Origin of the sequence: Membranihabitans maritimus (assembly GCF_021729145.1) — a bacterium.
GTDB classification, from domain to species: domain Bacteria; phylum Bacteroidota; class Bacteroidia; order Chitinophagales; family Saprospiraceae; genus Membranihabitans; species Membranihabitans maritimus.
In genome coordinates this window covers 57,672-115,342 of record NZ_JAJSLW010000006.1, presented here as the reverse complement: position 1 = coordinate 115,342, position 57,671 = coordinate 57,672, and the positions used below count along the sequence as shown (strand labels likewise).

Here is a 57,671-nt window from a genome sequence, read left to right as displayed (position 1 = left end):
AGGAAGTCTTCGTGTTTCCTGAATTTTTGAGCGGACCTATAGGCACTGTACTTCCTGTGTCCGAGCATTTCCATTATATCCACACCCATCTTTAGTGAAGCATCCAGTGTAATCGGATATACTTTATTGACACCCAAATTAAGAAGTTCATAAGTTGTTTGACGCGAGTCCGAACGCGATACAATAGTCAAATGGGGGAAGTACTTTTTTACAACTCTTGCGGAGGAGAGAATATCATCCTGGCTATTCATGGCGAGAATTATTATTTTGGCATGTTCAGCTCCTGCTGCTTTGAGTAGGTCATACCGCGTAATATCTCCGTAAAAAACTTTAAATCCGTATTTTCTTAGCAATTCAACACGGTCACTATCATTATCTACCACAGTAGCTTCCACCCCTTTTGTTCTTAAAAACCGGGTAATAATTGATCCCACACGTCCCTGACCTGCTATGATTACGCCGTTGTTTTCATCCATTTCATCATATTCTTTCTTTTTACCATCAACCTGGGTGGTACCTACTTTTGGTAATATTTGATATTCGGTTATTAGTAACAATATGGGAGTGAGGGCCATACTAAGAGCTACGACAGCCGTCATTAAATTAATGGTTTCCGGGGAAAGTAATTCCAATTGGCCGGTAACAGTAAACAATACAAAGGCAAACTCTCCCATTTGAGCCAAAGAAAAGGTGAATATAAAATTCTGGTCAGTGGAGAGTCCAAATATTTTCCCCAGTATAAATAGAACGATCAATTTTATCATTGTGAGGGCACCTACCCATTTGAGTACTTCCAATAAATGGTCGGATAAAAAGACGAGTTGGATAGAGGCACCGACAGATAGGAAAAATAACCCAAGAAGAAGGCCTTTCAGCGGTTCGATATCACTTTCCAGTTCATGGCGGAATTCGCTGTTGGCCAAAACCACCCCGGCCAGGAATGCTCCAAGGGCCGGACTTAATTCCACCTGTTGCATTAAAAAAGCAATTCCGGCAATTAGTAACAATGAGGTAGCCATGAAAAGTTCTCTCATTCCACTCCGAACCACCATTCTAAGCAAGGGACCTACAATATATCTTCCTATTACAACAACCAGGGCCATAGCGGCCAACACAATAATGGCTTTGACCGGGCTGCTTACATTCTGTACCCACTCAGCCCCATGTCCACTGCTTTCAATTGATTTGGTAACCATTAGTGGCAAAATAGCAAGGATAGGTATGACGGCAATATCCTGAAATAATAGAACCGAAAATGCACTTTTCCCGGCACTGAGACGGTTCCATCCCTTTTCAGAAAGGGATTGGAGTACGATAGCCGTGGAAGATAATGCCAGGATCATACCAAGCGCAGTAGCTTCTTTCCAACTAAAACCCTGGAAATATGACCACAAACTTATTCCCAACATGGACAATACAACCTGTAATCCTCCCAATCCGATTATCGATACCCTCAACTTGTAAAGTGTTTTGGGCTCAAGTTCCATTCCTATGAGAAATAGCATCATGACTACCCCAAATTCGGCAACATGCATGACCTCGGCATCATTTCCCACCCATCCCAGGACGGATGGCCCGATAACCAGTCCGGCAAGTAAATAACCTAATACCGAGCCCAGACCCAATCTCTTGGCAAGGGGGACGATAAGTACGGCTGCGGATAAATACACCAATGCCTGAAATAAAAAACCCGATTCCATAATATTTAGTGTTTTAAATAGTCAATTAATTCCAGATTAACTCCTTCCAGTCCTGATGACCAACGGGCACTGTGAAGTTGATCGAGCAGAATACCGTACTCCCTGACCTTTTTGTTCCGTGACATTTCATCAATATTGAAAGTACCCTGTATCATGAAATGGCCGGGATAATAAGCCCTGCATAGTCTGGCAGTTTGTCGGAAGGGGAGGAGAAAATCACGAACAGGGTAATAGTGTCTTCCCTCGTCAGAATACGCATATGCATCTCCACCTGTACTAATAGCACTGAGGATAAGTTTATTTTTAAGTGCATTACCGTTTAAGCCATAAGCCCATCCGTGTTCTAGTACAAGATCCATCCATTGTTTCATTAATGGTGGGGCACTGTACCAATACAAAGGGTGTTGCCATATCATAACATCGCATTTTTCTACCTGCTTTTGTTCCTCATTTATATCAATATCAAAATCCGGATACAATTGATATAGATCGCGTATAGTAACAAACTCCTTTTGTCGGGCTTCCCGTATCAGTAATTGCTGGATTTCCGAATGTTCGTATACAGGATGGGTGAAAATGATTAGAATTTTGTTTTTCACTTGAATTTTTATTTTTACAAGTAAAATAACACAAAATTTGAAGGAATGAATTCTTTCAACTCTTGTGTTTTATTACTTTAATATCCGGGTTAAGTAAAAAATAATTCTGATTATATTTAAAAGAGGTGTTAGAAATTTCATTTTTTACTTTAAAATTAGTAATTATGGTAAAATAACTCTTTTGTTACATTTAGTTATTTGAATTTATACAGCTTATTTTAACTATAAAAACTACCTACTGTGGTCCATTGTAAACTCAGCCGATTATTCATCTTTTTATCCTGCTTCGGCCTTGCATATTCTTGTATGCCGGTAATGAAACAGGTTGCCAAAGTAAAATACAACCGTTATTCGGGAGAAAAGATCCCGGACCTGGCATATCTGGATGAAGATGGAAATAGACTTCATTTAAGTAATCTGGGAGAGGAGGTCTTTTATGTTAATTACTGGACTGCAGATGACCAATGTCTTGAAAAGAGTATTCCAGAGATCAATGAGATGAACGGGAAACTCAGTAAGTATCGGGAAGGTGCTCTACTCAACGTCTGTATAAAAAGTACAGAAGAACAGTGGCGCAGGGTATTGGCGGAAAATGAATTCAGGGGCAAACATTTGTTTTTGGAGGATACGGAATGCTTTGATAATTACCTGACCATCCCGGGAGCCATGGATGTAGGCTTGGTACCTCCCATGATTGTGAATAAGGAACGGGATATTATGGGTTCGGGAATGGGTGCTTCATCCGGAGAACAAGTGGTCACGATATATATGATGAAGCAAGCGGAGGATGGAATTAGTGCTGGAAATGCTGCGAAGAGATTTATTAAAGTGGCCACCCGACATCATAATGGTAAAGATTCAAAGGAAGTCAGAGAATTTAGTGAATTTGTAGGTGAGTTTGACGACGAAGTACAAAAGGGCGGGTAGGTAGCTGGATTGTACAAATATTGGAATAAATATGAACAAAGTCTTGCCTTTTGCCATTCTGTTTTTCATAATTATTTTTATACCAATGGCGTGTCTGGAAGATCCCGTCTCCCCAGAAAAGATATACACGGCTACCGAAATAACAGATCTGGAAATGAAGGTGGATACCATAAAATTTACTATTCCTGCGGAGGTAAAACATTTCCCTTACCGCATTCATTCCAAAAACTATGACCGGCCGGAGATCTTTTGCGGTTATCAAAGAAAGGGAAACAGGATCAATATATTTGATCTAGGAGAAAGAAAAATAAAAAAATCTATTAATCTTGATACGCATGGTCCAAATTCATTTTCTTTTTTGGACCTCACTTCTGTTTTGTATAAAAATAATGACTCTATTTTTATTATGGATCGAAATTCAATTGCCTTGATCGACGGGGAAGGGGAAGTTCGAAAAAGGATATTGATCAGGGAACATGGTTTTGAAAGGGTTTTTCCGGGATTGAAGTGGTATAGTACTATGAATAATGGCCAGGCTTGTTTTTACCACGAAGATAAGTTGTATTTTGCTACCCGGCCTTTTGACCGAAACGTCAGGGACTCTACATTAATGGGATATTACGACTTCAAGAGAGATAGGTTTTCAAAATTGCCGATCTATTTCCCGGAAGAATATAAAGAAGCTAATTACGGCTGGCACAACGCCATTCAGTTTACATATTTTGATGAGAAGCTTATCGTCAATTTTCCAATTATGCCGGATGTTTTTATATACGATCTGGAAGGGAATTTACTCAGGCGTGTGTCCATTGAATCCAATAAATTAGGCCGATGCCGGCCTCTTGAGGTTGAAAGGCCCAGTCCGGAGGAAGGCCTGGAGTTTATTAGATCCAATCCCAACTACGCTGGAATTATGCCTATAAACAACGGGAATTATTTCGTCATGCCGGGAATTAAGCCGATACCTGAAAATCCTTCCCCGGATGATAATATACGGTTTTGTGTGATTTTTGATCGCGATTTTGAACATTACTATTATTGGAAAGAAGGAGGGACTCCTTTTGGTCAGGGCGGACCGTATTTTTATCAGCATGATTCGGATTTGACTGGAAATTACGAACAATACCTGGAAAGGTGGTGGGTGGGAGATTGAATAATATTTTATACTAATTATCCGATCTAAAATATTCTCATTAAATGAATATAATTATAAGATTTTTATTACTCCTTATCATCTTCTCATGTAACCGTGATAAGGAGCATAGTGGGGATATCGATATAGACACGTTAAAAGAAAGATCCATAGAAATATCAACCGAAGACTTTAAAAGTTTGGAAGTGGATAGTCTTTTACATGATCCTATGGACATAGAAATTATTAATGGAAAAATTTTCATTTCAGATGCACATTCCGTATTGAGTGTTTTAGATTTAAATAACCCTGATCACGTATTAAAACCTTTTCGTTCGGGCAAGGGACCCAATGAATTTATTTTTATTGTTGACCTCAAATATTCCCGATCGGACTCAATCGTTTATTTATTTGATGGAATGATTACGGAAGTTCGTAGCTTTCGGGAAGAGGACTTCGGGAACGATATCGAAGAAATAAATCCTATAAAGATATTTAAAACTAAAGGGATGCTTAAGATGGCCATTCTCAACGATTCTACCCTGGTGAGTACAGGGCTGGGCAAGGGAAGGTTTGCCATACACGATATGATCGAGGGTGATAAACTGAAAGAAGTGGGGAATCGGCCAAAAGAAAGGTATTATGCTCCGGGTAGTAAAATGGGCGCAACTTTACTGAATAATCAGGCCGATATCTTTTATGCTGCACAAGACAGTATGATTTTTTTGTCCTACGCAAGAAAACCTCTGTTGGAAGGATATAAAGTAACAGAGGATAGTAGCGGTATAAATATTCTTCCCGCCTGGTCGGTCAATTTTATTAATAAAGATTTGGATAAGCAATGGGATCAAATCTCTCAGGCTGAATTTGTCGATTCACAGGTAGTCGGAGGGGAGCTTTATGCATTGTATACCGATAAACAAAAAAATTACCTGTTGATTCGTATGAGTTCATCCGGTGAAGTTACCCGCAGTTACCGCATTAATTTCGAAAGGGACATTAAGTCGTTCAGTTTTGATTCCGATGGTAAGTCGCTGTATGTTCTGGCTGAAACAAAAGATCTGAATACGGATATCTTTTCTATCGAATTAGAGGAAGAGTTTAGTACTTTTAGGGAACGTTTACGTAATTGATATAGCTATGAAGACACACCTGACTCCCATTTTCTTCCTTTTACTTATTTTTTCCTGCGCGGAAGAAAAACCACCCGAGTATGGGCAAGCCGTGAAAAATCCTTTAAAGACGTTAGACATCGAAATTGCCATTCAGGATACTTCCCGGGTACTGGCCTCCGATTATTTTTCAGAGATGCGGGCCGTCCCATTGGAAAACAAAATCCCCATGAAGGGAGCGGGATTGGTGAAAATTTGTAACAATACCCTTATTGCCAAAGACCGGGATGATGTGCTGTATTCCTACACGATGGAAGGAAAGTTTATTGCCAAATACGGAAAAAAGGGGAAGGGGCCTCTTGAATTGGAAGGCCGGATAAGCAGCTGGGATGTCCATTCTGGAAATGGTGAAGTATATGCTGTCTCCGGGAATAGGTTAATCGTATTTAATACGATGTTGGAACCGAAGAAGGAGTATCCCATCGAGGAGGGAAGGTCGTATACGATGTGTATTGCAATGGATGGTAAAATTATTTTGTATACACCGGCCGAAAATGAGCCGATCAATGAACGATATGGGATTTCAAAGTTTTATTCACTGAATCTGGAAAATGGAGATCTCTCATTGATCAGCGAGAAAAGATTGTCTACGCCTACTCCTTTTTTAATAAATCTACCGCGCGTGTATACTCTTGAAGACCGATATATAATTAAATATGCATTTGTAGATACTGTATTCAGAACAAAGGATTTTAAGGATTTTGAGCCAATTCATTATATTAAGAGTGAAGAGGTGGAAAAAGGTGAATATCCGGGATTACAGTTAACGGATCATTATCTGTTTATGTTATATGATAAGCTACCTAACAGTTATATTTTGATACAGGATCGAAATACCGGGGAGGTACGTACGACAAACAACTATATTAATATTAAAGAGAAAGCAGGATATAGGGGATTGGCAGTAAGTGCAACATGCGATCGATTCCGGTTTGATGGTCGAAATTACTTCAAAGATGACAATGGCGATGAGTATCTCATAGATGTGGTCATGGCACTTGAATTTTTGGACAAAATCGGTGGATGTGATGGATCGGATTTTATGGGGTTGGACCTGGATGAGTTGAAGTCTGATATTGATGAATCGGATAATCCTATACTGTTATTTGGAAAGGTTAAATAAGGGAATGAAAGCCTGTAAAAGATTGAGATAAAGAGGTAGAGATGAAATAAAAATAAATATACCTGCAGTTGATCATTCGCTGCAGGTATTTAATGATATCTTGTAATTATTCGTCGTTAAGTAATTTTTCGATCCGCTTCAAACAGTCGAGGTAATGGTAGCGGGTCATGTCGTGATCACTTTTGCGGACTGCTTTTTCCAGTTTTTCTTTTAATACGATTAGTCTGCCCAGGCTGAGCGAACGTATATCCGATAATACCGGATTGACGGAACCTGTACTTCTCAAATAAGTAGAAATCCTACCTGGACTCTCACTACCTGGTTTTGTAAGGCTGATCATTTTTTCCAGGTGGGCTTTTTGAAGATTTCTGCGGTAGACGGTGGTGGTATTTCCACTTTCTATTTCGGACCAGATACCCCTTTCCATGTCCGAGAAAAATTCCTCCAGTCCGTACGCAACAGTGCCGTAGCTAGCCCCGGCGTCAATTAGCCTTTGTAACCGGTCAGATGAATACAGGCGATTGATCGTCATGTTTTGCCACGAGGCTATTGTTTTCACCGCATTGTCCGCTTTGAAATGGCTTCTTGTTTCGTTGGGAAATAGCCAAAGTGGTTCCCGGAACAATTGGGTCTGTAAAAAGGAGACGGCTTCCTTTTGCATGCTTTTGGGTGCAGGTTCAAATACGGGGCCTTCTTGTTCGTAGGTTTTGGGTGTATCGAATATGCCTCCTACCCATTTTGTTACGTGTCCTACATATCTCATATATTGAGTCAGTACATTGTCATATAATTCTTCGGCTTCTTCGTAATGGCTCGCTTCCTCGTTTGTCCAATCGATAATGTTGGGTATGATTTTTTTGAGGTTTATAATCCCGTATTCAGAAGCTTTCATACTATTATCACCCAGGTCTTCGTTTTGGGCGCGTGGGTCAAATGTGCTCATTTCAGTCAGGAAATGCAGAGCCGGATTGTCCTGGGCTTTTTCGATATACCATTCATTGAGGATCTTTTTATCTTCCTCCGGGCCGGAAGTACCGTAGATTGGTTTATAATTCCATTCGATGGCCCATTTGTCATAAGCACCTACACCGGGGAATAGATTGGTGACGCCATCCCCTTCCTGGGCCACATAATTAAATCGAGCGTAATCCATAATGGAAGAGGTATGTCCGTTTTCTGCCAGCCATTCGGGGTCTCTCAATTTTTCTACGGGTGTGGCGTGGCTGGCCCCGAAATTATGCCGGATGCCTATGGTATGTCCTACTTCATGGGCTGCAACAAAACGCACTAATTGCCCCATTAATTCATCGTCAAATTGGTTTTTCCGGGCCCGGGGATCTACTACTGCTGTTTGGGTGGTATACCAGTTTTTCAATAGCTTCATTACATTGTGGTACCATCCGATATGACTTTCAATAATTTCCCCGGATCTGGGATCATGGACGTTGGGGCCGTAGGCGTTTTGGACATTGGATGCAAAGTATCGGATGACTGAAAATCGTGCATCTTCCAGGCTCATAGTGGTATCATTTTCCGGCCAGTCTTTGGCGAGAATGGCCTTTTTCCAACCGGCTTGTTCGAAGGCTGGTTGCCAGTCTTCTACACCTTTTTTGAGGTATTCTCTCCATTTCTGTGGTGTGGCGGGATCAATGTAGAATACGATGGGCTTTTTGGGTTCTATACTTTCACCGTTTTGTTGTTTTTGGGCATCTTCTTTACTCTTTGGTTCGAGTCTCCATCTAACGGTAAATACCTGGTGGTCTGCTTTTTGTCCGTCGTCATCGTACATGGTATAACTGTTGGAGAATATTCCTACCCGTTGGTCAAAAAAACGTCGTTTCATGGGCTTTTTCGGGAGCAATACCATAGAAGTATTCAACTCATAAGTAACCGCTCCCGCATTCACCCCCGCATTTAAATTCCTGGCCGGCCCTTTGGACGGTCCGAGGCTGGGTGGATTGACAGAGTAAGTCCGGACAGCCCTTATTTCGACGTTAATGGGGTAGGCGTGTACACTTTCGATATACGACCGGTCTGAGGCTAGGGATTTAATTTTATAGCGTTGTTTGGTGATCGGGGGTAGGTCAAAAGCCTGATTGGGATTTTCCAGGAACTTGCTTACATCGATCAATACGGAAGTGTCTTTTCTTTTGGCTTTAATATCAAAGGCTGCGATAATGGGCTGGGTATTGGAATTGGTGACTGCGGTACTAATGGCCTGGCTGGTGTCGGCACTTACATTGATAAAGCTGATGACCCGCATGAAGACCTTTTTATTCGGCCCTTTTTCAAACCGGACAACCTGTCGATTGGCTTGTTCCCCTCCGTACCCGGCACCTGTTGGTGTCTTGGCAATCCGGGTAACGGCCATAATATCCCGTTGAAAAATTGAATCGGGCAGTTCAAAATAATATTTTTCTTCTACTTTATGCACGGTGAACATACCCGCCATGGATTTCGCTTCATCGGTTATAAAATCCGAGTACGTTTTTTCCTTTTCTTTTTTGGTACTGTCCGATTCCGTTTTTTCTTTTTCGGAGTCTTTTGTTTCACCTGATTTACTTTCCTGGGACAAAACAAAACTTCCCGAAAACAGGAGGATTACAAAGATAAGTATGCATTTTTGAAGTGTTAGAAGTGGATAGAATACTTGGTCATGTTTTTTCATAAGTGTATATTAAATTAAAAATAAAAAGTGAGTAGTAATTCCAGGGTGTTGTAGATTGGCCGCTTTCCTTTTACCACACGGACCATGGGTGGTTTTGTCTCCTGTTACAGTGAGATTTTGCGTTTGTTGACTTTATACAAGCAGGGCTTGCAGCCAAAAGGATATGGGCAAATCACAACGTCATGGTTTTACAAAATTAGAAAGTCAAAAATAATAAATGAAAACAACTTTAAATCCAGGATACGGTATATTTCTTACATTTTATTTGTAGAATATAATTCTGAATTTGTTGTCAATATTTTGTTCGTTTTTGTAATTTTATTGATAGTGTGATATTTAATTATTTAAATATGGGTGTCCTTAAAATATGGATTCAACTATTCTTTCTGGGAGGATGTATTTGTATATATAGCTGTCAAAACCACCCGGATACAGCGGAAGAAAAAGGGCACACGGTAATTCATTTTGATTCTATAAATACGAATGCCTTGTATTCCGAGGTGATTGAAGATGTTGACTATATAGTCCTAAGAGGGTTGCCGGACGGAGAAGCGGTTTTCCATTTTGCCAAGGTACTTAAGTTTGAAGGGGGATTTATTTGCTGGGAAGATCGGAATGAGACTATTTATATTTTTGATAATGAGGGGAATTATTTGAGACATATCAATGCTATAGGTGGCGGTCCTACTGAATATGTATCTATTGGGGATATTTGTTATATTGAAAACGATCACTTTATAGTAATAATAGATAGAGCTCATTACTTGATAAAATATGACCTCCAGGGAAATGGGATTTCTAAAGTAGAGTTACCCAAACGGTCAGGGAATATGATGACTGACGATAATGGTGATATTTTATTTTTTTCGTATCCGAGGAATGTGGATGGAAAGAGGGATTCATGTGTATTGTGGACATTGGGAGCTGATGGTGCTGTAAATTGTATCAATCTAAGGTCAATAGAAGTTAGTGGAGGTTCTAATACCGGTAAATTTAGATTTTCTCGTTCTAATAGTAAAAACGAAATATTTTTTACCCTTCCTCTTTCAAATTATGTATATACTATTCGAAATAACGAATTATTTACTAAGTATGAGATTGATTTTGGAGATAAAGAAGTTTTTTCTTTCAAAGATAGGTCTAATTATTCGATTAAAGAGTTTATAAATCATGTGAATAGTAATGAAAAATTTATTCATACGGATGGTAATATTTTTACAGCAAGTAATTGGCTGGTTTACCAATTTAATAACAAATACTATGTGCGGGACGGAAGAGCGATAGGTGATTACAATCCAAATGAACGCCTTTTATATCATCCGAAATACGGATTATATTCAATGAATTTTTTAAATGGAAATCCTGGATTTGATTATTACTGGCGAATACGCGGTACGTATGACAATGTCCTGATTCACCATATGTATTTTTCGGACAGAGATAAAGTGGTGGAAGAAAAAATGGACCTGAGAACGGAAAGTGGCGAACGGGTCCTGGATCTGATGGATGAAACTTCGGAGATATTGGTATTGATGAAATTGAGGAGGTAGTGATTTTAGTTTATACCTGTGTTATCGGTTATTTTGATCAGTCAACTTTCAATATTGTTTTCACAGAACTCAATTCAATGTCGCTTTCTGCATAATTAAAAGTGAGTAATGGATAAGAAACAAGTCGTAATTTTCAAAAGATTTTGTTCTTTTTCCACCGTATAGGTATCAGAAATAACTGGCTTAGCTCATCAAAGTCACGATCTTTTGTAAGAATTACATAGCCATTATCTTTAGGATAATCCCATACTTCTTGATTATTCACAAAAACGGTGAGGGCATCGAGGAGATGAGTGCTTTTTGGAAAGTCTGTATCTAAACTCCGGGATAATTTATAAGACAAGTTATTGTCGATTTAAAATTTCATGCAGACCTGAGTAGATGGGTATGTTTTCCGAGTCAGAAGCACAATGTAAACAAGCCTGGATATCTTCTTTTGTAAGTTCGGGGAAGTCTTCGATAATTTCGTCAAAAGTCATACCTGCTGCTAAGCATCAGGGTACATCATACACGGTAATACGCATACCTCTGATGCAGGGTTTTTCACTTCGTTTCCCAGGTTCTATGGTGATAATATCTCTGTAATGTATTTATTCAAATTTAGTGAGTCCTTTCTATAATAATAACTAAAAATACTACTTTTTGCTTTAATCCTCAGATGTTTGAAATACATAAATAAATCCAAAACTTATTATTAAAAAAAATTGCGTAACCAAATGGTTTCTTTTATATTTGTAACTGAATAGTTACTAATTGTATGGAAGCACGCAGAGATGTTTTTCAGGCCATTGCCGATCCTACTCGCAGGGAAATTATTAATATCCTGGCACACCGGTCTATGAATTTGAATTCGGTGGCGGAGAATTTCGATATCAGTCGCCCCGCCGTATCCAAACACATCAAAATATTGAATGAATGCGGTCTGGTAGTCATTCACAAAAAAGGAAGAGAACGCTATTGTCAGGCCAATCCGGCTTCGCTGATTGAGGTATGGGAGTGGGCCAATCAGTACCGGGCGTTCTGGAAAGAAAAACTGGATGCATTGGAGCTACTTTTGAAAGAAGAGTATAAAGAAAATATTGAGAAAAAATAAAATAATATATATGGCAGCAATAGAATTGGTGAATTATATCAAAAGTGATCCCAAAAACGTATATCTTGCTTTGACTACCCGGGACGGGCTCTCGGAGGTATGGACAAGGGAATGCAACGTAGTAGCCCGTATAGGTGCCGTAAACACATTTCAATTTGGCGAGGATGATACCACTGAGTTTGAAATAACTGAGCTTATTCCTGGTCAGAAAATTACCTGGAAATGCATACGTTCGGATGCCGAGTGGGTCGGTACTTATATTTCTTTGGAGCTTAAGGAAATGAAGAACGGGGCAGCGGTTCTGCTTAGGCATTCCGGGTGGAAGGAAATCACCGAATTTTATCGCTGGTGCAATTACAACTGGGCTTTTTTCTTGTACAGTCTGAAATGTTATTGTGAAGAAGGAACCGGAATTCCTTTCCAGGATCGTAAATTTTAATACCTTGAAATTTCCAATATGAAAATCGATAACAAAAAATACGGCATTTTTACAGCGCCCGGAATTATCCGGTTCGAACGCTTGTTACCCGGCCCCATCGAAAGGGTGTGGGCTTACCTTACAGAATCTGAAAAGCGGAGTAGGTGGCTTGCATCCGGTGAAATGGATATACGTATTGGCGGTAGGGTGGAGCTAAATTTTTTTCACGCTAACCTGGCTCCGCATGATGACCCCATTCCTGAAAAATATAAAGATATGGAAGGGGGAAGCACCATGACCGGTCGGATCACGCGCCTGGAAATACCTCGTTTGTTGAGCTATACCTGGGGAGAATCTTCCCCCGACGGTGCCGTGCTCGAGTCAGAGGTGACCTTTGAATTAAAAGAGCAAAAAGATAAAGTTCTCCTGGTATTGACGCACAGACGACTGGGAGACGATCACAACGTACTAATCAGCGTGGCCGGAGGATGGCATACACATCTGGGTATTTTGGTCGACCATTTGGAAGGGAAAATATCTGAGGGGTTTTGGAAAGTACATAACCGGTTGGAAAAGGAATACGAGGAACAATTAAATAAATAATGATCCAAATACAAAAGGTATGAAATTAAGGTCTACGGTAGTTATCTTACCCATTCCCAACATTGAAGTCGTTTAAAAATTCATTGAAAGTTACTGACATGCCAGCGATCCTCAGCCTGAAAGCTTTCGGGATCATCTATTTTTCGTCCTGGCTCTTTGGGAATAATATTTGCCCTCAAGTCAGGCGGGTTCAAAATGAGATTCGCGTTGCCATAACGGGATCCCTTCGGGATGAATCAAGCACATATCATTAATTTTAACATTCATTATTAAAAAACTTCAGTATCAAATTCACTTTTCATAGCCAAATCAATTTCCTTTAACACTGCTTATCAATATTTTTTTTATCCCGGGGTATGAAGGGCGCTGAGCATTGAATTCCAATACTTTACCATTACCATCCAGTATCATATACCGCGGAATGGTTTTGATGTTGTAATCTTCCAACTGCTGAGAGCTCTGCGAATTTGTGATAAACCAGGAATGATCGTAGTTATTCAGATTTAGTTCCCGGGAAGCTTTGAGCCAATTTTCCATCCGGTCATTATAGGCCAGGTAAATGAATCGGATTCCCATTTCTTCCAATTCTTTTTTAAGCTCTATGGAATAAGGGATCTCCTCACGGCATGGGGCACACCAGCTCGCCCAGAAGTCGATGTAATATAATGATGCACTATCCTTTTGGATCAGTTGATTAAGAGTGGTTCCCACACTACGATTGCTAATTATATTAATATCTTTGGCAAGGCTTTCCTCCACACCCATTTTTTTTCTGAATTTTTGAATAAATACGCTATCACGTGGCTCCGCAAATGCATTGTAGTATTGTGAAATTACACTGTTTATGGACTTCAGAGATATACCTCGGTTAACTGAATAGTTCAAATACAGTTGAAAATAATATCTTGCCAGCTCTGAATGCATTCCGGGATCATTATTTTGAACCTTATTAAAAATTGAGTCTGGATTTTGGTTGAATTTTGCCTTATAATAAAAGCGGTCTGAAATACTATAAACATTAAAATCCGACTCACCACCATACAAACTTGTATCTGACTTGTTAATAAAGCGGGATCCCAGTACCAGCTTTCTCATTTCTTTATTCAATAGATTTGTCCAGTAATCGGGTGAACCAGTATGATTCCTGACGTAATCGAGTTGATACGCATGACTCTTCTTAATTTTAAAATAGAGTGAATCCAGATTCCTGTAGAAGGGTCTAAGTCTTTCCAACTCTGGAGGAATTTCTTTTTTCGACTTAAATTTGGGATATAAACTAACTGGCCCTCTAAGTACCAGGAAATACCTCTGTCTCATACTTTCAAAGGGGTTATCTTTTAACAGGTTATAAGATGTATTCTGCTTTGGATTTTTCGAAATTGGGATGCCATCTTCATATTGAAGGGATAAAGTATCCCCAGAATCTAACAGATAATAAAAAAAGTTCAATCCCCTGATGGTATGGACCAATTCCAGTTGATCCTGACTATGTGTAATTACAATGGTATCATTTGTCCCATTATCCAGACAAATTTCTCTAACAACACCTAGAGAATCGACGAAATACAATGGGCATTTAAATCGTGTTCTTGTTTTAATACCATTTTCTAAATCAAATCCATTAGTATACTCGACGTCTTTTAGTATGATTGTGTATGCAAATGGATCCGAAACGGAGTTTTTATTAATAGATGATGGCTTGTGCCATTCACAAGAAAAGAAAATTATCAATATGGCAAAATAAATTTTGATCATAAGATAGCGATTCAGAATTTACTTTTAAGATGTAAAATATAACACGTTTGGTGTACCCCATCTGCCAAAATGGTAGATAAGGAGAAGTTGACAGCAATTATTTCATAAAGCCACGGAATAAATTTGATCTCCTCTGATAGATTGCGCTGCAAAACCTAATGAGACATGTATCTGTTATTCAGTCAACTAATGGTGAGCTTCCACCACATCTATCATTGAATATCTGGAAGAAAATTTATCTAGTGTATCAACCACTAAATTCATATGAGTACCAAGTCTTGATCTTTATGTGCATCTCATCGTTGCGTTGCAGTCAGAAAACCAGGGATCTTCCTTCACCGTCGCCTTGATTTGCACAAAAATATCTGCGACTTATACCAGAGCAACTTAGTGTTTGACCCACTAGCATTAGTTCTACTATCATATATAAACCCTTGCTGAAAGTACTCCCTTATGAATTCGATATAGGTTTTTACATTATTTTTCTTCAACGGAAAACACAAATTCATCATATTCTGCCGTTCGCCAGGCCAAATGTCGGGTAGCGGGTGAAAGCGCAAAATATGGTGAAAAGGTCTTCACTTTCACCGTTTTACCATCCGGCATAAATTCCAGATACCGCAACCAACCATCACCGCCATTGCCGTGCCAGCCGCCTCCTAATGCCTGTGCATTAAATACCATTTGTGTGACGATTTCCCCGTCTGATTTGGGATCTTGATTGAAAGCAACATGACCTTTGGGATCGTCCGGTTTGCCAATATGTCCGGCAATTACCATACGTACATTTCTGGAGGGATATATCAATTTTTCCCAAATCGCCTGCCCGTAATTTCCATTTTCGATAGGGTAATTTTCCTTTTCTATCCGTTCATTGGCAGAATTCATATAGGAATGAGTAAGTACGACGACACGATGATTTTCGTACTTTGCCTGGTCTATCGTTTTTCGGGCCCATTCCAGGACCTCATCCCTCGGTGCAAATTCCAGGTTGAGGAATATATAAGGAATACCATTGGGATCGATCCATTCAGAAACAGAATTAGCCAGGGTAGGCATCCCGGATTTATTGTAAAAATATTCTCGCAACATCTTCTCGTTTAGCAGATTTCTGTCTGCCGTAATATATTTATCGTAGTAAGTGTGTCGAGTTTCTATATTTTTATAACCAAAATCATGATTTCCCGCAGCCAATACATAGGAGACTTTTTGGTCCAATCTGGTAATGGCCCTGTCCACTGCCCGCCATTGGTTAATGCTGCTTTGGTTTCCATTGACCCCGACACCTTTTAGGATATTGTTTTGTTCGACCAGGTCACCCGTACATAGTACCATTTTGATATTGAGTGGATCAATATTCTCTGCGATCCAGGTAGTCATAATATCGAATATCCCCTGATTTCGTTCGAACTTGACATAGGTCTGCGGATCCGGGAGGATGACAAGGGACCAGGAATCTTTATGTTCTAATTCCGGATCTTGATATTCATTTTCCTGACTGTAAGCAAATTGAGTAATGGATAAAATTACTAAAACAGTAATTGCGAACTTCATAGGGAGAATTATTATTTTATTAGGTTTAAAATTACCAGTAAAAATATACTATCTTTTAGTGACATGAAAAATATAATAATAACAATTGGAATATTAATTTTTTGTCACACATCGATTGTTATATCAAATGCGCAAGATGTAAATGCTGTGTATCAGCTTGTCTGGTCTGACGAGTTTAGTGAACATGGACCTCCTGATCCGGATAACTGGATTTTTGAAGAGGGATTTGTAAGAAATGAAGAGGAACAGTGGTATCAGGAAGAAAATGCCAGTTGTAAAGACGGATACCTGGTTATTGAAGCGCGTGAAGTAGATATGCCTAATCCCATATATAGAGAAGGAAGTACTAACTGGAGGACTTCCCGGGAAAAGATCTGGTATACTTCATCTTGTCTCAAAACACAGACAAAACATCAGTGGAAGTTTGGGAAAATAGAAGTGAGGGCAAAGATCGATGCCCGTCCGGGATTGTGGCCTGCAATATGGACCCTGGGTGTGGAAGGGGAGTGGCCTTCTAATGGAGAATGCGATATCATGGAATATTACAGGGGGATGATCCTGGCCAATTTTGCCTGGGGAACAGATCAGAGATTCAAGGCGAAATGGGATGATAAAAAGATCCCTATTGAAAAATTCGGTGAGGAATGGTCGGACGATTTTCATATATGGACCCTGGAATGGAATAAAGATTCGATGAAAATATTCATTGATGATGAATTGGTGAATGAAGTGGATTTATCCCATACCATTAATGAAAGTGATGGGATAAACCCTTTTCATCAACCCCACTATATATTACTCAATCTCGCTATAGGAGGAATGAATGGTGGTGATCCTTCGGAAACGGAATTTCCTTCCAGATATCTGGTGGATTATGTAAGGGTGTATCAGGAAAAGTAGTCCGCCGACACCATTCGAATACATGGTAATAATGAAAGGCTTAGCATCTGACATATCGCCACCAATTCAAGAATACTTATTTTGAGCCACAACCAACAGTCGTAAACTGTAGGCAATTCCTACTCGATATAAATTGCGAAGCGGTTCATTAGCTTAACGTCATTTCTCATCGATTTTCGGATTTTACCTCTCCGGATACAACTGGAATTGCTTCATATACTCGTTAATTTCTCCTTTTATTGATTGGATCTTCTCGTTATTTTTAATATCGGATAGAATTAGATCAATCCATTCAACAACCTGTCTACTGTGATCTTCAGAGAATCCACGACTGGTGACTGCAGCTGCACCTATTCGGATGCCGGAAGTAACGAACGGTGATTCCGTATCAAATGGTACCATATTTTTGTTTACAGTGATATCTGCTGCCACAAGGGCGTTTTCGGCATCTTTCCCGGTCAGTCCTTTATTCCGTAAGTCAATCAACATCATGTGATTATCGGTTCCTCCGCTAATGATTTTATACCCTTTTTCTACAAATAATTCTGCCATCGCTCTTGCATTAGAGATTACCTGGTCGGCATAATCTCCAAATTCAGGTTGTAACGCTTCATTAAATGATACGGCCTTTGCTGCTATAACATGTTCCAATGGTCCTCCCTGCATGCCGGGGAAAACACCGCTATTGAGGATGGAAGACATTTTTATGGCTTTGCCTTTTCGCGTTTTTCTTCCCCATGGGTTCTCGAAATCCTTACCCATCATGATGATTCCACCCCGGGGACCGCGCAAGGTTTTGTGAGTCGTGCTGGTTACTATATGGCAGTAGGGCATGGGGTCATTGAGCTTTTTAGCTGCAATTAATCCTGCAGGGTGAGCAATATCAGCCATCAATAAGGCTCCCACTTCATCGGCTATCGCCCTGAACTCTTTGTAATCCCAGTCCCGTGCATAAGCTGAAGCACCGCAAATAATGAGTTTTGGCTGCTCTTTCTGTGCTACTTCCCGTACCTTGCTCATATCTATTCTACCGGTTTCTTTTTCTACTCCATAGTGGACGGCGCGGTAGTTTTTACCGGAAAAACTCACTGGTGATCCATGTGTAAGGTGCCCTCCATGGGAAAGGTCAAATCCGAGAATGGTGTCGCCTGCTTTCAGTGTAGCCAAATACACAGCTGCATTGGCCTGTGATCCGGAATGAGGTTGTACGTTTGCATATTCCGCACCGAACAATTCTTTTAACCGATCTATGGCTAATTGCTCGATTTTATCAACGACTTCACATCCTCCGTAATATCTTTTGCCTGGATAGCCCTCGGCATATTTATTGGTCAGGCATGTGCCCATGGCATTCAGTACATCTGAACTGCAAAAATTTTCAGAAGCGATGAGTTCTATTCCATGTCGCTGCCTGCTTAATTCGTCATTGATTAACTCGAGTATTTGCGGATCTTTCATTGGTTAAATTTTCGTAAAATTTAATGAGGCTCAAAGGTAAATTTTTTATGATTAAAAAAAGCAATTCACCGTAAAAAGGCGTATAAATATCTTTTCTACTCTATACCGGGTAAAAGTATTATTTCGATATTTTAATTTTAAATACTTTCTATCTTTGAAAGATGAAAAGCATAAGCTATGCTCAGTTATAAAACCATAGTTGTCAAGATTGGTTCGAATGTACTTACACGGTCGGATGGGTTACCCGATATGGATAGGATGTCGGAATTGGCACAACAGATCCACAGGTTGGAAGAAACGGGCATCAAAACCGTTCTTGTTTCTTCGGGTGCAGTTGCATTTGGCCGAAGTTTGAACCTGAATGTAGATACAAAAAATAGCCTGGCGGCGAGGCAGGTTTGGGCTGCAACCGGTCAGGTGAAATTGGTGCAAGCCTGGCAAGAGCAGTGGGAACCACTTGGAATGATGTGTGCCCAGGTAATGGTTACCCGGGAAGACTTTCGTAGCAGAAGGCATTATTTGAATATGAGGCAGTGCATCCATCATTTGTTGGGACACGGTGTAATACCTGTAGTAAATGAAAATGATGTAGTAGCTGTCACGGAGCTAATGTTTACTGATAATGATGAATTGGCTGGACTAATAGCAGCAATGACAGAAGCTGATGCTCTTATTATTTTGACAAATGTAGATGGGATTTACGATCGGCCACCGAATGATGATGGAGCCCGACTTATCCAGGAAATTGAGCCGTCTGAATTCAAGCCCGGAGAATTTATTGGTTCTGAAAAGTCTTCTTTTGGAAGGGGCGGAATGATTACGAAAGCCAGTATGGCACGAAAAACTGCAGGGTTGGGTATTAGTGTACACATTGCCAATGGATTAAGGGACAATATTCTCGTAGACATCATAAATGAAAATGTGGACCATACGGTTTTTGCTGCAAAGGATTTCAAGCGTAACCGGAAGAAGTGGATCGCTCACTCTGGTACTTTCTCCAACGGAAAGGTTGTAATTAACCAAGGTGCTATACAAGCGTTGAACTCGGATAAAGCTACCAGCCTGTTGCCCGTTGGAATTGTGGATGTTATTTCGGAGTTTAGAAAGGGTGATATTATAAAAATTGTTAGCGAGGAAGGAAATATAATCGGATGGGGAAAAGCGGAGTACAGTTCAGAAAAGACAAGGAAGAGGTTGGGATTACAAAAACAAAAAGTCCTCGTTCACTACGATTATTTATTTATTGAAGAGGGCGGATCTATTTTGGAATAAGTAGAAGTCAGCATTACTTGTAAAAGTCCTTTTTCCCCGGTGTGTGATAGTCTTTGAGTACCTGATATTCTTCCAATTTATGGAGCTATGGCCTCGTATTAATTGGGATAATAATTCAGGTAGCGTGTTACCTACTTACATTGAAAGCCGCAATCTCAAAAAGAAAGCAAAGATGTCTGTTCCGATTACTGAAGAATTGTCCTTTGCCAGGAAAAGTTGGGAAAAGAAATCAAGGTCCCAATTCTGCGCCAGACTATAAGTCAAATTAGGGCTGATAAAAAAAGGTTGTGCTTCGACAGGTGAATACACTACGGACATTCCTCCTCCTAAAATAGGAGAAAACGGGTAATTGGCATTTATAAATATGGCGTGACGGTACGGGTATAAATTCTTGGCAGATAATTGAAAAGTAAAGAGGTTGCCGGTCCCGGTGTTCGTGATTCCGAGTTCATTGAATAAGTAGCCAATACTGGTGAATAGTCCATTGTCAAATGAAAAATCAAATCCGGAGGAAAGATTGAAAGTTCTTTGTGCACCTGAAAAAAAATATGAAAATTCATTTTTCCATCCGATATCACCCAGGTAACCAGACCACCCTCCACCGACTATAAAGTCATTTCTGTATTTTCCACCTATAACCTGAAAATCAAAATTTGCCATATTCCACCTGTATAGCATTGCTGCCGTAACATTATTCCAGTTATCAGCCATTTGAATAGCCCCTTCGAGACGGGAGACAGGGCCGGTATACCATGTGGCTCTGATAGCATCAGCACCAGGGCGTTCTTCGTAGTCAAAATCGGTAAAATCGTAAGCATTAAATAGGTCATTTGGGTTCCAGAATGTACTGATTCCCCAATTGATGCGTTGTCTCCCGACCCTTATTTCAACCTTATCCATTGTAAACTCAGCGTACAGGCGATCCAAATAGGTGTTCAAAAGGAGCTTTTTATTATCAATAAGGTTGAATGATAATTTTAAATAATCATTATTTTGGTCGTGGATGGTCTCGCCCATTTGAGGGCTTAATTCAAAATAATTACCGTAAAACATCCGGGACCTCAATCCTGCATGAAGGTTGATAACATTATTGTTCGGTAAAAAAGTGGCATTTAAACGATGTTGGAACAGCCCATCTGTCAAAACCTGGTTTATGTGGGGTTGGTATAGGACCGTTTGCATTTGTTTGATATAGCCATTGGAAGTAACGAATTGCGTACGGCTTGAATCATTATCGGATTGGGCAAAGCTCGTCTGGAGACCAATAAATAAAGCAAATAATAGAAACCTGTAATCCATGTTATGGTTTTTTATTCTACCGGGAAAGCGGTTGGTTCTTTTTTACAATTTTATCTTCGCTGATCAAACCATCTTCCAGGTTTATTATTCGATGGGCACGGTCTATTACCCTTTGATCGTGGGTGGAAAATACAAATGTCATATTTTCTTCCCTGTTGAGATTTTCCATAATATCGAGGAGGTTGGCCGTAGAGGTTGAATCCAGGTTGGCTGTTGGTTCATCTGCCAGTACAAATGAAGGTTTTGATGCTAAAGCCCTGGCCACGGCAACTCTTTGTTGTTGTCCGCCCGAGAGTTCATTGGGACGATTATGGATTTTATCGCCAAGCCCTACGGCTTTTAAGAGGTCTACAGCTCTTTTCCTTCGTTGTTCCTTGTCCCTTTTTTGGAGCAGCATAATAAATTCTACATTTTCCAGGGCCGTCAATACGGGTATTAAGTTATACGACTGAAACACAAAACCGATGTTCTTTTTTCGAAAATCGATTAATTGAGAGGCTGACAGTGATGTTATATCTATTCCGGATACTTCTATGGATCCTTCGGACGGATTATCCAATCCACCGATAATATTCAAAAGGGTTGATTTACCAGAACCTGAAGGCCCTACAATTGCAGTGAATTCACCTTTTTTAATTTCCAGGTCTACTCCACGGAGGGCGTGTACAGGGACCTTGGTTTCCTGATATGTTTTGTGGAGGTTTTTTGTTTTGATTATTGTGTTTTTCATGATGGTATTTTTTAAGCTTGAAGTCCGGAGCATAAAGACAGTTCGAAGCATGAAGAAAAAAAGAAAACTTGAAGTTTATGGTTTAAAAAAACTTCGTACTTTATTTTATCCTTTTTCTGAACGCAATGATCATATTCATGAGGTCAAATGCTTCGCTTCGTTATAATGGTTTTCAAATTCTTTTTCTGAAATGTAATTTCTATTCCGTGGCTTGTAAAGGCAAGTAATGACTTCTGCTAAAGAGCGAATTGAATATCCAATAAATTTTCTATATTCCGGATTGGATTGACCTATAGAACCTTTTGCTATGTTAAGCGCAATAGAATCTGCAGCCCTTCTCAGTTGTGAGGACAAATTGTAGTTTTCCTCTTTTGGAGATTTATAAGTTATCTTATTTAAATCTTCACCAAATGCCATGGCCTTTTGCCAAATGATCAAATCTTCGAATTTAAATTTCATTGCTTTAGTGATTATTCATGTACAAATTTTTTAATGTTCACGTACTTCTTCGGTCTTCGGCCTCCAGTCTTACCACTTACAATTTCCTCAGTGCATCCACTGGTTTCAATGAGGTAGCCTTCCGGGCTGGGTACAGGGATGCCAAAACTGCTGTAATCAAAACCGAAAGGGCTATGACCAGGTAATACTTCCCTTCCAGTGCGGGATGGATGACACTGGTCATTCCGACCTGGTTAAGACCATCAGCCCATTGCTCCAAATTAATTCCACGGGAAGCTGTTCCAAAAATCGTAAGTCTTCCCAGGGCCATACCTAATGGCACACCTACAAAAGTGAGAAAAATGGTCTCAAGTACAACCATAAAAAACACCTTCGCTTTATTCATACCTACTGCCATTAACATCCCCAATTCTCGATATCTCTCAAGTACGGCCATAAGCATGGTGTTGATAATTCCAAAAACCAGTGCAAGCATAAATATCGTAATCATAATACTCAGGCTCAACTGGATTTGGCTTCCCATTAATTCCAGATCCGGAGCGATTTCCTTGTAGTTTTGGATCACTAAATTCCCGGGTAGTTTACTTCTAAGGGTGTATTGAAATTCTTCGACCCGATCAATGTCTTTTGTAGTTATAGCAATTTCATGAACTTCTCCTTGTGATAAATCCGTTAATTTTTGCAGATTATTGATAGGGACAAAAGCATTGATTTCATCGTTTTGGCCGTTTACATTTTGGATGATTCCTGATACCCTGAATGCTGCAGCAGTTACATTTCCATCTACATTTTGAAAATTGACAACTACCTTTGATTTTATTTTGACATTTAATTTTTCTGCCAGCGTTATACTTATGAGGATCGGGTTATTCAAATCGCTCTTTAAACCCTCCCCCCGGATAATTTTTGAATCTAATTCGGATACCTGATTTTCCAAATCAGGATATATTCCCTTTAAATTAATCCCCCGGGTGGAAACAGGTGATGAAATCATTCCGCTTATTGAAATCCGGGGGGAGAAATTTATAACATTTTCATCTTTTTTGAGTGTTGGGAGAACTTTCGAAGTATTGAAATAGTTTTGAATGCCCTTTTCTGCAAGGTATTCTACGGAGTGAATTTGTATATGGGAGGTACGATTTTTTATAGCGTTTTCCATATATCCATTGATCATTCCGGTAGTGAGCCCGTTAATGAAAATCAGTGCCCAAATCCCCAGAGTGATTGCGACAATGAGAATCACCGATCTTACCGGATTCCTCCATATATTTTTCCACGCTATTTTGAACAACATCTTTATAATTTTATAATTTTAATACCCAATACACAAATCCCAAATAATATCCAATTCTCAAATTCCAATGCTGAAGTCTATTATAACGATATATTCTGGAGATTTTCATTTGCCTTTAATTGCCCCGAAAGCTATCGGTACGGTGCTTGTCGCTGGGAATTTATTTATACCCGCATTGCAGCTACTGGTTTTAGTTTTTTGAGGGAAAACAATGGGTATATAGAAATAAAAAGAACCATGACAAAAACAACGACTACTTGTTCATAAAATATCCGGGGGTCTATTATTGCTTTAATCAAAGGCTCCATATTAAATTGTTCGTAGGTTTCAGCGTATTTATCGCCAAGGGCAATGGGATTTTTATTAAAGTATGTTACGATTGGTAAAGCAATTATAGAACCCGCGACCACACCAATTATCCCTATTCCCAGAATTTCCAGTGCCACCATTTGGAATAACATCCGTGATTTCATGCCTATGGCCTTAAGGACCCCAAATTCATATTGGCGTTCTTTCAACATCATCATGACGGTTCCGAGAATTCCAAATCCAATAAGCAGATAGAGAATGTAAAGAATGATTTTACTACTTGCTTCATCAATGCTTTGCGCTTCTATAATCGAAGGGATGAGTTCTTCGTAAGACATAATTTCATATTGGTTTGTATCGAGATGATTCTTGTAATATTGGACTGTCTCATCGATGTGGTCAATGCTGGAGGTAGTGATTACGAAAGAAGATAAAAGGTTTTCTGCGGCATAAAAATACTGTGCTTCAGCTAACGGGATATAGACCATTTGTTTATTGAACTCTGGTGTGCCGAAATCGGCAATACCTGTTATCCTATATTGACCAACTGCATTGTTGCCTCTGTAGCCCTGGCTTATGGCAACTAGCGTATCACCTACGTTGAGTTGCATTGTTTTGGATAAATCCTTACCAATGACAGCTTCGCTCTTGTCGGGAGTCAAATACCTTCCCTCGATGAGTTGGTCTTCAATATTGCTGAAACTATTTGCTTGTGCGGGGTCTATTCCTGCGATCAGGACTCCCTTGGTCTTATTGTTGGCGGATGCAAGGGCAAAATTTTCCAACCGTGTTAAAACCTTGTTGGCTCCCGGTGCATTTAATAAAGTATCTTTGAATGCAGGACTATTATCCATTAACAAATCAATCGATTGATTCTCCCAATATCCCTTTTGGTGGACCTGGATATATCCTGTATAATTATGTAACATTCCTTCCAGTGTATTGAACCAGGTCCCTTTCTGAATCGAAGACATGGCAATAGCAAAAAAAGCTGCGAACATCACACTGGCAGCAGTGATTAGTGTACGCCTTTTATTTCTCCACAAGTTTCGTAATGCGAGTTTGATTACAGTAATCATTACCGGATATTTTTCATATTTTGAATGGTGAACATGCGTTCTGAAATATCTTCATTGAAGCGAAACTCCAGGTATTCGACGATAGTTTTTTGGCCGGGTTTATCCTCCGGAATGACTTCCAACCTTGACGGGAGGTGGCGTTCTCCGAATTGTTTTACATTACCGGCATTCATTGTGTTAATCAGGAAGCCGTCTTCGTCGTAAAATTCAGATTTGATTTGCATGAAATATTCCTTTGAAATCCACATAATAATTTTTCCCCACACGACAGCAGCATTTTCCTTTGGATGTAACGCTACCTTATAAGTATCGTATTCCCGCACTTTTTCTTCCCCAAGTAATTGGTGGGTATAGTCTTTAACCAGAGAGGATTCCCGCACAAGGTCATCATTTGTAAAATCAGATCCCATCCAGGATTGGGACATCATAGAGGGGGGGAGTTTAATGGTCCGTTCAATTCTCGGCTGCCAGTTCCAGATTTCATTATCCCTTTTAAGATAGGCAATTCCTTTGTCTCGGGAAGGCCCTGTAACCTGAATTAATGCCAATTCGCTGCCTTTTGCCCAACTTTGCATGGTTGTTTCCCTTTCCCAGGCCGGACGGATGATGGTCATTTTCATCTGGGAATAACTATCTCCCCCACGAATATTTTCTTCTGACTTTTGAATAATCTGTTCAGCAGTCAAGTTTTGTGCCCGGACAAAAAATGCTGTTGATAATAAACCCAAAATGGCAATTACAAATTTCATCATTTAATTATTTAGAATTTACCCTCTGCTATAGGGATAAGTAATTTTTTACGGAAAAATTCGAACATCTCGTCGAGTTTGTAGTCTTCATCCATATATAGATAATGAAGAACCAAACCATCCATCGCAGCTCCCAATAGAAAGTATGTTTTTTCCGATTCATGGGGATTAACCCCAAGCTTTTCCAACATTTCCTGAAATACGGGAAAGAATTTTTCTTTCATATCCAGCACGTCTTTTATAATTTTTAATTTGACGTCCCCCTGAAGGGTAAGAAGCATTAACAATCGGTAATAGTGGGGATTTTTCTTTAATTCAATCAGGGTATTTTCAAAAGTGGAACTCAATTGTTCGGAAGCTGACATATTTTCCCAATCACGGAAGTTGAATATCTCTTTTGACCTTTCAAAGGAATCCTGGATTATATATTCAAGAAGTTCATCTTTACTGTGAAAGTAATTATACATTAATCCCTTGGATATTCCGGCTTTGGAGGCAATTTCACTTACTGAAGTATTATGAAATCCATGGTTGGCAAATAACTCCAGGGCAACACTTCCAATTTCTTGTTTTCGCTGTATTTTCAGGTCTTCTGCTGTTTTTTTATGAATGTTTTTCACTTTTTCTTTTTATGTTGACTGACCGTTTAGTCATTGTAAAACTACTGAATATATTTATTGTTTATAATTTTTTTTAAATTTTGTAACCAGGTTCATTAAAAAATGTGAAACCTGAATTCGAAAAATACTTAGTGGCAAAAGGTTTGACATTATAAGATTTGACTTCTCAAGACCAATTCTTAGTCAACTTTTAAATGACATTTGTAGGAAAGGGGCACTGCTATCAGGTGGGCAACCAAAAAAAATCTAATGCTAGACAGGGTGTTAAAAAGGATAAAATGTTTAATGTAGCAGTGGTTTTTCACTCTGGCGCAGAGCAGATGCGTATTTTATTAAATGGTAGGTTCTGCCTAAAGTTTCATCCGGTAGGATGCCATTCCAAAGGAATTCACGGGCTTGACCAAGGATATGGGCATACTGATTGTCTCTGACCACTGGCAGGGTAAAGGGGGACATCAGGTTAACCATGGTGACCTTTTAGGGATTGTGCCAAGGCTAGTTCTCCGGCTGGTTTATCCAGAAGGGGTATCACGTATTAAAATAGACACATGTATTCCAGATTCTGGCGATTCCGTGATTTACGAAGACTAAATTGGCTAAAATAAAAAAAGGCAATGCGCTGCATTACCTTATCCTGTGCATGCTGGAAATACTTCATCTTTCCCAGCACCCTATTACAAATGTAAAAATGTAATATTAATCGAATGTTACCGTAATGATAACTCTGAGTTAAGTGTAATTTGAGGAAATTAATCCGTGCTTTTTGCTGCTTTTTCAGCTTCCAGCTTTTCTTTTTCTTGCTGAACTTTTTTTAGTTTTTCAGCTTCCAGTTTTTTCTTTTCCTCTTCTTCGTCCATTCCTTTTTGAAGTTCTTCTTCCAAGGAAGACCGGGCTGTGTTAAATTCCCTGATACCTTTACCAATTCCCTTCATCAACTCTGGAATTTTTCGTCCACCAAATAATAGTAAGACTGCAAAAAATATCAAAATCCACTCCATGCCCCCTGGTAGCCCCAATAAAATCAAATTGCTTATCATTTTCTTTCTCTTTTAGTACAGTTATTAAAACGCAAGTTAGATAATTAGTTCATTATTTAATAGAATATTTTGGGATTATTTTGAGGAAGCAACCCGAAGCCCGGCAACGAAAGCTCATGGCTTAATATATAACTTGAAGCGTTACCTATTATCCCAGATTCGCCACCACATCAATATTCCCTTTGACTTTTTGTCCTTTGGATACTAATATCTTTGCGTCTAAGGGTAGATAAATATCTACGCGGGATCCGAATTTAATAAAACCGAGGTCTTCTCCCTGTTGAACGGGGTCACCCGGTATGGTTTTATAGCATACGATTCTTCGCGCCATGGCCCCTGCGATTTGTCTAAGTAGGATCTTCTGTTGTTGGTGCGTCTCCAGTACAATGGTGTTGCGTTCATTTTCTGTAGAAGATTTGGGATGCCAGGCAACCAGGTATTTACCCGGATGGTATTTGTAATATAAAATTTTTCCAGAAATGGGAACGCGGTTGACATGAACATTCAAAGGAGACATGAATATTGAAATTTGCCATTTTTCCTCATTGAAGTACTCACTTTCTAATACTTTTTCAATAACTACCACCTCTCCATCTGCAGGACAAAGAATATCATATTCCCCCTTATGTTGGGTTGGACGGAGAGGATTCCGAAAAAAATATAAAATAAAAACCAGGAGAATAAAAAGTGCAATAAAAAGTATTATTGAAAAAATACCCGGAAAAACAGTGAGAATTATTAAGCCTGCCATTACCAGGACAGAGGCATAATTGACGTATTGATTACCTTCTTTGTGAATGAAATTTGACATAAACCTAAATGTTTAGAATCGTAACACAAATATAGTATAACGGCAAGGCAAATAGTAGGGAATCCATCCTGTCCAAAATTCCACCATGGCCTGGAAGTAAGGTACCACTATCCTTGATATTATGTCTCCGTTTTATTTTAGATTCAAATAAATCCCCGGTAATTCCGAATATGGCCACGAGCACGCCAATAGAAAACCAGATTTTTGATTCTTCAATCTTTAAAATATAATGGGCGGCTACGAATGCAATTATTCCGGCACATAATACCCCGGTAATAGCTCCTTCCCAGGTCTTGCCCGGTGAAATACTGGGTGACAATTTTCTTTGTCCGTATAATCTTCCCCCGATATAAGCACATGTGTCAGCCGTCCAAATTATCGTAAATAATAAAATTAAATAAGTTGGGGGAATTTCCAGTCCCAATAGATACAAAAATATAAAGGGAGGTAAAATATATAGGAAAGATCCAATTATATATTTTCTTTTAAAGACTGATGATTGAAAGACCAAAACGCAAAACAAGTAAAATAGAGCCGTAGAAATAATACATATATTGATCCAAATAGGGCCTACAGCTGCCTTGGCGAGAAATAAGCTAAAGTGTAAGAAAATATAAATTATTATTCCGGAAGTTATCCACACCTGATTGGGTTTTTGAATCAATTGCAGCCGTCCCCATTCATATGTAGCTACCAGCAGTAGTAGGGCGCATACGGTGAGCCAGTAGGGTTGTCTGAGATACAGACCTCCTATTAATGCAATTATATAAATAGCAGCTCCGGGAATACGTTTGTATAAGTCTTGCATACTTTTGCAAAAGTGGTATTTTTCGCCGGATTAATTAAATTTGGGGCGTGAAAAAAGTCGGAAGAAACAATAATGAGGCTAAAAGCCCGAATAGCTATCGGGACCAATTGTAAATGGAATGCTGCAAACTTCTGATTTACAGACTCATTGGCGCAGAAAGATTTTGGTAGCCCGCAGGATATAAACTTTATTACAGAACAATGTCGCAAGCTTTTTATATTGTGACTTTGAAGCAAAATAGAAATGAATACAAAATTAAGTGTTAATATCAACAAAGTAGCATTAATTAGAAATGCAAGAGGGGAGGGTTTCCCGGATTTGGTGAAATTTGCGGTGGATTGCGAAAAATTTGGTGCTGAAGGAATTACTGTTCATCCTCGGCCCGATGAGAGGCATATTCGTTATAGTGATATTCCATTACTTAAGGAAGTGGTAACCACGGAATTGAACATTGAGGGAAATCCTACCGATAGGTTTATGGATATGGTGTTACAGTACAAGCCACACCAGTGCACACTGGTACCTGATGCTCCAGATGCATTAACCAGCAACCAGGGGTGGGATACGGTGAAGTACGGGGAAAAATTGAAAAGGATAATCGGACGGTTGCAAGATGCGGGAATCCGGGTTAGCATTTTTGTCGATGACAACCCGGAAATGATCATTGGAGCGGAAGCTGCTGGAACGGATAGAATAGAATTATATACCGGACCATATGCGGCTCAATTCAGTTCCAATCCCGAAGCTGCTGTTAATTCATATATGTTGACTGCGGAAGAAGCTGTTAAAAGAGGAATAGGGATAAATGCAGGTCATGATCTGAATCTGGAAAATTTAACTTTTTTGATAAAAAAGATTCCTGCAATAGCTGAAGTTTCTATAGGTCATGCTTTAATAGCTGATGCACTATATTATGGTATTAAAAGTACGATACAGATGTATAAAAGCAAGCTCCATTAGAACTTTTTATTTGGTTATTGAGATAGAAACCAGCTACAGAAAAAATTCTCAGAAATATTTTTTGGTTGAATTTGACATGGATAATTAAACTTAATTGGTTTAAGTTGGTTAGTCAAGTCATGATGTTTGCCTATGTTTTTGCATAGTCAGCATAGTTATATGTACGTGATAAAACCCTGAAAATATTTTGTGATGAAAATTATACATATTCTACATAAACAACAATTTTTATTAATTATTCGAAATAAAATGTAGAATTCTTTAAGTTTTTATAGCAATACTCCTTGAAAGTTTACGAAATATTTACTTGAATCCTATTTATACAATTAGTGAAATTGATATTTTATTTGACTTTTGGTCAATTGTTATTCAGGGAAATTTTATTGCGTGGAACTGGGTTGGTTAACAAATAAATAACAAGAAAATAATATAAACTTTATAAAGTGTGAAGTTTAAGATCGGTTTGGAAATAACAATTTAAATCAAATTTGAAATTATAGATATTGTTATTTGGTCAAATTGATTTTTATTAAGTTAAAATATTTATATATCTTTGTTTCTCAAATGAATTTTGTGGGTTAAGGAAGCGTTAAGCCCTCACCATTCGTTTACGAATTGAAAACTGACTTAAGGACGATAACAAAGTCCGAAATATGACACGTTGATAGTTGTTTTTAGCGGCTTTTTCTCAGCGAGTTGTTCCGGACTCTGTTTGACTCTTTTATAAATAATTATTTAATCAAAAAAAATGGCATGAAAAGATTGTTATTATTAACAACTATGGTCTTGTGCGTTGGTGTGTTTTCTTACGCCCAGACCACTGTTTCGGGAACAGTTGTCGACGAGGCTGGGGACCCCTTAATCGGAGCCAATGTATTGGCCAAGGGTACTACAGCTGGAGCGATAACTGATTTTGACGGAAATTATGAATTAGAAGTTCCCGATGGGTCTGAAATCCTGATTTTTAGTTATACGGGGTTTGAAACCAAGGAAGTGGAAATGGACGGGAGGACAGAAATTGATGTGGTATTGGTATCTGGTCAACTTTTGGAAGAGATCGTTGTAACTTCTACCGGGTTGAAAAGAAACGCCCGGAATGTTGTATATGCAAACCAAACGGTTGGATCAGAGGATTTGAATTCTACACCAAATAAAAATGCATTGGAAGCTTTACGTGGGAAAGCAGCCGGTGTGAAAATCACTACTGGTTCCGGTTCAGTCGGGGCATCCAGTAGGATTGTTTTGAGAGGTGAAGGTTCCCTTACCGGAAATAACAACGCTCTCATAGTGATCGATGGTATTCCGATAGATAATTCATCAAGCCGTGGAGGGGGAAGTTCAGCAGAAAATGCCGCCGCTCAGAACGGTTATGCTGACTATGGCAACCGTTTTAATGATTTGAACCCGGACGATATTGAATCAATAACCGTACTTAAAGGACCTTCAGCTACGTCTTTATACGGTTCTCGAGGAGCTTCTGGAGTACTCGTGATTACAACCAAAAAAGGTGGTGGCGGTGAAGACGGAAATGTAGAGATTGGAGTGAAATCTTCCTATTCCGTTCAGGATGCTTATGTTCTACTGCAAAGACAGGATCAATTCGGACAGGGATATGGTACTGCCCATTTCGATACGGGAGAAAACTGGTCATGGGGCCCCGCTTTTGATGGCGTGGAAAGGCCGTGGACCAGTCCGGTAGATACGGATGGAGACGGTGCACTCGAAGCATTGGTGAGACCTTATAGTGCTGTTCCAGATCAAATTGAAAATTTCTTCCGCCAGGGTAGTACACTGAATAACAGTATTTATTTTTCAGGGGCAAAAGGAGGATTTACTTATTATGCTTCATATGCCAGGGTAGGACAGGATGGAATCATGGACAATACCCGGTACGATCGAAATACTTTCAATGTAAAAGCGAGTGCAGAGTTGACAGATCGCTTAACGACAGATTTTGGTGTTAATTTTTCAACAACCAAGTTAAATACAGCTACTGAGGGGTATCGTCCCTTTGAAGGATTAAATGCATATGCCAATGCCATTCAGGCACCCGTGAATATTCCATACAATGAAATAAGGGACTATACAAGTCCGTTCCATGACCTGGATGGATTTTACGGCAGTTATGCAATCAATCCGTATTTTATCTTAAATGAATATCAGTCGCAGGGAAAGTTCAAAAACTTGTTAGCTAATTTCTCAATGACATATAATCTCCTGGAAGGATTGGATGTTATTGGTCGAATCGGAATGAATTCTGTGAACCGGGACATTGACGAGAGTATTCCGCGATTTGCATATTCTAACCATTTGATATGGGGTGATAATTTTGAATTAAGCAGTCGTGGCGGAAGGCACAATTCTCCAGGTGAGTATTCCAACCTGGAAGGAAATAATGTGAATCTGGATGTTACGACAATGTTGAACTATGACCGTTCCTTGACAGCGGATGGGAAATGGACATTAAATGCGACTGCCGGTTACAATTTATTTGAAAGAACTACCCAGTCTGTTACAGGATCTACTGTTGGAGGTTTGGTTGTGCCGGGATGGTATAACCTGAGTAATAGTGTTGGACAGTCCACGTCTACGGAGGCCAGTTCCAGGTATCGGTTGTACGGTGTATATGGTAATGCTTCCATTGGGTTTAATAATGCCGTATTTTTAGAATATTCGGCCAGAAATGACTGGTCTTCAACATTGCCGCCGGAAAATAATTCATTTTTCTACCAGGCACTCGGAGGATCTGTCGTGTTGACCGACTTATTGAATATGCAGGATAATGACTTTCTGAGTTTCTTGAAGTTAAGAGGAAGTGTTGGAACGACTGGTAAAGATGCTGGTCTATACTTATTGCGTTCTTCGTTTATCGGGAATCCAGTCCTTCAACCGTTGGCCGGAGGTCATGATTTGACGTTCCCATTAAATGGTCAGTCCGGGTTTACGGTCTCCAATGTAATCGGGAATCCCAATTTGAGACCTGAATTGACTACTACCTATGAATTTGGTGCTGACCTGGGATTGTTTGATAATAGAATAAATGTAGAGTATACCTGGTATAATTCTGTGCATACGGACCAGATCGTAGAGATTAGTTTACCGGCATCCACCGGGTTTACGTTGACGACGAGCAATATTGGTGAAATGACCAATAAAGGACATGAGTTGGCATTAAACTTAAAACCAATAGAGGGGGTAGTGAAAGACCTTTACTGGGATGTCGATTTGATATATTCTAAAAACGTCAACGAGGTAGTTTCCATTTCTGATGAGTCTGATGAATTGGTTACTGGAGGACCCTATACCAATGCTTCTGTATCTGTAGTGGCTAAAGAGGGTTTACCTTTTGGTACATTCAAAAGTACAACCCCATCTAGAACGGATGCCGGGGAAGTGATCGTAGGTGCAGACGGATTACCTGTTTTGACATCAGATGAACACTATTTCGGTTCTTACCAACCGGACTGGACGGCAAGTGCGAGCACTAGATTACGCTATAAAGGAATTGGGTTCAACATCCTGTTTGATTATAGAAAAGGTGGAGTATTCTTCTCTACTACCAAAGACCAGTTGGAATTCAACGGTACAGCAATGTCCACTTTGGTAAACAATCGGGAGCCATTTGTTATTCCTAATAGTGTAGTCGAAGATGAGTCCGGGAATTACGTTCCCAATGAAACGGAGGTAACCGCTGAAGATATTTATGCTATATCCGGCACAGCCTGGGGAGGGAATAGCTTATTAATTGATGCGACATTTTTGAAATTGAGGGAAGTTGGTTTGAGTTATACACTACCGAAAAATCTTTTAGGTGCAGCACCGATATCTGATGTTACTGTGAGTCTGTTTGCCCATAATTTGAAATTCTGGCTGCCGGATGAAAATACCTACGCAGATCCTGAAATTGGCGGACCGACATTGAATGGTAATGCAGCAGGGGTCGAGACCTCTCAAACACCCCCGTCTAAGAGCTATGGTATTAATTTAAGTTTGACATTTTAATAAGTAAACTGAGAAAATTATGAAATCAATATATAAATTCGGAATCCTGTTTATAGCATTGTTTGCTTTTTCATGCTCCGAAAAATTAGAAGAATTAAATATCGATCCCGATAGTTCTCCAACTGCGCGTCCGCAGGAAGTGCTTACCAGTGCACAGGGATATATCTCCTGGGTGGTGGAAAGCCAATTTAGTGAAAGATCAGCGTTATGGGGGCAATATTGGGCCTGGGGCCCTGGCGTAGCCATAGGTGACGCCGGGCGGTATATTATGAACGGTGCTTCGGCAAATAACCTTTGGTCCAGGGCATATGCCAATGCCCTGACGGACCTTCAATACCTGGTCAGGTCAGAGGATCCTGCTTTTGTGGGAATGGGAAAAATCCTTCAGGCGTATACTTTTCAGATGTTGGTCGATTTTTTCGGAGATATACCTTTTTCAGAAGCACTAAAAGGAGAAATTGATGATGGTTCCGTTTTAGCGCCTTCTTACGACGACGATGCATCGATATATGCAGCATTGATTCCTTTGGTTGATGAAGGCATTGAGCAATTGAATGCCGCATCCGCTGGAGATGTGGGATCTGAGGATTTAATTTACGGGGGAGACCTCGATAGTTGGACCAGATTTGCCAACTCATTAAAATTAAGAATTTTGATGAGGCAATCAGCGGTTAGTGACATGGGAGGTGCTGTTACTTCTTTGATCAATTCGGCTACATTTGTAGAGAGTACGGCAGAAGCTCCGTTTATTGAATTTCTGGGTGATGCTGGGAATGAGAACCCTATGTTTGCAGATTTTGAATCCGGTGTGGCTAATTTTTATGTAGCCAGTAATAGTAGTTTGAATGTATTAAGGGAACTTAGTGACCCCCGTATTGACAAAATATACGACCCTGCACCGAATTCCGGTACAGTAGAAGGATTGGATCAGGGCGCAGCTGCTGATCTTCCTAATACAATTCCGGTAGAAGATTTTAGCCAGGGATCTAAAATTACATATGCCGTCGATAATCCGGTAATTCTTATGAGTGATTGGGAAGTTTGGTTTTTAAGAGCTGAAGCTGCTGCCAGATATGGTACATCCGATGATGAGTCAGAAGCACTTTCCAATGCTATTACATCTCATTTTAATTATGTGGGATTGGATGACGCTGCTGCAAGTAGTTATATTTCTACCCTTGGTTATGATGCAGGTTCCGGACTAAATGATAAGATCAGTATTATCGGTGTTCAAAAATGGATATCTATGAATGGTTTGCAAGAGCCTGAAGGATGGACTGAAGCGAGAAGATTTGATACCCCGGATAATCCTATTTTTACAGATCCAGCAAGTGGAATCTTTCAAACACCGACAGCTTCTTCACTGGGGCAAGGTGTGCATCCGTCCAGTTGGGTATATCCGGCTACAGAAATCAGTTTGAATTCCAATTCACCTTCTCAAAAGAGCATTATGGACAAAGTGTTTTGGGATAATTAAACCAATTAAAATTTAAGAAAATGAAGAATATAAAGTTATTTGCTTTAGCGCTATTGTCGGTTTTCTTTTTCTCTTGTGAAAAAGATGCGGACATAGTGGAATCAACCATTACATATTTACCTAAATTTGAAACAGAAGGGCCCGATTATATCGAGCTTACCTGTCAGGAGGATTTCGAGGAGCCTGCTACCTCTGCATTTGAAGGGGGAAATGAAATACCGGTAAACCGGACGGTTAACGGAGTGTATTTCGGAGCTAATGAGGTTAGTATTCCCGATCAGTATATTATTAATTATAGTGCTACCAATGTAGATAGTATTCCGGGAGCTTACATGCGGGAGGTTTTAAAATATCCATGCAGTGGGGATTTACAGTCTGATATTTCCGGAGTGTATACTTCTACAGTAGCCAGAGTTACCGGGGATGTGCAAACAGGGATGACCAACATTTTTATTGTTCAAACCTCTGAAAACACCTATTTGTTGTCTAATGGAGCCGGTGCTTATTATGATAAGGGAGCTGATTGGGCTTATGGTTCGGACTATTCCGCCAAAGGGGCAGTTATAACGGTAAATGATTTAAGTACTAATGATATAACCGTTTCAAGCGCTGCTTTCCCACTATGGGGTTACGTGATGGATATTACTGATTTCAAAGTTGATCCTGCTTCAAAGACTATTACATTCCACAGTAAAAATGCGGATATTGCCTCTTTGGATTTCCAGGTTACTTTGACACAAGTTCAATAGGGTAGAAGAAGATAGTAATTATTCTAGTGAAATATATGAAAAGGTTGATTGCGATTGCAGTCAACCTTTTTTTGTAGAAATTAGAGATAAGTGTTGCCAGGAGGTTTTGGATATAGGAAGTAACGCGCTGACTTTAGTAACGAGAGCTTGACGAATAATTGTTCCTGTCATTATTTGTGCGAAGAAAGCAAAGCTCAGGGCATCCCTTTGTGGAAGTCAATACCAGAATCGACGATTTCACTAGTTTCCGACCCTGGATTTACACCCATAGTTAATTGTATTTCGCTTTCCGATGATTTCATGTCGGAACAGGCGCATCATAGCTCTTATTTGCTCTGTTGAACTCACATTAAGTAAAGAAAATGTATGAGAGCTACATTCTATCCCATTTTTATGAAGTTCTCGTCAATTAAACTATGAGGGCAGGGGCTTTTCGTCCTGTAATTGATTGTTCTGTATCTTTTATCCTGACATTTTGATAGAGCAGGCCGAAGTAATAAGGTTAGAATTTTGTTGGGCTTTAACCGTCCGATCTATTAGGGGTAATACATACCGAAAAGTATTCTGTCGGGGAAGTCTCCGGATCTTTGGGAAAAGTCAATTGTGAAAATGTTCGTCTCCAGTTCGGGCTTGCTTTATGCCTTCCTTGGGGAATCTCTTCCCAGAACTCTCATTATTTAGAAATGATTAGCCCATTGAAGGCTGATTAAATCAGGAGGGAATGGGGGAACCTTGTATTTTCAATTCCCTGACCACCTGACATTATCAATTACGGGTTTCATTCGGATTAATTTTAGCAGGTATAACTGAATGTGATGCACTGATCTGTAAGCAATCTTTTCATCTGTTTTTCCGTTGTTTGCCTTCCATTTCATCCTGCGAATGATTCCTTTTGCCAGTCTTGGTTTAGAATAGATTTTGATGATGGCAGTGTTAAAGGTTAATTTTTTGAACCTACACTATCTTTATATATTTCTTGTCTAAATTTTAAAATCTGGATTTTTACAATTATATTTAATTACAGTGGTTATTAATATAATTGATTACAAGCATCAATTGTATTTTTTTAATCTGTGGGGAAATGTTTGTGAGGATATGTGGATTTCTCCGGAAGAACTAGAATATATATAGTATAATTTTTCATGCCTATGAAAATATTTGAATCGTTTTTAGACTACATTATGTATGAGAAAAGGTATTCTGTTCATACGGTGGAGGCATACAGGTCTGATTTGGTTCAATTTTTCGATTTTATTACCAGCACCTTTGGTAATTCAACTGAGATTGATCAGATTTCTCATCAGTTTATAAGAAGTTGGATATATAGTCTGGTAGAGGAGGGAGTTGGGAAACGGTCTATTAATCGAAAGATTTCAACGCTGCGTTCTTATTTTAAATTTCTTAAGAAGTCTGGTAGGGTTGAAACTAATCCTATGGCCAAAATTTTTAATTTGAAATCAGGAACTTCTTTACCAGGTACGATTCGAGTAGAGCCTTTGATGAAGTATATCGCCATGGATTGTAAGACATGGGAAGAGGTAAGGGATAATGTAATGGTTCATTTGTTATATGAAACGGGTATGCGAAGGTCGGAGTTAATTGAACTTAGATATCCCGATATCAAGACCAATCCCGGGCGAATAAAAATGGTCGGTAAAGGAAAGAAGGAGCGTATTATCCCCATATCGGATGCGCTTTTGGATAAATTGAATTTATATAAAGTAAAAACTTTTGATCATTTCGGGATGGAAAGTAATTTTGTTTTACTGACCAATAAAGGGAAAAAAGTATACGATAAATGGGTATACAATCGCATTGTATCAATTTTAAAAACTATCAGTTCTGCTGAAAAATTGAGTCCACACGTTTTGAGACATTCTATTGCTACACATTTATTAGACAATGGAGCAGATATACGGGTAATACAGTCTCTCCTGGGACACAGTAGTCTCGCTGCTACAGAAATATACACACACAACTCCATCGGAAAACTCAAAGATGCGTATAAGAAATCTTTGCCTGATCTGGATGGTGTTATTCTTTAACATATTAAAATCTTTTTGTTATGAGAGTAAGAGTAGAATCTGTTCATTTCACAGCTGACACGGAACTCGTCAATTTTATTGAAAGAAAAATGCAGAAATTGGAGCAATTTTTTGATCAGATTATTGATGTCGAGATTTTTTTAAAACTTGAAAATTCCGGTCAGGTAAGGGATAAGGTATTTGAAGGTAAGATTCATGTACCTGGTGATACAATTTTTGTTAAAGAAGTAGACAAAACATTTGAGTCTGCTACAGATAAAGCAGTAGATGTTTTAAAAAGACAAATAATAAAACACAAGGAAATGCAAAGGGCGTATTAAGTCAGACTAAGTAAGAAAGCCCGTAGCTGCAAGTCTCTTCAGGACTAGAAGCTACGGGCTTTTTATTTGCTGAAAAAAATACAAAATTTAGTTTTGAAATTAGAATTCTAAGTGCTATCTTTGCAATCGCTTTAAGAGGAAGCGTGATAATTTGAAATTTTTTTAATTAATATCTAAACACTAACGCCTTATTCTCTTCTTGGTTGTGCGTCAATTTATCGATGTAAGATAATAACTGAGTGGGATTGTTATAGAACGTTTACGCAAAGGATTTTAAATTCCTTTTGTGTAAGTAGGGGGTTTGTTTGTGCTTGAGTTTTTTAGGTGTCCAAGGTTTTTATGGCCTGGGGTATTTGAGAATTAAATGAATATTATTGCCGGCATAGCTCAGTTGGCCAGAGCAGCTGATTTGTAATCAGCGGGTCGGGGGTTCGAATCCCTCTGCCGGCTCAATACTGTATTCATGTGCAGGGCATAAATGAATTCTTTTTGTGGCTTGTTGTTTTAAGCGCTGCTGATAGTTATTTTTTATAATAATTATTGGTAATGCCAATTTTAATGATTCGGGATTTAGTTGCTTTGTAAGCGAGAATGTCTCGATGAATTTTGATAATGGGGGTGCGCCGGAGTTGGAGAGCCGGGCCAGACTGTAAATCTGGTGACTCTGTCTGAATAGGTTCGATTCCTATCACCCCCACTGAGTGAACACGAGCTGTGTTTTGCAAAGGTGAAGATATATAAATAAATTAGCGGGAGTAGCTCAGTTGGTAGAGCATCAGCCTTCCAAGCTGAGGGTCGCGGGTTCGAGTCTCGTCTCCCGCTCAAATTTTGAAAAAGATAAGCTGAGGTTTGTTTTTTCAAATCTTTTGTTTATTTAATATAGCTTTATGACTTTGTGCCAATGTAGCTCAGGGGTAGAGCACTTCCATGGTAAGGAAGGGGTCGGGGGTTCAAATCCCTTCATTGGCTCCAGGTTAGTGGACGGATAGCCTTAATCACAAAATTGTTGATACATAAAAATCAAAGGTAATGGCAAAGGAAACTTTTGAACGGAATAAACCGCATTTGAACATTGGAACCATTGGTCACGTGGACCATGGAAAAACAACATTGACAGCAGCAATCACGTATGTATTGTCTGATGATGGATTTGCAAATAAAATGGATTATGATGCCATTGATGCAGCTCCAGAAGAGAAAGAACGTGGTATTACCATTAATACTGCTCACGTAGAGTATGAAACTGCGAATAGACACTATGCACACGTAGATTGTCCGGGTCACGCTGACTATGTTAAAAACATGGTAACTGGTGCGGCGCAGATGGATGGAGCTATTTTGGTAGTAGCTGCAACGGACGGACCTATGCCTCAGACAAGGGAGCATATCTTGTTGGCTCGACAGGTAGGTGTACCTAAGATTGTAGCTTTTATGAATAAAGTTGATCTTGTAGATGATGCCGAGATGTTGGAGTTGGTGGAAATGGAAGTTCGCGAATTATTAGATCAGTATGAATTCGATGGTGACAATGCAAGTGTTATTCAGGGTTCAGCATTGAAGGCATTGGAAGGAGATGCTGATGCAATCCAGGCAATCAGGGATTTGATGGCGGCAGTAGATGCCGATATTCCAGAGCCAACTCGTGTTGTTGATAAACCTTTCTTGATGCCTGTAGAGGATGTTTTCTCTATTACAGGTCGTGGAACAGTAGCTACCGGAAGAATTGAAAGAGGTGTTATTGAAGTAGGTAATCCTGTGGAAATTGTTGGTATGACTGAAGAAGGTGTTAAGCCTAAGACTTCTACGGTTACAGGAGTAGAGATGTTTAGAAAGATTTTGAACAGAGGAGAAGCGGGAGATAATGCTGGTCTTTTGTTAAGGGGTATCGATAAAGAAGATATAGAAAGAGGACAGGTTATCTGTGCTCCGGGTACTGTAGCTCCTCATGCACATTTCAAATGTGAAGTGTATGTGTTGAGTAAAGATGAAGGTGGACGTCATAAGCCATTCTTCAATGGTTACCGACCTCAGTTTTATTTCCGAACTACAGATGTTACAGGTGATATTTCTTTGCCCGATGGTGTAGAAATGGTAATGCCTGGTGATAATGTGACATTGGAAGTTAAATTGATCAATAGAATTGCCATGGATAAAGGATTGCGATTTGCAATTCGTGAAGGGGGAAGAACAATTGGAGCTGGTCAGGTGACAGAGATTTTAGATTAATATATTTATATATATAATGAATAATGTATTTGATTAAGCTCCAAAGTTTGGTGCTTAATCATTTACATTATTGAAATATATAAAGGAGAGTGGCTCAATTGGTAGAGCAGCGGTCTCCAAAACCGCAGGTTGCAGGTTCGAGTCCTGTCTCTCCTGCTAATAAAAAAGTGGTCTTTTAATAGATTTCTATCGTTAAGAAATGAAAGGCAAATGAGTAAAATATCGGACAGTTTTCGAGAAAGTTATTACGAACTTACACAAAAAGTGACCTGGCCTTCATGGTCTGCACTGATAAGTAGTACAATATTGGTTCTAATAGCTAGTATTATTTTTGCTTTAATTGTATTTGTTATGGACACTGTTTCAAAGCAAGTACTTGACTTGATATACAGTCTCGGTTAGAATTAAGAAGAAGATACAATGGCTGACAAAAGGTGGTATTCATTACGGGTAATTAGCGGTAAAGAAAAAAAAATCAAGGAAAGAATTGATTTGGATGTTGAAAGATCAGGATGGTCGGATATTGTGACACAAGTAGTGGTTCCTACAGAAAAAGTGTATAAAATTCGTGGCGGTAAAAAGGTGATTACAGAGAGAAATATCTTACCTGGTTATTTACTGGTTGAAGCGGATGCTGAAAATTTTAGTGGCGAGATCATCCAGGCTATTTCCGGCATGACGAACGTTATAAATTTTTTGGGTGGAACCAATCCCATACCTATGCGCCAATCGGAGGCAAATCGTATGTTGGGTAAAGTTGATGAATCCAATGTTACGCAGGAAGTGATGATCGAACCATTCCTGGAAGGGGAGACGGTAAAGATTATCGATGGCCCTTTTAATGATTTTGTAGGCGATGTAATTGAAGTTAACGAGGAGAAAAGAAAGTTGAAAGTAGTTGTGAAGATTTTTGGTCGTGGAACGGAGGTTGAATTGAACTTTGTTCAGGTCGAAAAGCAACAATAAATTATTGTAATAAATTAAGTAAATAATGGCAAAGGAGATAGAAACTTTTGTGAAGTTGCAAGTAAGAGGTGGACAAGCGAATCCCGCTCCTCCCGTAGGACCTGCATTAGGTGCTAAAGGGGTGAATATTATGGAGTTTTGCAAAAGATTTAATGCGGAAACTCAAGACAAGCAAGGACAAGTTCTTCCTGTAGTAATTACAGTTTTTAAGGATAAATCCTTTACGTTTATAATTAAAACACCTCCGGCGTCTGTACAATTAGCTGAAGCAGCAAAGATCAAAAAAGGTTCTGAAGAATCCAACAGAAAGAAAGTGGGTTCAGTAACATGGGATCAGGTAAAAGCAATAGCTGAAAACAAAATGCCTGATTTAAATGCGTTTACTGTAGAATCCGCAATGAAAATGGTGGCTGGTACGGCGAGAAGTATGGGTATTACCGTAAAAGGAACACCTCCCTGGGAGGCATAGAATATTGTATGTAAGTAGTAGGGAGCCTGATATTGGGCGTTGGACCTCATAATTATAAATAATGGCAAAATTAACAAAAAAGCGTAAAGAGGCTTTGTCAAAAATGGATAGCGAGAAGCTATATGGATTGGCAGAAGCAATGGAGATGGTCAAGGAAGTTAATACAACTAAATTTGATTCATCTGTAGATTTACATATCCGTCTGGGAGTAGATCCCAGGAAAGCGGACCAGGCAATTCGAGGAACTGTTGTATTGCCTCATGGTACAGGTAAAACAAAATCTGTTTTGGTTTTATGTAATCCCGATAAAGAAGAAGAAGCTAAAGAAGCTGGAGCAGATTATTACGGACTTGACGAGTATGTTCAGAAAATCAAGGACGGATGGACGGATGTCGACGTGATAATTGCTACACCTGATGTAATGGCTAAAGTAGGGCAAATCGGGCGAATTTTAGGTCCGAGAGGATTAATGCCTAACCCCAAATCCGGAACAGTTACGCCAAATGTAGCCAGTGCTATAGAAGAAGTTAAAAAAGGTAAAATTGCATTTCGGGTTGATAAATTTGGTATTGTTCACACTCCTATTGGCCGAGTATCTTTTGATGCTGATAAATTAAAGGACAATGCAAAAGAAATCCTATCTACGTTGTCTAGAATGAAACCATCTTCTGCCAAAGGTATTTATATGAAGTCCGTTACAGCAGCATCTTCTATGAGTCCTGGGGTGAAAATTGATCCAAAATCTGTTGCTTAACCAATAAAATAAAGTACCAATGACAAGAGCAGAGAAAACGCAATTGATAGAAGACCTAAAACAAAAGTTTGAAGGGTCTGAATATTTTTATATTACTGATTCCTCCTTCTTATCTGTAGAAGAAGTGAATAATTTGAGGGGATTGTTTTTCGAGAAAGGAATTGAAATGAAGGTGGTAAAAAACACCTTGGTTCGAAAAGCATTGGAAGGTGTATCATCGGAAAAGAATTTTGAAGGTCTTTACGATGCACTAAAAGGGCCTACTTCTATATTATTTACAGAAGTGGCAAATGCACCTGCGAAAGTCTTAAAAGAATTTCGTGAGACACATGATAAGCCCGTATTAAAAGCGGCTTACATTGATACAGATGTTTTTGTGGGAGATGACCAAATAGCTGCTTTAGCGGATTTGAAATCCAAAGAAGATTTACTGGCCGAGATTATCGGATTATTGCAATCTCCACCCAAAACAGTTATTTCTTCACTTCAGTCTGGTGGACAGACCCTGGCGGGCTTAATGAAAGCGCTTCAGGAAAGAAGTGAGAACTAAATTATTAAATTGGCTTCCAAGCGTTAACGCTCTCAATAATATATTGAGTAATTAAAAAAAAATTAAAATGGCTGAATTAAAAGAATTAGCAGAACAATTAGTAAATCTAACTGTTAAAGAAGTTAGTGAATTAGCGGACATACTTAAAGATGAGTATGGAATCGAGCCCGCTGCGGCTGCAGTAGCTGTTGCTGGTCCTGCCGGCGGTGGTGAAGGTGGTGGTGAAGCTGAAAAAACTGAATTTGATGTTGTATTAAAATCAGCAGGATCGGCAAAACTAGCTGTAGTGAAAGAAGTTAAAAATCAACTAGGCTTAGGATTGAAAGATGCTAAGGAATTAGTGGATGGTGCTCCATCTACAATTAAAGAAGCTGTAGCTAAAGAAGAAGCAGAAAGTTTAAAAGCTGCTTTGGAAGGAGCTGGAGCTGAAGTAGAATTAAAGTAATTTTCAATCTTCAATTTCTAAGAGATAAGCAGAAGATTAAATATGAAATAATAAGTAGAAGACTTAACCAACCGTAGGTAGGTTAGGTCTTCTTTTGTTTGTTGTAAAATTCCGGCTTCGAACATTTGCATTTAAATTGACCAAAAAAAAATTTCCAATGGCTTCTAATGGTATTCAAGTAAAAACTAAAGAAAGGGTGAATTTCGGGAAAATTAACCTGATGACAGATTCTCCCGATATGCTGGAAATTCAGTTACAATCCTTTAAAGAATTTTTCCAGTTGGAAACAACACCTGAGAACAGGGGAAATGAAGGTCTCTTTCGCGTTTTTCAGGAAAATTTTCCTATTACTGATGCGAGAAATATCTTCGTACTAGAGTTTTTAGATTATTATGTAGACCCTCCCAGGTATTCTATTGAGGAGTGTATGCAACGTGGTTTGACCTACAGTGTCCCATTAAAGGCCAAATTGAGATTATCTTGTAATGATGAAGAACATATCGATTTTGAGACGATCGTTCAGGATGTTTTTTTGGGAAATATCCCTTATATGACACCCAAAGGGACTTTTGTGATCAATGGTGCTGAGCGTGTTATTGTATCACAATTACATAGATCTCCCGGAGTATTTTTTAGCCAGTCTTTTCACCCCAATGGAACAAAGATTTATTCTGCACGAATTATCCCTTTCAAGGGTGCGTGGATGGAATTTGCAACAGATATAAATTCGGTGATGTATGCTTACATCGATCGTAAGAAAAAATTCCCGGTAACAACTTTATTAAGAGCCATAGGTTTTGATTCGGACAAGAAAATTTTGAACCTGTTTAATTTGGCAGAGGAGGTCTCAGCAGATGAAGATACCCTGCAAAATGTAGTAGGAAGAAAATTGGCCGCGAGGGTTTTGAAATCATGGACAGAAGATTTTGTGGATGAAGATACCGGTGAAGTAGTTACTATTGAACGGAATGAAATTATTCTGGAAAGGGACGTAGTGTTAGAAGAAGAACACATTGAAGCAATTCTCGAGTCAGAAGTTGAAAATATAATGCTTCAACGAAATGATATAGATGAAGATTATAGTATTATTTTCAATACCCTGCAAAAGGATCCGACAAGTTCAGAAATGGAAGCTGTTACCTACATTTACCGGCAGTTGAGAGGAACGGATCCACCGGATGAAGAAACCGCTCGGGGAATCATCGAAAAAATGTTCTTTTCTGATAAGCGGTATAACCTCGGAGAAGTTGGTAGGTATAAAATAAACCGGAAACTTAATCTTCAAATACCGATGGATACCTTGGTACTTTCCGAAGAGGATATGATCGAGATCGTGAAGTATTTGGTGAGTTTGGTAAATCAAAAAGCCGAACTTGATGATATTGATCACTTAAGTAATAGAAGGGTACGAACAGTAGGGGAACAATTGTACGGACAATTTGGAGTAGGATTGGCCCGAATGGCTAGAACCATCAGAGAGCGAATGAATGTGCGTGATAATGAAGTATTTACTCCGGTAGACTTGATTAATGCCCGAACCCTGTCCTCTGTAATCAATTCATTTTTTGGAACTTCCCAGCTTTCACAATTTTTGGATCAGACTAATCCACTTTCTGAAATCACTCATAAGAGAAGGATTTCTGCGTTAGGGCCTGGAGGTCTATCGCGTGAGCGTGCGGGCTTTGAGGTTCGTGACGTTCATTATTCGCACTACGGGAGGTTATGTACGATTGAAACACCGGAAGGGCCCAATATTGGTTTGATATCTACACTGTGTGTGCATGCCAAAATCAATAAGATGGGATTCCTGGAAACACCATACAGACCTGTCAATGAAGGAAAAGTGGTGTTAAAAGGAGATGCTGAGTATTTATCGGCTGAAGGTGAAGATTATAAAAAGATTGCTCAGGCCAACTCTATTATTAATGAAAAGGGTGGGTTTGTAAATGAGCGAATCAGGTGTAGAGAACATGGTGATTTTCCTGTTTTAGCGCCTGATGAAGTGGAATATATTGATGTTGCTCCGAACCAGATTGTGGGGGTTTCCGCTTCGATGATTCCATTTCTTGAGAATGATGATGCGAACCGTGCTTTAATGGGGTCTAATATGCAACGCCAGGCCGTACCTTTATTGAGGCCTGCTGCTCCTATTGTAGGCACAGGATTAGAAGGGAAAGTAGCAAGGGATTCCAGAATGATGATCAATGCTGAGGGAGACGGTGTCGTAGAAAGTGTAGATGCTAATCAAATAGTCATCAAATACGATGCTACCGATGAAGATCAGTTAGTATCATTCGAGAATAATATCAAAACATACAACCTTCTTAAGTTTTTAAGAACGAACCAGGGAACTTGTGTAAATCTTCGTCCTATTGTTCGAAAAGGCCAAAAAGTATCGAAAGGACAAATTCTTTGTGATGGCTATGCTACAGAGAAAGGGGAGTTGGCATTGGGCCAAAATCTTAAGGTAGCGTTTATGCCCTGGAAGGGATATAACTTTGAGGATGCTATTGTAATTTCAGAAAGAGTAGTTCGAGACGATATATTTACTTCTATCCATGTAGAAAGTTATGAACTTGATGTTCGGGAAACAAAGTTGGGTGAAGAGGAATTGACAAATGATATACCCAATGTAAGTGAAGAGGCTACAAAAGATCTTGATGAAAATGGAATTATCAGGGTTGGAGCATGGATTAAGGAAGGTAATATATTAATTGGAAAGATTACTCCTAAAGGGGAAACTGATCCTACCCCTGAAGAAAAATTGTTACGGGCAATATTTGGAGATAAAGCAGGTGATGTTAAAGACGCCTCTTTAAAGGCAGGACCTTCTGCTGAGGGAATTGTAATTCAAAAGCAATTATTTGCACGTGCTAAAAAGGATAAGAATAAAAAAGCGCAAGAGAAAGAAGATCTTAAAAAGTTGGATGACGATCATGCCATTGTTTTGAATGAGTTGAAAACAAGGTTGATTGATAAATTGCAGTCTATCCTGAAAGAAGAAAAGTCAGCCGGTGTGAAAACTGTATACAACGAGGAAGTAATAAAACCCGGTACTAAGTTTAGCAAGTCTCTGTTAAAGGATATCGATTATTCCATAGTCGATTATAGCAAATGGACGGAAGAAGATGAATCCAACAAATTAATTGCTCGATTGCTCCATAATTATTCGATTAAAGTCAACGAGGAAATCGGACGATACAAAAGGGAGAAATTTAATATTAGTATAGGGGATGAATTACCTTCCGGAGTTTTAAAACTGGCCAAGGTGTACATCGCTCAGAAGCGGAAGCTTAAAGTCGGGGACAAGCTTGCAGGACGTCACGGGAATAAGGGTATTGTCGCCAAAATTGTACGGGCAGAAGATATGCCATTTTTGGAAGACGGTACACCGGTGGACATTGTTCTTAATCCTCTTGGAGTTCCATCGCGTATGAACCTCGGACAAATTTTTGAAACGGTATTGGGCTGGGCTGGAGAAAAACTTGATCTTAAGTTCGCAACACCAATATTTGATGGAGCCTCCGTTGAAGAGATTGACGAGTATGTGGACAAGGCAGGATTACCTAAATTGGGACAAGCCTACCTGTTTGACGGTGAGACAGGAGATCGCTTTCACCAACAAGCAACCGTAGGTGTGATATATATGTTGAAGCTATCACATATGGTTGATGATAAGATGCATGCGAGATCCATAGGTCCATATTCACTGATTACACAGCAACCATTAGGTGGTAAAGCACAATTCGGTGGTCAGCGATTCGGTGAGATGGAGGTCTGGGCATTGGAAGCTTTCGGTGCTTCGAATATTCTTCAGGAATTGCTTACGGTGAAATCTGATGATATTCAAGGTAGGACCAAAACGTATGAATCAATAGTGAAGGGAGATCCTCTTCCGGAACCAAATATACCAGAGTCTTTCAATGTATTAGTTCACGAGTTGCGTGGATTGGCATTGGATGTGAAATTCGATTAATTCATTCATTTTAATTTTTGAAAGACATGCCATTTAATGTAAGTAAAAATTCAAGACTCAATAATAGCTTTAATAGTGTCACTATTAGCCTGACTTCTCCCGATGACATATTGGAGCGGTCATACGGTGAAGTATTAAAACCTGAAACAATAAATTATCGGACCTATAAGCCGGAAAGAGACGGTTTGTTTTGTGAGCGGATATTTGGTCCGGTAAAAGATTACGAATGTTATTGCGGAAAGTACAAGCGGATTCGATATAAAGGAATCGTATGTGACCGTTGTGGTGTCGAAGTGACAGAGAAGAAAGTGCGCCGGGAGCGAATGGGGCATATAAAACTAGTTGTTCCTGTTGTACACATTTGGTTTTTTAGATCCCTTCCGAATAAGATCGGATATCTTTTGGGATTGTCTTCAAAAAAACTGGAGTCAATCATTTATTACGAGCGATATGTAGTCATTCAGCCAGGAGCCAAGGAAGAAGATGGTGTTGCAAAAATGGATCTTCTTACAGAAGAAGAGTATTTTGAAATCATTGAAACATTGCCTCCTGAAAATCAAGCTTTGGACGATGAAGATCCCAATAAGTTTATTGCAAAAATGGGAGCTGATGCCATAAAGAGTTTATTGGGTCGATTGGAGCTTGACGAATTGTCATACGCTTTGAGACACCAGGCCGCGACTGAGACTTCACAGCAAAGGAAGTCAGAAGCCCTTAAAAGATTACGTGTAGTAGAGGCCTTCCGTGAGGCGAATGAACAAATGGAAAATAATCCCGAATGGACGATTATTCAATATTTACCTGTTATTCCGCCTGAATTGCGGCCTCTGGTTCCGTTGGATGGAGGGCGTTTTGCTTCTTCTGACCTTAATGATTTGTACAGAAGGGTGATTATTCGAAATAATCGTTTGAAGAGATTATTAGAAATCAAAGCACCTGAGGTAATCCTTAGAAATGAGAAAAGAATGCTTCAGGAAGCAGTTGACTCTCTATTTGACAACTCGCGTAAGTCGAATGCTGTTAAAGCAGAGGGAGGCCGGCCTTTGAAGTCATTAAGTGATATATTGAAGGGAAAACAAGGGCGATTTCGTCAAAACCTTTTGGGTAAGCGTGTGGATTACTCCGGACGTTCTGTAATTGTTGTTGGTCCGGATCTGAAATTACATGAATGTGGTATTCCTAAGGGAATGGCTGCCGAATTATTCAAACCCTTTGTAATTCGAAAACTAATAGAGCGGGGAATAGTAAAGACCGTTAAGTCTGCTAAAAAAATGGTGGATAAGAAGTCTCCGGTAATATGGGAGATTTTGGAGAATATATTAAAAGGCCATCCAATCTTATTGAATAGAGCCCCGACTTTGCACAGGTTGTCAATTCAGGCTTTCCAACCTAAATTGGTGGAGGGTAAAGCCATTCAATTGCACCCATTGGTATGTGGAGCTTTCAACGCCGACTTTGACGGTGACCAGATGGCTGTGCATGTTCCTCTTAGCCAGGCGGCTATTTTGGAGGCACAAGTATTAGTGCTTTCAGCACATAATATGTTGAATCCGCAGGATGGGTCTCCGATAACACTTCCTTCGCAGGATATGGTTCTTGGATTGTATTATATGAGTAAGGAATTATCTCCTGATGCTGATTTCTCGGCCATCAAAGGAGCCAACAGGACCTTTTACTCACATAGCGAAGTGCGTATAGCTTTTAATGAGGGCGAGGCCAATTTGCATGCACCTATAAAATTGCGAATTGAGGATCCAACGGAAAACGGAGAGAAAGAAGTAAAAATTATTGATACTACGGTTGGTCGAGCTATTTTCAACGAAGCTGTACCTGAGACCGTACCTTATATAAATGTCTTATTGACTAAAAAGAATCTGAAAACCGTTATTTCAAATGTTATCGAAATAACAGATTTTGCCGTAACCGCAAAGTTCCTTGATCATATTAAGGATCTTGGATTCTATTGGTCTTTCCGTGGCGGATTGTCATTTAACCTGGGGGATTTGATCACACCTTCTTTAAAAGAATCAACCCTTTCGGATGCTCAGACGGAAGTCGATGAAGTATGGGATAATTACAACATGGGACTTATTACCAACAATGAGCGATATAACCAGATTATTGACAAATGGACATTTGCCGATAATGTGATTACAGATAATCTTATGAAAGAGTTAGCTGCTCATAAGGGTGGATTTAACTCGGTTTATATGATGTTGCACTCAGGTGCACGTGGATCAAAACAACAGATTAAGCAGTTGTGTGGAATGAGGGGACTAATGGCGAAACCAAGAAAATCTGGTGATACAGGTGGAGCGATTATCGAAAACCCCATTCTGTCAAATTTCCTTGGTGGTTTGACAGTGCAAGAGTACTTTATTTCGACTCACGGTGCGCGTAAAGGTTTGGCAGATACTGCACTTAAAACAGCGGATGCCGGTTATCTTACCCGTAGATTGGTGGATGTCTCTCAAGATGTAGTAATCTATGAAGATGATTGTGGTACTCTAAGAGGAATTGAAACCACCCCGTTGATAGAAAATGATAAAATTGTACAACCAATTTCGGCAAGAATTAAAGGTAGATATACATTGTATGATATTACACACCCTGAAACGGGAGATGTAATTCTGGAAGCCGACAATTATATCTCGGAGAGTATTTCTCGAAAAGTTGAGGCGGCTGGTGTAGAACTTGTCACTATTAGATCTGTCCTTACTTGTGAAGCTTCACGTGGAGTTTGTAAGAAATGTTATGGTAAGAACCTGGCAACAGGAAGGGCTGCCGAAACAGGTGATGCCGTAGGTATTATTGCTGCCCAGTCTATTGGTGAACCCGGTACGCAGCTTACTTTGAGAACCTTCCACGTGGGTGGTATTGCATCTGTTTCTCAATCTGAATCTCAGATTGTATCCAAATTTAATGGTGTTGTAGAATTTGATAGTGTAAGAATTGTAGAATTGGAAGAGGAAGGTGAAAAAGGCATTGTTCTTTCCAGGACCGGTGAATTGAGAATCAGAGATAAGGAGACCGGTAGATTGTTATCTACAGCTCATTTACCTTATGGTGCAGATATCTATATCAGAGATAAGCAAGAGATTAAGAAAGGACAATTGATTTGCGAGTGGGATCCATTTAATGCTGTTATTATTTCGGAATTCTCTGGTAGACTTGAGTTTGAATCTATTGAAGAAGGGGTTACCTACAGAATTGAAAGGGATGAGCAAACGGGATTTGAAGAAAAAGTAATTATAGAATCCAAAAAGCGTAAAAAGATACCTACTATTAGGGTAGTAAGTAATGAAGGCGAAGAACTTAAGGTATATAACCTACCTGTTGGAGCTTATATATCGGTGAAGGATGGCGAGAAAATCGAATCTGGTAAAATTATAGCTAAGATTCCAAGACAATTGAGTAAGGTATCGGATATCACCGGTGGTTTACCAAGAGTTACGGAGTTGTTTGAGGCACGAAATCCTTCTAATCCTGCAGTTACTTCGGAAATTGACGGTGTTGTATCTTTTGGTAAGATAAAACGAGGAAATCGAGAGATTATCGTAGAAGCTAAAGATGGTCAAAGAAGAAAATATTTAATTGGATTATCTAAACATATCCTGGTACAAGACGGTGACTTTGTAAGGGCTGGGACACAACTTTCGGATGGAGCAATTTCTCCTGGTGATATTTTGAATATTTCGGGACCATTTGCGGTTCAGTCATATATATTGAAAGGTATTCAGGAAGTATATAGATCTCAAGGAATCGATATTAATAACAAGCATATAGAGGTTATTATTAGACAAATGATGAGACGTGTACGGATTGTTGATCCTGGAGATACCCAGTTCCTGGAAGGCGAACCTGTTGACAAGCATTCTTTCTTTGTAGAAAATGACGAAATATTTGATAAGAAGGTAGTTACGGAGCCCGGAGATTCCAGTAATTTGAGGCCTGGTCAGATCGTTACGTTGAGACAGGTAAGAGATGAGAACTCTATGTTGAAAAGGAATGATTTGAAGATTGTTGAATACAGAGATGCGATTGCGGCAACTTCAACTCCTATTCTGGAAGGAATTACCCGATCTTCATTGGGTACTTCTTCATGGATATCTGCGGCATCGTTTCAGGAGACCACCAAAGTGTTGAGTACTGCTGCCATTGGAGCAAATAAGGATTTCCTCAATGGATTGAAAGAAAATGTCATTGTTGGTAAGCGAATTCCTGCAGGTACAGGCGTAAAGGAATTTCAGAATGTCCTTGTTCGTCACGAAGAACCGGTAGAGGAAGAAGAGGCAGCTGAATAATTAACTTTAATTAATACAGATATTTGTTATTATAGAAATACCAAACCCGGTGGAAGTGACTTCACCGGGTTTTTTATTTTAATTACCTGTAACTATGTTGGGATCACTTGAAATGCTTGTGTATTTTTTGGGCCAATGCCGGGCCTACTACCGTAGCTATTTCATCCAGAGTGGCATTTTTAATATTCTTTACCGATTTAAATGACTGAAGAAGTTTTTTACTTGTTTTGTCTCCCACGCCTGTAATTTCCGTAAGTTCTGTTTTATGTACTCGTTTGGAACGTTGGGACCGATGAAAGGTTATAGCAAATCTATGGGCTTCATTTCTTGCTTTTTGAATAACTTTAAGGGACTCTGATTTTTTATCTATGTATATGGGTATTGGGTCTTGCGGGAAAAAGATTTCTTCTAATCTCTTGGCAATACCTATTACCGTGATCATATGCTCGATATTCAACTTTTTGAGACTTTTCATTGCCGCATTTAATTGCCCTTTGCCACCATCAATAATTATCAGGTCAGGTAGAGCTTCCTTTTCTTTTAATAATCGGTTGTATCTTCTGTAAATTATCTCCTCCATGAAAGCAAAATCATTTTGTCCTTCTACGGTTTTGATATGGTAGTGGCGATATTCAGATTTCGCTGGCTTTGCATTTTTAAATACTACACATGAGGCTACGGAATTACTACCTTGAAAATTTGAGTTATCAAAACATTCCAGGTGCCTGGGAAGCTTGTCCATTTTCAGGTCATTTTTCATAGTTTCCAAAATCCGTTGTTCATGGTTTTTCTTCTGATGGATTTTATTTCTCTTTTCAAAGAATTGAATTTTACCGAATTTGATATTTTTAATAGAAAGATCTATTAATTTCTTTTTATCACCCCTTTGCGGAATCGATATTTTAACACCATTTTCTACCCAATCGGGGAGGTGGGAGACGATGATTTCCGAGGCGTTGGAATTAAACTTTTCGCGTAAAGTGGGTATGACTTTTTCTAGTATTTCAGGTTCGGAATGGTTTAATTTAAGGGTGATTTCTTCGGTATGGGAGTTGATAATAGCGCCGTTGACTACGCGAATATAATTGACGAAGGCAAAATCTTCATCCACTTCAACAGCAAATACATCCAGGTTTTTTATGTTAGGATTGACAACAGTAGACTTTGATTGGTAATCGTCAAAGGCTACTAATTTTTCTTTTAAGGTCTGTGCTTTTTCAAATTCAAGTTTCTCTGCATAATAGCCTATTTCTTGCATCAAATGATCTTTAACAGGTTTGAATTGCCCCTTAAGAATATTCTTTATTTGGGATATTTTTTTGTTATAGTGTTCTTCAGTTTCCAATCCTTCGCAAGGACCTTCACAATTGTCAATATGATATTCCAGACAGATTTTATGTTTACCTTTTTCAATGTTTTCTCTTGACAAATTGAGATTGCAGGTTCTTAAAGGAAACACTTCTTTGATAAGATCAAGTAATATTTTGGCTCGCCATTTTGATGTATAGGGTCCAAAATAGACTGATCCATCTTTAATAATATTACGAGTGAAAAAGACACGGGGAAACCGTTCATTTTTGATACATATATAGCTATAGGACTTGCCGTCTTTTAAGGTGACATTGTACCTTGGCATATGCTTTTTTATAAGAGTGCTTTCCAGTAGGAATGCATCGGCTTCGCTTTCCACTACGGTCCATTGGATATCCCGGGCGTTTTTTATCATAACCCGGGTTTTATTATGGAGGTTATATTTAGGGATAAAATAAGAAGAAAGCCTATTTTTTAAATTTTTGGCTTTACCTATATAAATGGGTGTTCCGGATTTATCTGAAAAGGTATAAACTCCTGGAGTCCTGGGAATAATATTGGAGATTTCGTCAAAGTCACTTCTCGTCATAAAGTTGCCCTTTCAATGCACTTAACATTAAACGCGCAGCTGCCGGATTAGTTGCCATGGGAACATTGTGAACATCACATAGCCTCATAAGCATTTGGACATCCGGCTCATGAGGATGTTTTCCGAGTGGGTCCCGAAAGAAAAATACAAGATCTATTTTGCCTTCAGCTATTAATGCCGCAATTTGGGCATCCCCGCCAAGTGGTCCTGACAATACCTTGTTTACTTCAATGCCTACATTTCCAAGGTGTGAACCAGTGGTGGCAGTTGCATAAATATTGCTATTCAAAAAAAGCTTTTTGTTTTGAAGGAAAAAACTAACCAATTCTGGCTTTTTGCCGTCATGTGCAATAAGAGCAATATTCATAGTTATTTTTTTAAATCTCTATTAATTAATAAAATTACGGTTTTGATTCCGTACGCTAAAATAACCAAAAGCCGAAGAAATTTATTTTTCAACCGTCCTAAAAGGAAATTTATTGGGAATAAACCAGGATATAAATAAAAGGAATCAATTTGTATGACATTTGTGAAAATGGGTAAGGGATTTTAATTTTTATCACAATTAAACTAAAATTTTTATGGATCACTTATCATACGCTTTAGGAAATTATATATTTACTTTCTATTTTAAACGATAAAATAATGAGCATGGAAAATAGCTACAATGGTAAAAAGGTTTTGGTTCGAGTTGATTTTAATGTCCCGTTAGACAAGAATTTTAAAATTACCGATGATACCAGGATATTGGGGGCATTACCCACCATACAACATTTACTAGCCAATAATGCGGCTGTTATCCTTATGTCTCATCTTGGTCGACCTCAAAAGAAGAAGTTAGAGAATGGAGAATTAGATGTGGAAAAATTTACGCTAAAGCACGTGGTTGATCATCTTTCTTCTTTGTTAAATAAGAACGTTCAGTTTTCTACGGATTTGGTAGGCAAAGATGCCCGGGATAAAGCCAGGGAGTTGAAAGGAGGAGAAGTGTTACTATTGGAAAATACAAGATTTGAACCGGGTGAAGAAAAAGGGGATGATACTCTAGCCAGAAGTCTCAGTGAATTAGCTGACTATTATGTAAATGACGCTTTCGGAACCGCTCATAGGGCTCATGCTTCAACTGCGAAAGTAGCGCAGTTTTTTGATAGTGATCATAAATCTTTTGGTTTACTAATAGAAAAGGAGATCAAAAATGCCAATAAAGTAAAAGAGAATCCGGATTCTCCTTATACGGCTATTGTAGGTGGTGCTAAAGTTTCAGATAAAATCCTCTTGTTGGAAAATCTTATTTCCAAATGTGATAATATTCTGATCGGAGGTGGTATGGCATATACTTTTTTTAAAGCACTCGATGGAAAAGTTGGTAATTCCCTTGTAGAAGAAGATAAGCTGGAATTGGCAAAGGAAATTTTAAAGAAAGCTACGCAGAACAATACGAGGATATTATTACCAAAGGACAGTATAATCGCAGATGCTTTTTCGAATGATGCCAATATTCAAGAAGTAGCCAGTGACCAAATTCCTGATGGATGGATGGGGTTGGATATAGGTACAAAAGCTCAAAGTGAATTTACTGAAGTCATAGAATCTTCCAGGACTGTAATGTGGAATGGCCCGATGGGTGTATTTGAGATGAGTAATTTTGCCAATGGTAGTTTTTCAGTAGCAAAAGCCCTGGCCAAGGCAACTAAGAAAGGTGCATTTACTATGGTTGGAGGTGGAGATTCTGTCTCTGCAGTAAATCAGTCTGGTTTATCTGACCAGGTGAGTTTTGTTTCTACCGGTGGCGGAGCGATGTTGGAATACCTCGAAGGGAAAGAATTACCGGGCTTAAAAGCAATTGAAGAGTAGAGTACACATCACAAAAATGATATGTAATAGTTGTTATATGGACATTGTCCAATGTCTATTTCAATAGAATACTGATATTATTATTTGGGATTCCATTCGAAATACCCTTTAATTAAGTCCCTGTATAGTGGATTTTTCATAAGAAGTTCCTTATTGGCTAATATTATAATTTGTTGCCGTGCTCTGGTAAGAGCAACATTTAATTTTCGGTCGATTCCTTCTAGGGTTATGGAATTATTTAGCATATGCAGTTGTGCCAGAGAATTGAGACAATAAGAGATAATAACTATGTCTTTAGCTCCTCCCTGATAACGTTCAACTGTATCTACGGTAATACCTTTATCCGAAAATCCGGAAGAATTGATTTCATGTACTATTTGGGCAATTTGGGCCCGATAGGGGGTGATTATACCTACTTCATGCCAATCGATTGTATTTTCTGACTTTTCTAATTCTTTTAATATATTAACTACTTTTTTAGACTCTTCGGAGTTTATTTTGGGGTTATTGTCATTTTTTTCTTTAGTAGGTATAAATATATTTCGATAGTTGAAAAGTTTGGAGATGACTTTACTCCCTGTAGAGAAGTACTTATTCAATGACCCATTTTGTTTGCTTTGAGCAAAAGGTAGGACTTCGAGGATGTTCTCGTAAAAATGTTTATTGGGGAAAATCATGAGGTCTGTATGCATTCTTCCCTGGTGTTTTAGAATTCCAAAGGAATAATCCCAATTTGATTCCTGGTTTATTTTGAATATTCTTTCGAAAAAGGAATTTGAAAGGTTTTGCAAACCTATTTTTTTGAGTGCCTTGCTTTGTGTGATTGATTCTTCTTCTGATTGGGCTACTACTGCCGGAAGCTGTTTGTGGTCCCCAATCAAAACAAAGGGGATCCCTTTACTCAGCAGGCCTATTATGCCTGGTTCCAGTATTTGGGATGCTTCATCTATTAGAATGCGGTCAAATTTTATAAGTTGAAATAATTCTTCTTTCCCACTTATACTTGCCAATGTCCCACAAATTATTCTCGATTTATCCAGCAAATCCTGGAGTGATGAACGATTCTTTATGTTGGAATTTTTAACTTGCAGAAGCAAGTCCTGGAAATCTTCACTGGTGCCGTAGCGCGACCCAATGCGCAGAATATTGTGGCGGTCAAGGGAATCTATTTTTAAGAGGGACTCACATATTTCATCTACCGCTCGATTTGTATACCCCATGATTAACAATCTCTCTTGTCCATTTAGCATTTTATGTTTTACAAATTGATGAAGCATTACGCTTGTTTTGCCAGTTCCTGGGGGCCCCCAAAGTAAGTAGTATTCCTGGTCGAGTAGCATCTCTGCGAGAATATCATTTTGTATGGATGTTAATCCGGATAGCGGGGAGAAATGGACTTTTGATCCTTTCTTTTTTGAAGGTCGCTCACCCATCAAAAGTTTGGTCCTGGATTCCGGTAGTTTAAGAAATAGGGCAAGAGATTGGAACATAGCACGAAAAGAACTGTCCAATTGGTCATTTTCGACTACCCAACGGGTCCCATTAGTGAAAATAG

At 39.1% G+C, this 57,671-nt stretch carries 46 protein-coding genes, 5 tRNA genes and 1 pseudogene (2 of these 52 cut by a window edge); 31 read left to right on the top strand and 21 right to left on the bottom strand.

Going from position 1 to position 57,671, the window contains the following annotated elements:
- Positions 1-1,700, bottom strand: partial view of a monovalent cation:proton antiporter-2 (CPA2) family protein gene (locus tag LVD47_RS08705; RefSeq protein ID WP_236975319.1) — the 5' portion only. 187 nt of this gene lie to the left of the window's left edge; the window shows 1,700 of its 1,887 coding nt (coding positions 1-1,700); its start codon is at positions 1,698-1,700; the stop codon falls past the left edge of the window.
- Positions 1,701-1,705: 5 nt separating this feature from the next.
- Entirely contained in the window at positions 1,706-2,299 is a 594-nt protein-coding gene (locus LVD47_RS08700) for an NAD(P)H-dependent oxidoreductase (protein ID WP_236975318.1), read from the bottom strand.
- 306 nt (positions 2,300-2,605) lie between these two features.
- Between LVD47_RS08700 and LVD47_RS08695 the strand changes: the two genes are divergently transcribed.
- The 4 genes from LVD47_RS08695 to LVD47_RS08680 are packed head-to-tail and all read left to right on the top strand — an operon-like array spanning position 2,606 to position 6,653.
- Positions 2,606-3,226 carry a TlpA family protein disulfide reductase gene (locus LVD47_RS08695; RefSeq protein ID WP_236975315.1) on the top strand — a complete coding sequence of 207 codons (621 nt, stop codon included), beginning with the start codon at positions 2,606-2,608 and terminating at the stop codon, positions 3,224-3,226.
- A gap of 31 nt (positions 3,227-3,257) precedes the next feature.
- Positions 3,258-4,379, top strand: coding sequence for a DUF4221 family protein (locus LVD47_RS08690; protein ID WP_236975313.1), 1,122 nt, complete (start codon positions 3,258-3,260; stop codon positions 4,377-4,379).
- A 44-nt stretch (positions 4,380-4,423) separates the two neighbouring features.
- Positions 4,424-5,491 carry a 6-bladed beta-propeller gene (locus LVD47_RS08685; protein WP_236975312.1) on the top strand — a complete coding sequence of 356 codons (1,068 nt, stop codon included), beginning with the start codon at positions 4,424-4,426 and terminating at the stop codon, positions 5,489-5,491.
- A 7-nt stretch (positions 5,492-5,498) separates the two neighbouring features.
- Positions 5,499-6,653 (top strand): DUF4934 domain-containing protein, encoded by a 1,155-nt coding sequence (locus tag LVD47_RS08680; protein WP_236975310.1) that lies wholly within the window; start codon positions 5,499-5,501, stop codon positions 6,651-6,653.
- 106 nt (positions 6,654-6,759) lie between these two features.
- On the opposite strand, the gene LVD47_RS08675 is transcribed toward LVD47_RS08680, so the two are convergent.
- A complete protein-coding gene (locus tag LVD47_RS08675) occupies positions 6,760-9,321 on the bottom strand; it encodes a zinc-dependent metalloprotease (RefSeq protein WP_236975308.1) in 2,562 nt (853 codons plus the stop codon).
- 350 nt (positions 9,322-9,671) lie between these two features.
- Between LVD47_RS08675 and LVD47_RS08670 the strand changes: the two genes are divergently transcribed.
- The gene (locus tag LVD47_RS08670) at positions 9,672-10,871 is read left to right on the top strand and encodes a DUF4934 domain-containing protein (RefSeq protein WP_236975307.1); all 1,200 of its coding nucleotides are present in this window, start codon (positions 9,672-9,674) and stop codon (positions 10,869-10,871) included.
- A 133-nt stretch (positions 10,872-11,004) separates the two neighbouring features.
- On the opposite strand, the gene LVD47_RS24055 is transcribed toward LVD47_RS08670, so the two are convergent.
- Together LVD47_RS24055 and LVD47_RS08665 are read right to left on the bottom strand one after the other, a co-directional pair.
- Positions 11,005-11,214 (bottom strand): DUF5615 family PIN-like protein, encoded by a 210-nt coding sequence (locus tag LVD47_RS24055; protein WP_369427762.1) that lies wholly within the window; start codon positions 11,212-11,214, stop codon positions 11,005-11,007.
- 1 nt (position 11,215) lies between these two features.
- A pseudogene (locus tag LVD47_RS08665) lies at positions 11,216-11,461 on the bottom strand (DUF433 domain-containing protein).
- Positions 11,462-11,628: 167 nt separating this feature from the next.
- On the opposite strand from LVD47_RS08665, the gene LVD47_RS08660 reads away from it, so the two are divergent.
- Genes LVD47_RS08660 through LVD47_RS08650 form a run of 3 tightly spaced genes read left to right on the top strand, consistent with a single transcriptional unit; the run spans position 11,629 to position 12,985 of the window.
- Positions 11,629-11,964, top strand: a complete 336-nt coding sequence (locus tag LVD47_RS08660) for an ArsR/SmtB family transcription factor (RefSeq protein ID WP_236975306.1) — start codon at positions 11,629-11,631, stop codon at positions 11,962-11,964.
- A gap of 10 nt (positions 11,965-11,974) precedes the next feature.
- Positions 11,975-12,403 (top strand): SRPBCC family protein, encoded by a 429-nt coding sequence (locus tag LVD47_RS08655; RefSeq protein ID WP_236975305.1) that lies wholly within the window; start codon positions 11,975-11,977, stop codon positions 12,401-12,403.
- Positions 12,404-12,421: 18 nt separating this feature from the next.
- Positions 12,422-12,985 carry an SRPBCC family protein gene (locus tag LVD47_RS08650; RefSeq protein WP_236975304.1) on the top strand — a complete coding sequence of 188 codons (564 nt, stop codon included), beginning with the start codon at positions 12,422-12,424 and terminating at the stop codon, positions 12,983-12,985.
- Positions 12,986-13,294: 309 nt separating this feature from the next.
- Here the strand turns inward: LVD47_RS08650 and LVD47_RS08645 are convergent, their stop codons facing one another.
- Positions 13,295-14,740, bottom strand: coding sequence for a TlpA family protein disulfide reductase (locus LVD47_RS08645; protein WP_236975303.1), 1,446 nt, complete (start codon positions 14,738-14,740; stop codon positions 13,295-13,297).
- A 477-nt stretch (positions 14,741-15,217) separates the two neighbouring features.
- The gene (locus tag LVD47_RS08640) at positions 15,218-16,294 is read right to left on the bottom strand and encodes a metallophosphoesterase (protein ID WP_236975302.1); all 1,077 of its coding nucleotides are present in this window, start codon (positions 16,292-16,294) and stop codon (positions 15,218-15,220) included.
- 63 nt (positions 16,295-16,357) lie between these two features.
- On the opposite strand from LVD47_RS08640, the gene LVD47_RS08635 reads away from it, so the two are divergent.
- A complete protein-coding gene (locus LVD47_RS08635; protein WP_236975300.1) occupies positions 16,358-17,194 on the top strand; it encodes a glycoside hydrolase family 16 protein in 837 nt (278 codons plus the stop codon).
- Positions 17,195-17,377: 183 nt separating this feature from the next.
- Here LVD47_RS08635 and glyA read toward each other — a convergent pair whose 3' ends face one another.
- On the bottom strand, positions 17,378-18,652 hold the full coding sequence (glyA, locus tag LVD47_RS08630; RefSeq protein WP_236975298.1) for a serine hydroxymethyltransferase: 1,275 nt from the start codon (positions 18,650-18,652) through the stop codon (positions 17,378-17,380).
- 177 nt (positions 18,653-18,829) lie between these two features.
- Here glyA and proB point away from each other — a divergent pair, with 177 nt between their 5' ends.
- Positions 18,830-19,924, top strand: a complete 1,095-nt coding sequence (proB, locus tag LVD47_RS08625; RefSeq protein WP_236975296.1) for a glutamate 5-kinase — start codon at positions 18,830-18,832, stop codon at positions 19,922-19,924.
- Between the two features lie 135 nt (positions 19,925-20,059).
- Here proB and LVD47_RS08620 read toward each other — a convergent pair whose 3' ends face one another.
- From LVD47_RS08620 to LVD47_RS08575, 10 genes are all read right to left on the bottom strand, one after another.
- The gene (locus LVD47_RS08620) at positions 20,060-21,223 is read right to left on the bottom strand and encodes a DUF1302 family protein (protein WP_236975293.1); all 1,164 of its coding nucleotides are present in this window, start codon (positions 21,221-21,223) and stop codon (positions 20,060-20,062) included.
- A 16-nt stretch (positions 21,224-21,239) separates the two neighbouring features.
- Positions 21,240-21,953: an ABC transporter ATP-binding protein gene (locus LVD47_RS08615; RefSeq protein ID WP_236975291.1), complete on the bottom strand. Its 714-nt coding sequence runs from the start codon at positions 21,951-21,953 to the stop codon at positions 21,240-21,242.
- A gap of 135 nt (positions 21,954-22,088) precedes the next feature.
- Positions 22,089-22,412, bottom strand: a complete 324-nt coding sequence (locus tag LVD47_RS08610; RefSeq protein ID WP_236975289.1) for a four helix bundle protein — start codon at positions 22,410-22,412, stop codon at positions 22,089-22,091.
- Between the two features lie 76 nt (positions 22,413-22,488).
- The gene (locus LVD47_RS08605; RefSeq protein ID WP_236975286.1) at positions 22,489-23,706 is read right to left on the bottom strand and encodes an ABC transporter permease; all 1,218 of its coding nucleotides are present in this window, start codon (positions 23,704-23,706) and stop codon (positions 22,489-22,491) included.
- Positions 23,707-23,870: 164 nt separating this feature from the next.
- Positions 23,871-25,094, bottom strand: a complete 1,224-nt coding sequence (locus tag LVD47_RS08600; RefSeq protein WP_236975284.1) for an ABC transporter permease — start codon at positions 25,092-25,094, stop codon at positions 23,871-23,873.
- Positions 25,094-25,846 (bottom strand): outer membrane lipoprotein-sorting protein, encoded by a 753-nt coding sequence (locus LVD47_RS08595; protein ID WP_236975281.1) that lies wholly within the window; start codon positions 25,844-25,846, stop codon positions 25,094-25,096. Before LVD47_RS08595 ends, LVD47_RS08600 begins: the two co-directional genes overlap by 1 nt.
- Positions 25,847-25,854: 8 nt before the next feature.
- Positions 25,855-26,463 (bottom strand): TetR/AcrR family transcriptional regulator, encoded by a 609-nt coding sequence (locus LVD47_RS08590; RefSeq protein WP_236975280.1) that lies wholly within the window; start codon positions 26,461-26,463, stop codon positions 25,855-25,857.
- Positions 26,464-27,212: 749 nt separating this feature from the next.
- Positions 27,213-27,500, bottom strand: a complete 288-nt coding sequence (locus LVD47_RS08585; RefSeq protein WP_236975279.1) for a twin-arginine translocase TatA/TatE family subunit — start codon at positions 27,498-27,500, stop codon at positions 27,213-27,215.
- 148 nt (positions 27,501-27,648) lie between these two features.
- On the bottom strand, positions 27,649-28,311 hold the full coding sequence (locus LVD47_RS08580; protein WP_236975278.1) for a phosphatidylserine decarboxylase family protein: 663 nt from the start codon (positions 28,309-28,311) through the stop codon (positions 27,649-27,651).
- A gap of 4 nt (positions 28,312-28,315) precedes the next feature.
- The gene (locus LVD47_RS08575) at positions 28,316-29,119 is read right to left on the bottom strand and encodes a phosphatidate cytidylyltransferase (RefSeq protein ID WP_236975277.1); all 804 of its coding nucleotides are present in this window, start codon (positions 29,117-29,119) and stop codon (positions 28,316-28,318) included.
- 243 nt (positions 29,120-29,362) lie between these two features.
- Here LVD47_RS08575 and LVD47_RS08570 point away from each other — a divergent pair, with 243 nt between their 5' ends.
- The 20 genes from LVD47_RS08570 to rpoC all read left to right on the top strand — a co-directional run bounded on the left by LVD47_RS08570 (position 29,363) and on the right by rpoC (position 52,362).
- Positions 29,363-30,079, top strand: a complete 717-nt coding sequence (locus tag LVD47_RS08570; RefSeq protein WP_236975276.1) for a pyridoxine 5'-phosphate synthase — start codon at positions 29,363-29,365, stop codon at positions 30,077-30,079.
- A gap of 753 nt (positions 30,080-30,832) precedes the next feature.
- Entirely contained in the window at positions 30,833-34,081 is a 3,249-nt protein-coding gene (locus LVD47_RS08565) for a SusC/RagA family TonB-linked outer membrane protein (protein WP_236975275.1), read from the top strand.
- A gap of 19 nt (positions 34,082-34,100) precedes the next feature.
- On the top strand, positions 34,101-35,558 hold the full coding sequence (locus LVD47_RS08560; protein WP_236975274.1) for a SusD/RagB family nutrient-binding outer membrane lipoprotein: 1,458 nt from the start codon (positions 34,101-34,103) through the stop codon (positions 35,556-35,558).
- Positions 35,559-35,578: 20 nt separating this feature from the next.
- Positions 35,579-36,307 (top strand): BT_2262 family domain-containing protein, encoded by a 729-nt coding sequence (locus LVD47_RS08555; protein WP_236975273.1) that lies wholly within the window; start codon positions 35,579-35,581, stop codon positions 36,305-36,307.
- Positions 36,308-37,455: 1,148 nt separating this feature from the next.
- Positions 37,456-38,352 carry a tyrosine-type recombinase/integrase gene (locus LVD47_RS08550; protein WP_255785060.1) on the top strand — a complete coding sequence of 299 codons (897 nt, stop codon included), beginning with the start codon at positions 37,456-37,458 and terminating at the stop codon, positions 38,350-38,352.
- A gap of 20 nt (positions 38,353-38,372) precedes the next feature.
- Entirely contained in the window at positions 38,373-38,672 is a 300-nt protein-coding gene (gene hpf, locus LVD47_RS08545) for a ribosome hibernation-promoting factor, HPF/YfiA family (RefSeq protein ID WP_236975271.1), read from the top strand.
- Positions 38,673-39,048: 376 nt separating this feature from the next.
- A tRNA-Thr gene (locus tag LVD47_RS08540) sits at positions 39,049-39,122 on the top strand.
- A gap of 164 nt (positions 39,123-39,286) precedes the next feature.
- Positions 39,287-39,369: transfer RNA gene (locus tag LVD47_RS08535), tRNA-Tyr, on the top strand.
- Positions 39,370-39,421: 52 nt separating this feature from the next.
- Positions 39,422-39,494 (top strand) — tRNA-Gly (locus tag LVD47_RS08530).
- A 75-nt stretch (positions 39,495-39,569) separates the two neighbouring features.
- Positions 39,570-39,644, top strand: a tRNA-Thr gene (locus LVD47_RS08525).
- 57 nt (positions 39,645-39,701) lie between these two features.
- Entirely contained in the window at positions 39,702-40,898 is a 1,197-nt protein-coding gene (gene tuf / locus LVD47_RS08520) for an elongation factor Tu (protein WP_236975270.1), read from the top strand.
- A gap of 83 nt (positions 40,899-40,981) precedes the next feature.
- Positions 40,982-41,054, top strand: a tRNA-Trp gene (locus tag LVD47_RS08515).
- A 54-nt stretch (positions 41,055-41,108) separates the two neighbouring features.
- On the top strand, positions 41,109-41,300 hold the full coding sequence (secE, locus tag LVD47_RS08510; RefSeq protein ID WP_236975269.1) for a preprotein translocase subunit SecE: 192 nt from the start codon (positions 41,109-41,111) through the stop codon (positions 41,298-41,300).
- An 18-nt stretch (positions 41,301-41,318) separates the two neighbouring features.
- Positions 41,319-41,864 carry a transcription termination/antitermination protein NusG gene (gene nusG, locus LVD47_RS08505; RefSeq protein WP_236975268.1) on the top strand — a complete coding sequence of 182 codons (546 nt, stop codon included), beginning with the start codon at positions 41,319-41,321 and terminating at the stop codon, positions 41,862-41,864.
- A 25-nt stretch (positions 41,865-41,889) separates the two neighbouring features.
- Positions 41,890-42,333, top strand: a complete 444-nt coding sequence (gene rplK, locus LVD47_RS08500) for a 50S ribosomal protein L11 (RefSeq protein WP_236975267.1) — start codon at positions 41,890-41,892, stop codon at positions 42,331-42,333.
- Between the two features lie 61 nt (positions 42,334-42,394).
- Positions 42,395-43,087 (top strand): 50S ribosomal protein L1, encoded by a 693-nt coding sequence (rplA, locus tag LVD47_RS08495; protein ID WP_236975266.1) that lies wholly within the window; start codon positions 42,395-42,397, stop codon positions 43,085-43,087.
- A gap of 19 nt (positions 43,088-43,106) precedes the next feature.
- Positions 43,107-43,637: a 50S ribosomal protein L10 gene (gene rplJ, locus LVD47_RS08490; RefSeq protein WP_236975265.1), complete on the top strand. Its 531-nt coding sequence runs from the start codon at positions 43,107-43,109 to the stop codon at positions 43,635-43,637.
- Positions 43,638-43,704: 67 nt separating this feature from the next.
- On the top strand, positions 43,705-44,082 hold the full coding sequence (rplL, locus tag LVD47_RS08485; protein ID WP_236975264.1) for a 50S ribosomal protein L7/L12: 378 nt from the start codon (positions 43,705-43,707) through the stop codon (positions 44,080-44,082).
- Between the two features lie 157 nt (positions 44,083-44,239).
- A complete protein-coding gene (gene rpoB / locus LVD47_RS08480) occupies positions 44,240-48,058 on the top strand; it encodes a DNA-directed RNA polymerase subunit beta (protein ID WP_236975263.1) in 3,819 nt (1,272 codons plus the stop codon).
- Between the two features lie 26 nt (positions 48,059-48,084).
- Positions 48,085-52,362 (top strand): DNA-directed RNA polymerase subunit beta', encoded by a 4,278-nt coding sequence (rpoC, locus tag LVD47_RS08475; RefSeq protein ID WP_236975261.1) that lies wholly within the window; start codon positions 48,085-48,087, stop codon positions 52,360-52,362.
- Positions 52,363-52,465: 103 nt separating this feature from the next.
- Here rpoC and uvrC read toward each other — a convergent pair whose 3' ends face one another.
- Complete coding sequence (uvrC, locus tag LVD47_RS08470; protein ID WP_236975259.1) at positions 52,466-54,262, bottom strand: excinuclease ABC subunit UvrC; 1,797 nt, start codon at positions 54,260-54,262, stop codon at positions 52,466-52,468.
- On the bottom strand, positions 54,249-54,629 hold the full coding sequence (locus LVD47_RS08465) for a methylglyoxal synthase (protein WP_236975257.1): 381 nt from the start codon (positions 54,627-54,629) through the stop codon (positions 54,249-54,251). Before LVD47_RS08465 ends, uvrC begins: the two co-directional genes overlap by 14 nt.
- 278 nt (positions 54,630-54,907) lie before the next feature.
- Here LVD47_RS08465 and LVD47_RS08460 point away from each other — a divergent pair, with 278 nt between their 5' ends.
- Positions 54,908-56,116 carry a phosphoglycerate kinase gene (locus LVD47_RS08460; protein ID WP_236975255.1) on the top strand — a complete coding sequence of 403 codons (1,209 nt, stop codon included), beginning with the start codon at positions 54,908-54,910 and terminating at the stop codon, positions 56,114-56,116.
- Between the two features lie 80 nt (positions 56,117-56,196).
- Here LVD47_RS08460 and LVD47_RS08455 read toward each other — a convergent pair whose 3' ends face one another.
- Positions 56,197-57,671, bottom strand: the end of a protein-coding gene (locus LVD47_RS08455; protein ID WP_236975253.1) for an AAA domain-containing protein. 1,855 nt of this gene lie beyond the right edge of the window; only the last 1,475 of its 3,330 coding nucleotides appear in the window; its start codon lies off the right edge, out of view; its stop codon occupies positions 56,197-56,199.

Coding starts and splice junctions, on each gene's coding strand:
- LVD47_RS08695 (WP_236975315.1), top strand. CDS start 2,606: ATGCCGGTAATGAAACAGGTTGCCAAAGTAAAATACAACCGTTATTCG.
- LVD47_RS08690 (WP_236975313.1), top strand. CDS start 3,258: ATGAACAAAGTCTTGCCTTTTGCCATTCTGTTTTTCATAATTATTTTT.
- LVD47_RS08685 (WP_236975312.1), top strand. CDS start 4,424: ATGAATATAATTATAAGATTTTTATTACTCCTTATCATCTTCTCATGT.
- LVD47_RS08680 (WP_236975310.1), top strand. CDS start 5,499: ATGAAGACACACCTGACTCCCATTTTCTTCCTTTTACTTATTTTTTCC.
- LVD47_RS08675 (WP_236975308.1), bottom strand. CDS start 9,321: ATGAAAAAACATGACCAAGTATTCTATCCACTTCTAACACTTCAAAAA.
- LVD47_RS08670 (WP_236975307.1), top strand. CDS start 9,672: ATGGGTGTCCTTAAAATATGGATTCAACTATTCTTTCTGGGAGGATGT.
- LVD47_RS08660 (WP_236975306.1), top strand. CDS start 11,629: ATGGAAGCACGCAGAGATGTTTTTCAGGCCATTGCCGATCCTACTCGC.
- LVD47_RS08655 (WP_236975305.1), top strand. CDS start 11,975: ATGGCAGCAATAGAATTGGTGAATTATATCAAAAGTGATCCCAAAAAC.
- LVD47_RS08650 (WP_236975304.1), top strand. CDS start 12,422: ATGAAAATCGATAACAAAAAATACGGCATTTTTACAGCGCCCGGAATT.
- LVD47_RS08645 (WP_236975303.1), bottom strand. CDS start 14,740: ATGATCAAAATTTATTTTGCCATATTGATAATTTTCTTTTCTTGTGAA.
- LVD47_RS08640 (WP_236975302.1), bottom strand. CDS start 16,294: ATGAAGTTCGCAATTACTGTTTTAGTAATTTTATCCATTACTCAATTT.
- LVD47_RS08635 (WP_236975300.1), top strand. CDS start 16,358: ATGAAAAATATAATAATAACAATTGGAATATTAATTTTTTGTCACACA.
- glyA (WP_236975298.1), bottom strand. CDS start 18,652: ATGAAAGATCCGCAAATACTCGAGTTAATCAATGACGAATTAAGCAGG.
- proB (WP_236975296.1), top strand. CDS start 18,830: ATGCTCAGTTATAAAACCATAGTTGTCAAGATTGGTTCGAATGTACTT.
- LVD47_RS08620 (WP_236975293.1), bottom strand. CDS start 21,223: ATGGATTACAGGTTTCTATTATTTGCTTTATTTATTGGTCTCCAGACG.
- LVD47_RS08615 (WP_236975291.1), bottom strand. CDS start 21,953: ATGAAAAACACAATAATCAAAACAAAAAACCTCCACAAAACATATCAG.
- LVD47_RS08610 (WP_236975289.1), bottom strand. CDS start 22,412: ATGAAATTTAAATTCGAAGATTTGATCATTTGGCAAAAGGCCATGGCA.
- LVD47_RS08605 (WP_236975286.1), bottom strand. CDS start 23,706: ATGTTGTTCAAAATAGCGTGGAAAAATATATGGAGGAATCCGGTAAGA.
- LVD47_RS08600 (WP_236975284.1), bottom strand. CDS start 25,094: ATGATTACTGTAATCAAACTCGCATTACGAAACTTGTGGAGAAATAAA.
- LVD47_RS08595 (WP_236975281.1), bottom strand. CDS start 25,846: ATGATGAAATTTGTAATTGCCATTTTGGGTTTATTATCAACAGCATTT.
- LVD47_RS08585 (WP_236975279.1), bottom strand. CDS start 27,500: ATGATAAGCAATTTGATTTTATTGGGGCTACCAGGGGGCATGGAGTGG.
- LVD47_RS08580 (WP_236975278.1), bottom strand. CDS start 28,311: ATGTCAAATTTCATTCACAAAGAAGGTAATCAATACGTCAATTATGCC.
- LVD47_RS08575 (WP_236975277.1), bottom strand. CDS start 29,119: ATGCAAGACTTATACAAACGTATTCCCGGAGCTGCTATTTATATAATT.
- LVD47_RS08570 (WP_236975276.1), top strand. CDS start 29,363: ATGAATACAAAATTAAGTGTTAATATCAACAAAGTAGCATTAATTAGA.
- LVD47_RS08565 (WP_236975275.1), top strand. CDS start 30,833: ATGAAAAGATTGTTATTATTAACAACTATGGTCTTGTGCGTTGGTGTG.
- LVD47_RS08560 (WP_236975274.1), top strand. CDS start 34,101: ATGAAATCAATATATAAATTCGGAATCCTGTTTATAGCATTGTTTGCT.
- LVD47_RS08555 (WP_236975273.1), top strand. CDS start 35,579: ATGAAGAATATAAAGTTATTTGCTTTAGCGCTATTGTCGGTTTTCTTT.
- LVD47_RS08550 (WP_255785060.1), top strand. CDS start 37,456: ATGAAAATATTTGAATCGTTTTTAGACTACATTATGTATGAGAAAAGG.
- hpf (WP_236975271.1), top strand. CDS start 38,373: ATGAGAGTAAGAGTAGAATCTGTTCATTTCACAGCTGACACGGAACTC.
- tuf (WP_236975270.1), top strand. CDS start 39,702: ATGGCAAAGGAAACTTTTGAACGGAATAAACCGCATTTGAACATTGGA.
- secE (WP_236975269.1), top strand. CDS start 41,109: ATGAGTAAAATATCGGACAGTTTTCGAGAAAGTTATTACGAACTTACA.
- nusG (WP_236975268.1), top strand. CDS start 41,319: ATGGCTGACAAAAGGTGGTATTCATTACGGGTAATTAGCGGTAAAGAA.
- rplK (WP_236975267.1), top strand. CDS start 41,890: ATGGCAAAGGAGATAGAAACTTTTGTGAAGTTGCAAGTAAGAGGTGGA.
- rplA (WP_236975266.1), top strand. CDS start 42,395: ATGGCAAAATTAACAAAAAAGCGTAAAGAGGCTTTGTCAAAAATGGAT.
- rplJ (WP_236975265.1), top strand. CDS start 43,107: ATGACAAGAGCAGAGAAAACGCAATTGATAGAAGACCTAAAACAAAAG.
- rplL (WP_236975264.1), top strand. CDS start 43,705: ATGGCTGAATTAAAAGAATTAGCAGAACAATTAGTAAATCTAACTGTT.
- rpoB (WP_236975263.1), top strand. CDS start 44,240: ATGGCTTCTAATGGTATTCAAGTAAAAACTAAAGAAAGGGTGAATTTC.
- rpoC (WP_236975261.1), top strand. CDS start 48,085: ATGCCATTTAATGTAAGTAAAAATTCAAGACTCAATAATAGCTTTAAT.
- uvrC (WP_236975259.1), bottom strand. CDS start 54,262: ATGACGAGAAGTGACTTTGACGAAATCTCCAATATTATTCCCAGGACT.
- LVD47_RS08465 (WP_236975257.1), bottom strand. CDS start 54,629: ATGAATATTGCTCTTATTGCACATGACGGCAAAAAGCCAGAATTGGTT.
- LVD47_RS08460 (WP_236975255.1), top strand. CDS start 54,908: ATGAGCATGGAAAATAGCTACAATGGTAAAAAGGTTTTGGTTCGAGTT.